Origin of the sequence: Streptomyces sp. NPDC047981 (assembly GCF_040653315.1) — a bacterium.
Taxonomy (GTDB): Bacteria; Actinomycetota; Actinomycetes; order Streptomycetales; family Streptomycetaceae; genus Streptomyces.
Map to the genome: position 1 here is coordinate 1 of NZ_JBEZNQ010000053.1, position 56,921 is coordinate 56,921.

At 72.1% G+C, this 56,921-nt stretch carries 43 protein-coding genes, 1 rRNA gene and 1 other RNA gene; 15 read left to right on the forward strand and 30 right to left on the reverse strand.

Features of this window, described 5'->3' with window-relative positions; genetic code table 11:
• Nucleotides 1-159: 159 nt before the first annotated feature.
• The 6 genes from AB0E14_RS27070 to AB0E14_RS27095 all read right to left on the reverse strand — a co-directional run bounded on the left by AB0E14_RS27070 (nt 160) and on the right by AB0E14_RS27095 (nt 7,370).
• Nucleotides 160-441, reverse strand: a complete 282-nt coding sequence (locus AB0E14_RS27070) for an HU family DNA-binding protein (RefSeq protein WP_017237029.1) — start codon at nt 439-441, stop codon at nt 160-162.
• 475 nt (nt 442-916) lie between these two features.
• Complete coding sequence (locus AB0E14_RS27075) at nt 917-2,356, reverse strand: NAD-dependent malic enzyme (protein ID WP_362423376.1); 1,440 nt, start codon at nt 2,354-2,356, stop codon at nt 917-919.
• Nucleotides 2,357-2,802: 446 nt separating this feature from the next.
• The gene (locus AB0E14_RS27080) at nt 2,803-5,145 is read right to left on the reverse strand and encodes a UvrD-helicase domain-containing protein (protein WP_362423486.1); all 2,343 of its coding nucleotides are present in this window, start codon (nt 5,143-5,145) and stop codon (nt 2,803-2,805) included.
• A gap of 101 nt (nt 5,146-5,246) precedes the next feature.
• On the reverse strand, nt 5,247-6,140 hold the full coding sequence (locus AB0E14_RS27085) for a zf-HC2 domain-containing protein (RefSeq protein WP_362423379.1): 894 nt from the start codon (nt 6,138-6,140) through the stop codon (nt 5,247-5,249).
• On the reverse strand, nt 6,137-6,724 hold the full coding sequence (locus AB0E14_RS27090; RefSeq protein ID WP_362423382.1) for a sigma-70 family RNA polymerase sigma factor: 588 nt from the start codon (nt 6,722-6,724) through the stop codon (nt 6,137-6,139). The genes AB0E14_RS27085 and AB0E14_RS27090 overlap by 4 nt, the downstream gene beginning before the upstream one ends.
• A 94-nt stretch (nt 6,725-6,818) precedes the next feature.
• On the reverse strand, nt 6,819-7,370 hold the full coding sequence (locus tag AB0E14_RS27095; protein WP_362423385.1) for a CGNR zinc finger domain-containing protein: 552 nt from the start codon (nt 7,368-7,370) through the stop codon (nt 6,819-6,821).
• 161 nt (nt 7,371-7,531) lie between these two features.
• Between AB0E14_RS27095 and AB0E14_RS27100 the strand changes: the two genes are divergently transcribed.
• A complete protein-coding gene (locus AB0E14_RS27100) occupies nt 7,532-8,011 on the forward strand; it encodes an anthrone oxygenase family protein (protein ID WP_362423388.1) in 480 nt (159 codons plus the stop codon).
• 14 nt (nt 8,012-8,025) lie between these two features.
• Here AB0E14_RS27100 and AB0E14_RS27105 read toward each other — a convergent pair whose 3' ends face one another.
• The 7 genes from AB0E14_RS27105 to ftsE all read right to left on the reverse strand — a co-directional run bounded on the left by AB0E14_RS27105 (nt 8,026) and on the right by ftsE (nt 14,754).
• Nucleotides 8,026-9,162 (reverse strand): uroporphyrinogen-III synthase, encoded by a 1,137-nt coding sequence (locus AB0E14_RS27105; protein WP_362423391.1) that lies wholly within the window; start codon nt 9,160-9,162, stop codon nt 8,026-8,028.
• A 76-nt stretch (nt 9,163-9,238) separates the two neighbouring features.
• Nucleotides 9,239-10,612, reverse strand: a complete 1,374-nt coding sequence (locus AB0E14_RS27110) for a nitrate/nitrite transporter (RefSeq protein ID WP_362423394.1) — start codon at nt 10,610-10,612, stop codon at nt 9,239-9,241.
• Nucleotides 10,613-10,824: 212 nt separating this feature from the next.
• Nucleotides 10,825-11,194, reverse strand: a transfer-messenger RNA (tmRNA) gene (gene ssrA, locus AB0E14_RS27115).
• Between the two features lie 104 nt (nt 11,195-11,298).
• Nucleotides 11,299-11,838, reverse strand: coding sequence for an SsrA-binding protein SmpB (gene smpB, locus AB0E14_RS27120; protein ID WP_362423397.1), 540 nt, complete (start codon nt 11,836-11,838; stop codon nt 11,299-11,301).
• 18 nt (nt 11,839-11,856) lie between these two features.
• Nucleotides 11,857-13,047, reverse strand: a complete 1,191-nt coding sequence (locus tag AB0E14_RS27125; RefSeq protein ID WP_362423400.1) for a S41 family peptidase — start codon at nt 13,045-13,047, stop codon at nt 11,857-11,859.
• Nucleotides 13,048-13,125: 78 nt separating this feature from the next.
• Entirely contained in the window at nt 13,126-14,043 is a 918-nt protein-coding gene (ftsX, locus tag AB0E14_RS27130; protein ID WP_362423403.1) for a permease-like cell division protein FtsX, read from the reverse strand.
• A gap of 21 nt (nt 14,044-14,064) precedes the next feature.
• Entirely contained in the window at nt 14,065-14,754 is a 690-nt protein-coding gene (gene ftsE / locus AB0E14_RS27135; RefSeq protein ID WP_260229593.1) for a cell division ATP-binding protein FtsE, read from the reverse strand.
• A 264-nt stretch (nt 14,755-15,018) separates the two neighbouring features.
• On the opposite strand from ftsE, the gene AB0E14_RS27140 reads away from it, so the two are divergent.
• Entirely contained in the window at nt 15,019-15,204 is a 186-nt protein-coding gene (locus tag AB0E14_RS27140) for a hypothetical protein (protein ID WP_362011899.1), read from the forward strand.
• A gap of 123 nt (nt 15,205-15,327) precedes the next feature.
• Here the strand turns inward: AB0E14_RS27140 and AB0E14_RS27145 are convergent, their stop codons facing one another.
• The 4 genes from AB0E14_RS27145 to AB0E14_RS27160 form a co-directional block, all read right to left on the reverse strand.
• On the reverse strand, nt 15,328-16,368 hold the full coding sequence (locus AB0E14_RS27145; RefSeq protein ID WP_362423407.1) for an LPXTG cell wall anchor domain-containing protein: 1,041 nt from the start codon (nt 16,366-16,368) through the stop codon (nt 15,328-15,330).
• A gap of 390 nt (nt 16,369-16,758) precedes the next feature.
• Nucleotides 16,759-17,865, reverse strand: a complete 1,107-nt coding sequence (gene prfB / locus AB0E14_RS27150; RefSeq protein ID WP_362423410.1) for a peptide chain release factor 2 — start codon at nt 17,863-17,865, stop codon at nt 16,759-16,761.
• Between the two features lie 43 nt (nt 17,866-17,908).
• Nucleotides 17,909-19,174: a serine/threonine-protein kinase gene (locus AB0E14_RS27155; protein ID WP_362423414.1), complete on the reverse strand. Its 1,266-nt coding sequence runs from the start codon at nt 19,172-19,174 to the stop codon at nt 17,909-17,911.
• Nucleotides 19,175-19,301: 127 nt separating this feature from the next.
• The gene (locus AB0E14_RS27160) at nt 19,302-20,996 is read right to left on the reverse strand and encodes a protein kinase (protein ID WP_362423417.1); all 1,695 of its coding nucleotides are present in this window, start codon (nt 20,994-20,996) and stop codon (nt 19,302-19,304) included.
• Between the two features lie 431 nt (nt 20,997-21,427).
• Here AB0E14_RS27160 and AB0E14_RS27165 point away from each other — a divergent pair, with 431 nt between their 5' ends.
• Nucleotides 21,428-24,940 carry an FHA domain-containing protein gene (locus AB0E14_RS27165; RefSeq protein WP_362423420.1) on the forward strand — a complete coding sequence of 1,171 codons (3,513 nt, stop codon included), beginning with the start codon at nt 21,428-21,430 and terminating at the stop codon, nt 24,938-24,940.
• A 223-nt stretch (nt 24,941-25,163) separates the two neighbouring features.
• Here AB0E14_RS27165 and AB0E14_RS27170 read toward each other — a convergent pair whose 3' ends face one another.
• Nucleotides 25,164-25,769, reverse strand: a complete 606-nt coding sequence (locus AB0E14_RS27170) for a TetR/AcrR family transcriptional regulator (protein WP_362423423.1) — start codon at nt 25,767-25,769, stop codon at nt 25,164-25,166.
• Between the two features lie 153 nt (nt 25,770-25,922).
• Here AB0E14_RS27170 and AB0E14_RS27175 point away from each other — a divergent pair, with 153 nt between their 5' ends.
• From AB0E14_RS27175 to AB0E14_RS27185, 3 genes are all read left to right on the forward strand, one after another.
• Nucleotides 25,923-26,855 (forward strand): ABC transporter permease, encoded by a 933-nt coding sequence (locus AB0E14_RS27175; protein WP_362423426.1) that lies wholly within the window; start codon nt 25,923-25,925, stop codon nt 26,853-26,855.
• Nucleotides 26,848-27,654, forward strand: coding sequence for an ABC transporter ATP-binding protein (locus AB0E14_RS27180; protein ID WP_362423429.1), 807 nt, complete (start codon nt 26,848-26,850; stop codon nt 27,652-27,654). Before AB0E14_RS27175 ends, AB0E14_RS27180 begins: the two co-directional genes overlap by 8 nt.
• 399 nt (nt 27,655-28,053) lie before the next feature.
• Nucleotides 28,054-29,178, forward strand: a complete 1,125-nt coding sequence (locus AB0E14_RS27185; RefSeq protein ID WP_362423489.1) for a glycosyltransferase 87 family protein — start codon at nt 28,054-28,056, stop codon at nt 29,176-29,178.
• A gap of 116 nt (nt 29,179-29,294) precedes the next feature.
• Here AB0E14_RS27185 and AB0E14_RS27190 read toward each other — a convergent pair whose 3' ends face one another.
• Nucleotides 29,295-34,256 (reverse strand): NAD-glutamate dehydrogenase, encoded by a 4,962-nt coding sequence (locus AB0E14_RS27190; protein WP_362423432.1) that lies wholly within the window; start codon nt 34,254-34,256, stop codon nt 29,295-29,297.
• A gap of 384 nt (nt 34,257-34,640) precedes the next feature.
• On the opposite strand from AB0E14_RS27190, the gene AB0E14_RS27195 reads away from it, so the two are divergent.
• Nucleotides 34,641-35,195 carry a DJ-1/PfpI family protein gene (locus AB0E14_RS27195; protein WP_362423435.1) on the forward strand — a complete coding sequence of 185 codons (555 nt, stop codon included), beginning with the start codon at nt 34,641-34,643 and terminating at the stop codon, nt 35,193-35,195.
• Between the two features lie 317 nt (nt 35,196-35,512).
• Here the strand turns inward: AB0E14_RS27195 and AB0E14_RS27200 are convergent, their stop codons facing one another.
• Both AB0E14_RS27200 and AB0E14_RS27205 read right to left on the reverse strand, forming a co-directional pair.
• Entirely contained in the window at nt 35,513-36,190 is a 678-nt protein-coding gene (locus AB0E14_RS27200) for an HAD family hydrolase (protein ID WP_362423438.1), read from the reverse strand.
• Between the two features lie 37 nt (nt 36,191-36,227).
• Nucleotides 36,228-36,734 (reverse strand): hypothetical protein, encoded by a 507-nt coding sequence (locus AB0E14_RS27205; protein WP_362423441.1) that lies wholly within the window; start codon nt 36,732-36,734, stop codon nt 36,228-36,230.
• Between the two features lie 294 nt (nt 36,735-37,028).
• Here AB0E14_RS27205 and AB0E14_RS27210 point away from each other — a divergent pair, with 294 nt between their 5' ends.
• Nucleotides 37,029-37,514, forward strand: coding sequence for an Rv3235 family protein (locus AB0E14_RS27210; protein WP_362423444.1), 486 nt, complete (start codon nt 37,029-37,031; stop codon nt 37,512-37,514).
• Between the two features lie 174 nt (nt 37,515-37,688).
• Here AB0E14_RS27210 and secA read toward each other — a convergent pair whose 3' ends face one another.
• The gene (gene secA / locus AB0E14_RS27215) at nt 37,689-40,499 is read right to left on the reverse strand and encodes a preprotein translocase subunit SecA (protein ID WP_362423447.1); all 2,811 of its coding nucleotides are present in this window, start codon (nt 40,497-40,499) and stop codon (nt 37,689-37,691) included.
• A gap of 264 nt (nt 40,500-40,763) precedes the next feature.
• On the opposite strand from secA, the gene AB0E14_RS27220 reads away from it, so the two are divergent.
• Nucleotides 40,764-41,369 carry a GNAT family N-acetyltransferase gene (locus AB0E14_RS27220; protein ID WP_362423450.1) on the forward strand — a complete coding sequence of 202 codons (606 nt, stop codon included), beginning with the start codon at nt 40,764-40,766 and terminating at the stop codon, nt 41,367-41,369.
• A gap of 75 nt (nt 41,370-41,444) precedes the next feature.
• Nucleotides 41,445-42,608, forward strand: a complete 1,164-nt coding sequence (locus AB0E14_RS27225; protein WP_362423453.1) for a crosslink repair DNA glycosylase YcaQ family protein — start codon at nt 41,445-41,447, stop codon at nt 42,606-42,608.
• 102 nt (nt 42,609-42,710) lie between these two features.
• Here AB0E14_RS27225 and AB0E14_RS27230 read toward each other — a convergent pair whose 3' ends face one another.
• From AB0E14_RS27230 to mtrA, 6 genes are all read right to left on the reverse strand, one after another.
• Nucleotides 42,711-43,466, reverse strand: coding sequence for a response regulator transcription factor (locus tag AB0E14_RS27230; RefSeq protein ID WP_362423492.1), 756 nt, complete (start codon nt 43,464-43,466; stop codon nt 42,711-42,713).
• Between the two features lie 218 nt (nt 43,467-43,684).
• The gene (gene raiA, locus AB0E14_RS27235) at nt 43,685-44,365 is read right to left on the reverse strand and encodes a ribosome-associated translation inhibitor RaiA (RefSeq protein ID WP_362423456.1); all 681 of its coding nucleotides are present in this window, start codon (nt 44,363-44,365) and stop codon (nt 43,685-43,687) included.
• A gap of 341 nt (nt 44,366-44,706) precedes the next feature.
• Entirely contained in the window at nt 44,707-45,462 is a 756-nt protein-coding gene (locus AB0E14_RS27240) for a ComF family protein (RefSeq protein ID WP_362423459.1), read from the reverse strand.
• Nucleotides 45,463-45,595: 133 nt separating this feature from the next.
• Nucleotides 45,596-47,368, reverse strand: coding sequence for an LpqB family beta-propeller domain-containing protein (locus AB0E14_RS27245; protein ID WP_362423495.1), 1,773 nt, complete (start codon nt 47,366-47,368; stop codon nt 45,596-45,598).
• A 79-nt stretch (nt 47,369-47,447) separates the two neighbouring features.
• A complete protein-coding gene (mtrB, locus tag AB0E14_RS27250) occupies nt 47,448-49,478 on the reverse strand; it encodes an MtrAB system histidine kinase MtrB (RefSeq protein WP_362423463.1) in 2,031 nt (676 codons plus the stop codon).
• A 1-nt stretch (nt 49,479) separates the two neighbouring features.
• Entirely contained in the window at nt 49,480-50,157 is a 678-nt protein-coding gene (mtrA, locus tag AB0E14_RS27255; RefSeq protein WP_055539974.1) for a two-component system response regulator MtrA, read from the reverse strand.
• A gap of 470 nt (nt 50,158-50,627) precedes the next feature.
• On the opposite strand from mtrA, the gene AB0E14_RS27260 reads away from it, so the two are divergent.
• From AB0E14_RS27260 to AB0E14_RS27280, 5 genes are read left to right on the forward strand one after another with little or no spacing between them, the layout of a single operon-like run.
• Nucleotides 50,628-51,854 (forward strand): hypothetical protein, encoded by a 1,227-nt coding sequence (locus AB0E14_RS27260; RefSeq protein WP_362423468.1) that lies wholly within the window; start codon nt 50,628-50,630, stop codon nt 51,852-51,854.
• Nucleotides 51,855-51,858: 4 nt separating this feature from the next.
• Nucleotides 51,859-52,548, forward strand: coding sequence for a DUF4129 domain-containing protein (locus AB0E14_RS27265; RefSeq protein ID WP_362423471.1), 690 nt, complete (start codon nt 51,859-51,861; stop codon nt 52,546-52,548).
• A complete protein-coding gene (locus AB0E14_RS27270) occupies nt 52,545-53,756 on the forward strand; it encodes a DUF4350 domain-containing protein (protein ID WP_362423474.1) in 1,212 nt (403 codons plus the stop codon). Before AB0E14_RS27265 ends, AB0E14_RS27270 begins: the two co-directional genes overlap by 4 nt.
• The gene (locus AB0E14_RS27275; protein WP_362423477.1) at nt 53,753-54,736 is read left to right on the forward strand and encodes a MoxR family ATPase; all 984 of its coding nucleotides are present in this window, start codon (nt 53,753-53,755) and stop codon (nt 54,734-54,736) included. The genes AB0E14_RS27270 and AB0E14_RS27275 overlap by 4 nt, the downstream gene beginning before the upstream one ends.
• 12 nt (nt 54,737-54,748) lie before the next feature.
• On the forward strand, nt 54,749-56,059 hold the full coding sequence (locus AB0E14_RS27280) for a DUF58 domain-containing protein (protein ID WP_362423481.1): 1,311 nt from the start codon (nt 54,749-54,751) through the stop codon (nt 56,057-56,059).
• Nucleotides 56,060-56,125: 66 nt separating this feature from the next.
• Here AB0E14_RS27280 and AB0E14_RS27285 read toward each other — a convergent pair whose 3' ends face one another.
• Nucleotides 56,126-56,629, reverse strand: coding sequence for a hypothetical protein (locus AB0E14_RS27285; RefSeq protein ID WP_362423483.1), 504 nt, complete (start codon nt 56,627-56,629; stop codon nt 56,126-56,128).
• Between the two features lie 200 nt (nt 56,630-56,829).
• A 5S ribosomal RNA gene (rrf, locus tag AB0E14_RS27290) occupies nt 56,830-56,921 on the reverse strand; the annotation flags it as partial.

Genomic DNA, 56,921 nt, shown 5'->3' on the forward strand with positions numbered 1-56,921 from the left:
GCCCGTGCGGGGGGCCGGCGGTCTTTTTCCCGCGGGCCCCCCCCCCCCGTCTTGGGGCCCCGCCTGCCCCCATACCGGGCCCACCCCCGGGCCCCCCCCCCGGGGGGGGGGGGGCCCCCCCTTCTGTCGCTTCAGGCCCGCTTCCAGGCCCTTGGCGCCTTACTTGCCCTTGGCGGCTTCCTTGAGCTTCGAGCCCGCGGAGACCTTCACGCTGTAACCGGCCGGGATGTTGATCGGGTCGCCGGTCTGCGGGTTACGAGCGGTGCGAGCGGCACGGTGGGTGCGCTCGAAGGTCAGGAAGCCGGGGATGGTGACCTTCTCGTCGCCCTTGGCGACGACCTCGCCGACGGTCTCGGCGAGAGCGGCCAGCACGGCGTCGGCGTCCTTGCGGGTCACCTCGGCGCGGTCGGCCAGGGCGGCCACCAGCTCACTGCGGTTCATGTTGTTACTCCCGTGTTCTTCTTGCCTGTGAGGCGTGCCACGCGGCGGAGCCGCATAGTGGGCACAGCGATGCCGATGCTGCCAGGGCCCTCGGACAGTCCCCGGACCCGGGTCTGCTGACAGACCCTCGCGCCCGAATAGGCATCCTGCCCCCACCAGCGGCGGGAACGCCAATCCAGCACTCTCTGGGGTCACACGAAAAGCGCCACGGCCTCCGGCGTGGTGACGTTCCGTCGACTCCGCCGAAACTCTTTGGAGCCGAACATCCACCCTAGAGGCGGGTTTACGGCCCCGCGACGCGCGACGCGCCGGGCGGGGGGGCCGACGTCCGCCCGACGTCGGGCGGACGTCGGACGGACCTCGCGCCGACGCCGGAGCCGCCGTCGGGCCGACGCGGGGCCTCGTACAGCCCCACGCGACCCTCCGACGGCCCGTCAGAGCCCGTCAGGGTCCTTCAGAGCCCGTCAGGGCGCGTTCAGAGCCCGTTCGTCCCGTTGTCGCCCGCGCTCGCGCCCGCCGCCTTCGCGGCGTTGCGGACGGCGCCCGCGACGGCGCCCGCGACCTTGTCGTTGAAGACCGACGGGATGATGTAGTTCGGGTTCAGCTCGCCCTCGGTGACGACGTCGGCGAGGGCCGCGGCGGCCGCCAGCATCATCTCCGTGTTGACCGTGCGGGACTGGGCGTCGAGCAGACCGCGGAAGACACCCGGGAAGACCAGCACGTTGTTGATCTGGTTGGGGAAGTCCGAGCGGCCGGTGGCCACGACGGCGGCCGTCTGGCGGGCGACCGCCGGGTCCACCTCGGGGTCAGGATTCGCGAGCGCGAACACGATCGCGTCGTCGGCCATGGCGGCGACGTCGTCCGCGCCGAGCAGGTTCGGGGCCGAGACGCCGATGAAGACGTCCGCGCCGACGACGGCCTGCTTGAGGGTGCCGGTGACGCCCTCGGGGTTGGTGTTGTCGGCGATCCAGCGCAGCGGGGTACCCGGCGCGGCCTCGACGAGGTCCTCGCGCCCGGCGTGCACGACGCCGTGGATGTCGGCGACGACGGCGTGCTTGACGCCCGCCGCGATGAGCAGCTTCAGGATGGCCGTACCGGCCGCGCCCGCACCGGACATGACGACCCGTACGTCACCGATCCCCTTGCCCACCACGCGCAGGGCGTTGGTGAGGGCGGCGAGGACGACGATCGCGGTGCCGTGCTGGTCGTCGTGGAAGACCGGGATGTCGAGGGCCTCGCGCAGCCGCGCCTCGATCTCGAAGCAGCGGGGCGCGGAGATGTCCTCCAGGTTGATGCCCGCGAAGCCGGGGGCGATCGCCTTGACGATCTCGACGATGGCGTCGGTGTCCTGGGTGTCCAGGCAGATCGGCCAGGCGTCGATGCCGGCGAAGCGCTTGAAGAGGGCCGCCTTGCCCTCCATGACGGGCAGGGCGGCCTTGGGGCCGATGTTGCCGAGGCCGAGGACCGCGGAGCCGTCCGTCACGACTGCGACGGAGTTGCGCTTGATGGTGAGGCGGCGGGCGTCCTCGGGGTTCTCGGCGATCGCCATGCACACGCGGGCCACGCCCGGGGTGTAGATCATGGAGAGGTCGTCACGGTTGCGGATGGGGTGCTTGGACGCCATCTCGATCTTGCCGCCGAGGTGCATCAGGAACGTACGGTCCGAGACCTTGCCGAGGACGACGCCCTCGATGGTGCGCAGCTGCGCGACGATCTCGTCGGCGTGCGCGGTGGAGGTCGCGGCGATGGTGACGTCGATCCGGAGCTTCTCGTGGCCGGAGGCGGTCACGTCGAGGCCGGTGACGGAACCGCCGTGGGACTCCACCGCCGTGGTGAGCTGGGAGACCGCGGTCCCGCTGGCGGGAACCTCCAGCCGGACCGTCATCGAGTACGAGACGCTGGGCGCCGTTGCCATGGCCGAGTTCCTCTGCTTTCCCTGAGCTTCGTTGCTACGCCGCCCCGGCTGGTTGCCCGGCGGCGCCCTCCGATCGTCGCACCTACCAGCCGGTAGCAGGTAATGCGGTCATTTTGTTTTCGGAAAGTAGTTTCCACCATACGAGAAGCTTCGGGGAAACAGAAGAGGTCCGCGATCACCCGTGGGTGACGCGGACCTCTTCTGTATGTACGTACAAGACGGCACCGACCCGCCATGCTCGCCTCGCGGCAAGTGGTCCCTCTAAGGGACGAAGGTTGGGCCCGGGGGCTTGGATCGAGCCGGTGCCATAGACAGGCTAACAAACCACTCTGGTAAGTGATTCCTGCGACGCAGGTTGACCTGAAATGAGCCCTGAACAGCCCCGATCAGCCCACATCGGGGCTGGTCGGGGCCGGTCGGGGCTGTTCAGGGCCGGTCGGCCCCGGTCAGTCCCTCAGCAGGTCGGGGACCCCCGCCTCGTCCGGTACGTCACGGGCGCCGGAGACCACCGTCAGCTGCTGGGTGGCGCGGGTCAGCGCCACGTACAGGACCCGCAGCCCGGCCGGGGACTCGTCCGCGATCTCCGCGGGCGAGACCACCACCGTGGCGTCGTACTCCAGGCCCTTGGCCTCCAGCGAGCCCAGCGCCACCACCCGGTCGCCGAGCTCGGCCAGCCAGCCGGCGGCCTGCTCGCGGCGGTTCATGGCGACCACGACGCCGACCGTGCCGTCCACCCGTTCGAGCAGCCGGCGCGCCTCCGCCCGTACGGTTTCGGCCAGATCGCCCTTGCCGGGCAGCGCCACGAAGCGGGGCTCCACCCCCGTCGAGCGGACCGCGCGCGGCGACTCCTTGCCGGGCATGGCGAGGGCGAGCACCTTGGCGGCCAGCTCGGCGATCTCGGCCGGGTTGCGGTAGTTCACGGTCAGCTCGAAGCGGCGGCGCGGGCGGCTGCCGAGGGCCTCGTCACGGGCCTCGGCAGCCTCGTCCGGGTTGGACCAGGAGGACTGCGCCGGGTCGCCGACGACCGTCCAGGTCGCGGTGCGGCCGCGCCGGCCGACCATCCGCCACTGCATGGGCGTCAGGTCCTGGGCCTCGTCGACGATGACGTGCGCGTACTCGGTGCGCTCCGCCGCGAGCCGTTCGGCCCGCTCGCGCTGCGTCTCCTCCCGTACGGGCATCAGCTCCTCCAGGCCCGTCAGCTGGTCCAGCGGGTCGTACTCCCGCTTCTTGCGCGGCCTGGCGGGCGTGCCGAGGAGGGTGTGCAGCTCGTCCAGGAGCGCCACGTCGTGGACGGAGTAGCCCTCGCGGCGCAGCGAGCGGGCGACCCGGCGGACCTCGCCCGGGTTGAGGACGCGCCGGGCCCAGCGGCCGAGGCGCTTCTCGTCGGCCATCGCGTCGAGGACCTGGCGCGGGGTCAGCTCGGGCCACCAGGCGTCGAGGAAGGACAGGAAGGCGTCCTCGGTGGAGACGTCCTCGTCGAAGGAGGAGCGCAGCTCGGCGGCGAGCTCGGGGTCGCTGTGCCGTCCGGCCGCGCCGGACTTGGCGTACAGGGCGTCGAGCAGCAGCTTGCGGGCGCGCGGGCGCAGCAGGTTGACGGGCGCGGAGCCGCCGAGGACGTTGTGCCGGATGCGCTGGAGCTCGTCGCCCTCCAGCTCCAGGCGGCGCCCGAAGGCGACGACCCGGAGGCGGGTGGGAGTGCCGGCGGGGGCGGCGGCGGCCGCGTCGTCCTCGTCCAGGGCGAGCTGGGCCTGTCGCGCGGGCGCCGGGCTCTCCAGGGCGCCGCGCGCGGCCTTGCGGAGCACCGCGAGCATCCGGGAGGAGCCCTTGACCCGGGCGACGGCCGGTTCGTCGTAGGTGGTGGCCTCCGCGCCGACGGCGTCCTGGGCGAGCGAGCCGAGCGCGCGGATGGCGACCTGGCCCTCCTCGCCGAGCGAGGGCAGCACGCCCTCGGTGTACGAGACGAGCAGCGGCGTCGGGGAGACGATCAGGATGCCGCCCGCGTAGCGGCGCCGGTCCTGGTAGAGCAGGTAGGCCGCGCGGTGCAGGGCGACCGCCGTCTTGCCGGTGCCCGGGCCGCCCTCGACGTACGTGACGGAGGCGGCGGGCGCCCGGATGACCAGGTCCTGCTCGGCCTGGATGGAGGAGACGATGTCGCGCATGGTGTGGCTGCGGGCCTGGCCGAGCGCGGCCATCAGGGCGCCGTCGCCGATCACCGGCAGCGTGCGCCCGTCGAGGGTCGCGGTCAGCTCCGGGCGCATCAGGTCGTCCTCGACACCGAGGACCTTGCGGCCCTTGGAGCGGATGACGCGGCGCCGCACCACACGGCCGGGGTCGACCGGCGTGGAGCGGTAGAAGGGCGCGGCGGCGGGCGCCCGCCAGTCGATGACGAGCGGGGAGTAGTCGGAGTCGAGGACGCCGATCCGGCCGATGTGGAGGGTCTCGCCGATGTCGGCCGTGTTGTCGGGCCGTACGGCGTCCTCGGCGGGCTCGACGGAGGTGTACGCGCCGTCGGGGCCCTTCTTGCCGTCCTTGCCGTACAGCAGGTCGATCCGGCCGAAGAGGAAGTCCTCGAACTCGTTGTTGAGCCGGTTCAGGTGCACCCCGGCCCGGAACACCTGGGCGTCCCGCTCGGCGAGCGCGCCGGGCGTGCCGACCTGGCCGCGTTTGGCGGCGTCGTTCATCAGGAACTCCGCCTCGTGGATCTTCTCCTCGAGGCGGCGGTAGACCTTGTCCAGATGTTCCTGCTCGACACCGATCTCACGGTCCCGGACCGAGTCGGTGGCGTCCATGGCGGCGTCCACGGCCTCCACGGCTTCCTGCGCGGCCACTGAGGCCCCCTTCTGACGTGCACTGGGCAGCCGTCGAGCGTACGCCACAGGGGGCCGAAATGTCAGGCCTCGACCTCCACGAGGCGTTCGCCGTCGAAGGTCCGGACTTCGAAGTGGTCGATGTCGGCGCGGTCCATGGCCGCGCCGCCGTGGACGTAGAGCGGGTTCTTGGCGGACTCCTGGGTGGCGCCGGGGATGCCGTACCCCCACTTGGGCACGGCCCAGGAGGTCACGACCTCCTCCTCGCCGGTCTTGGAGACGGCGACGAGCCGGCACTTCAGCGGGCCCTTGACGTTCTTGAGCTCCAGGACGGTGTGGGTGCCCCAGCCCTTCTTCTCCAGGCCGACGGTGGCGCTGACCTTGGTCGTCGGGTCGGTGGCCTCGATCTTCTCGTCCATGTGGTGGAAGAAGGCGTCCTCGGCGGGGCTGGTCGGGTGCGGGTGCGGTGCGACGGCCTGGTTGCTCCTGTCTCCTCCGGAGGTGGCGACGACGGCGACGGCGGGACCGCCGACGACCAGGATCGCGGCGGCGGCGACGAGGTACAGGGAGCGGCGGCGCCGGGCGGCGCGCTTGGCACCGACCTCGTCGATGAGCCGGTCGAGGAGCTCGGGCGCGGGGGCGACGGCGATCGGCTCGGCGGGTGTGCGCCGCGGCCGGGGCAGCGGCGGGGACATCGGCGGGCCGGGAACGGCGGCGGGCGCCGGCGGCCGGGGCGCGAAGGCGTCGAAGACCTCGTCGCCGTAGGGATCGGGGAGCGGCGGGCGGGGCGGGCCCTGGGCCTCGGCGTCCGCCAGCATGGCGAGCATCGGCTCCATCCCGGCGAACTCCTCGACGTGCGCGGCGCACACGTCGCAGTCCACCAGGTGCGCCTCGAAGGCGGCGGCGTCGACGTCGTCCAGGATGCCGAGGACGTACGCGCCGGCCGCGTCGTGCGGCGGTGTCATGTCGTTGCTCATGCCGATACCCCCCTCTCCTCCAGCGCGAGCTTCATCGAGCGCAGTGCGTAGAACACCCGGGAACGCACGGTCCCTGCGGGTATGCCGAGGGTCTCGGCCGCCTCATTGACCGTACGCCCCTTGAAGTAGGTCTCGACCAGGACCTCCCGGTGGGCGGGGGTCAGGTCGTCGAGCGCGTCAGAGAGCGTCATCAGCCACAGAGCCTTGTCGATCTCGTCCTCCGCGGGCAGGACCTCGAGCGGTGACGGATCGACCTCCTGCGGCCGGGCCTGCCGGCTTCGGTGGCCGTCGATGACGATGCGCCGGGCAACCGTCACCAGCCAAGGTCGGACGGAGCCGGTCGCCCGGTTGAGCGCGCCGGCGTTCTTCCAGGCACGGATGAGCGTCTCCTGCACGACGTCCTCGGCACGCTGGCGGTCGCCGGCGACGAGACGGAGTACGTAGGCGAGCAGGGGACCGGCATGTTCGCGATAGAGCGCACGCATCAACTCCTCGTCGGGGACATCGGGGCGGACCCGCGACGTCTCGCTGCGATGCCGGGCCCGATGCGGACGTTCATCGGCCACGGCCGCATCCTTGCGCACCTGAACCTCCCCGGTCGAGTCCTTGTTGTCGTGCAGGGGTACGGAGCGGAGTGCGGGTTCGACTCAACGGCGCGCGAAGTTTTTTCGCGATCCCTCAGACGACCGTGTCGGCTCTTCGCGCTGCCCGGTGCCGGGCAACGCGCTCGCGGTTGCCGCAGGTTTCGCTGGAGCACCAGCGGCGGCGGCGCCCGCGCGAGGTGTCGAGGTAGCAGCGGCGGCAGTCGTCGCGCTCGCAACGGCGCAACTGGGCGCGGGCGGTGGGGTCGGTGAGCAGGTCCACGGCGTCCCGCGCGACGGCGGCGAGCAGGGCGCGGCAGTCGGGTTCGGCGTCCAAGGCCCGTACGAGCCCGCCGGTTTCGGTGCGCACGGCGCGGGGCGCGGGCGGTGCGGAGGCGGCGGCGAGGGCGTTGAGGCGCGCCAGGGCGCGGTCGGCGCGGCGGCCGTCGAGCTGGGCGTGGGCCAGTTCGGCTACGCAGTCGCGCAGTTCGCGGAAGCGGACGACCCAGAGGGCGTCGAGCGCGCGGAGCGGGGTGGCGGCGGGGACGAGTCCGGCGGCGCGCAGGAAGTTGTCGAGCGCCCGGGGTTCGCCGAGCGGTTGGGCGGCCAGGTCCAGGCTGATCCGGCCGGAGTCGAACCGTACGGTCATGCCCCTGTCACCACCTCGCGCTCGGAAGCAGTCGTCCGGAACAGAGTGCTCCCGTCGGCGGGGTTCGGCTAGGGCCGCGGGCGGCCGCGGTGGACGGCCGCGTATGGAAACTGGACGCGCGCCCATGGCTCCCCGCGCCCCGGGCGACTTGACTGACGGTCATGACGAACAACAGGGGTGGAAGGGCCGCGGGGCCGGTTCTGGCGGCGGCGACGGTGGCGACGGGACTGCTCGCGGGGGTGTGGTTCGCGTACGTGTGCTCGGTGATGCCGGCCCTGGGCCGCGCGGACGACGCGGTCTTCGTCGACGTGATGCGGGACATCAACGACGTGATCCAGAACCCGGTCTTCTTCACGGTCTTCTTCGCGGCGCCCGCCCTGACGGCGGTGGCGGCCCGGCAGTTGCGCGGCACGGCCGCGAAGGGCTGGGCGCTGGCGGCGCTGTTGCTCTCCGTGGCCGTGTTCGTCGTGACGTCCACGGTGAACGTTCCGCTCAACGACGCCCTCGCGGCGGCCACCGACCCGGTCCGGGCACGCGCGGATTTCGAGTCCCCGTGGGTGGCGTGGAACCTCGTCCGCGCGGTCCTGTCGACCGCGGGCCTCGTCTGCCTGGTGCGGGCGCTGTCGGTCCGGGGACGGTGAGACCGGGCGCCGCGCTACCCGTCGTACTTCGTGTCCGCGACCGGGTCAAGGGCGAGCCGGTAGCCGCGCTTGACGACCGTCTGGATGAGCTTGGGGGTGCCGAGGGCCGTCCGGAGCCGGGCCATCGCCGTCTCCACCGCGTGCTCGTCCCGGCCCGCGCCGGGCAGCGCGCGGAGCAGGTCGGCGCGGGAGACCACCCAGCCGGGCCGCCGGGCGAGGGCCGCGAGCAGGGCCATCCCGGCGGGCGGGACCGGGCGCAGCAGGCCGTCGACGAGGACCGCGTGGCCCCGGATCTCGATCCGGTGGCCGGCCACCGGCAGGCTGCGCGCCCGGGCGGGCAGCTCCTGGCAGAGCAGCTGCACCAGCGGACCGAGCCGGAAGCGCTCGGGCTGGAGGGTGTCGATGCCGTGCGCCTGGAGCGGCAGCGCGGTCACCGGACCCACGCACACCGCGAGCACCTCGTGCCGCAGGGCCGCCAGGAGTTCGGGCAGCGCGCCCCGGTGTTCCGCGCGGGACAGCAGCGAGGCGGCAGCCGGGGCGCTGGTGAAGGTCACCGCGTCCAGCGCGCCCGCCAGGACCCCGTCCAGGAGCCGGTCGAGCGGGCCGATGTCCTCGGGCGGCATCCACCGGTAGACCGGTACGCCGACGACCTCGGCGCCGCCCGCCGTGAGCGCCTCCACGAACCCCGGCAGCGGTTCCCCGTGCAGCTGGAGCGCGATCCGCCGCCCCGCCACGCCCTCGGCCAGCAGCCGGTCGAGGACCTCGGCCATGGACTCCGAGGACGGCGACCACGACTCGGTGAGACCGGCGGCCCGGACCGCGCCCTTGACCTTGGGGCCGCGGGCGAGCAGCTCCACGCCCCGCAGGCGGTCGAGGAGTTCCTCGCCGTGGCCCCAGCCGTCGGCCGCCTCGACCCAGCCCCGGAAGCCGATCGCCGTCGTGGCGACGACGACGTCCGGGGCGTGGTCGATGATGTCCTTCGTGGCGGCGAGCAGATCCGTGTCGTCCGCGAGCGGCACGATCCGCAGCGCCGGGCCGTGCGTCACCACGGCGCCCCGGCGGCGCAGCAGCGCTCCCAGCTCGTCCGCGCGCCGTGCCGCGGTGACGCCCACGGTGAACCCCGCGAGGGGCCCCTGCTCTTGCTCGTCCATGGGAGCCGAGCCTGACGGGAAAGCGTGACGGATGCGGTTCACCTGGATTTCCTGCCCGTTACGGACCACTGGGGGATCACACCTCGGCGTAACCGAGCTGCCGTGCCTTCTCGCTGGCACCGTCCGCGCTCTCGGCGCCCTCCGCCGTGTCCGGCACGGACGCCGGCCGGCGAAGGTATACCGCCCAGGTCACGACCATGCAGGCCGCGTAGAAGAGCAGGAAGGCGACGAAGGCGGCGGTGCCGGTGCCCGCGGCCAGGAAGGACTGCCGGAAGGCGAGGTTGATGCCGAGCCCGCCGAGCGCGCCCACGGCCCCGATCAGGCCCATGGAGGCCCCGGAGAGCCTGCGGCCGTAGGCCTCCGCCGCCTCGCCCGAGAGGCCCTTGCGGTGCCCCTGCGCGAGGAAGATCGCGGGGATCATCTTGTACGTGGAGCCGTTGCCGAGCCCGCTGAGGACGAAGAGCCCGATGAAGCCGACGAGGAAGACGGCGAGCGACTCGGCGACCGACGCGTAGACCACGACCCCGGTCGACGCGGCCATCGCGGCGAAGGTCCACAGCGTGATGCGGGCGCCGCCGTACCGGTCGGCGAGGGAGCCGCCGACGGGCCGGATCAGCGAGCCGAGGAGCGGCCCGATGAAGGTGAGCGAGGCGGCCTGGAGCGGGGTGCGCCCGAACTGGGTCTGCAGGACGAGCCCGAAGGCGAAGCTGTAGCCGATGAAGGAGCCGAAAGTGCCGATGTAGAGGAAGGCCATGATCCACGTGTGGCCGGCCCGCACGGCCTCCTTCGCTGCGCCGGTGTCGTTCTTCACGGGGGCGAGGTTGTCCATGAAGAGCGCCGCGCACAGGGCGGCGACGACGATGAGCGGGATGTAGACACCGAGGACGATCCGCGGGTGCATCGCCCCGGCGGTGCCGATGACGAGGAGCCCGACGAGCTGGACGACGGGGACGCCGATGTTCCCGCCGCCCGCGTTGAGCCCGAGCGCCCAGCCCTTCTTCCGGAGCGGGAAGAAGGCGTTGATGTTGGTCATGGAGGAGGCGAAGTTGCCGCCGCCGACCCCGGTGAGCGCGGCGACCAGCAGGAAGGTGCCGTACGAGGTGCCCGGTTCCATCACCGCGTAGGCGACGCCGGTCGGCAGCAGGAGCAGCAGCGCGCTGACGATCGTCCAGTTGCGGCCGCCGAACCGGGCGACGGCGAAGGTGTACGGGACGCGGATCAGCGCCCCGACGAAGGTCGCGGTCGCGATCAGGAAGAACTTGCCCGCCGGGTCGATCCCGTACTGCGGTCCCATGAAGAGGACCATCACGGACCACAGGCTCCAGATCGAGAATCCGATGTGCTCGGAGAGCACGGAGAAGAGGAGATTGCGTCGGGCGATCTTCTCGCCCTGCTCGCGCCAGAAGGTCTCGTCCTCCGGCTCCCAGCGTTCGATCCACCGGCCGCCCATCACGTACCTCCACGGTGTCGGGTCCCGAGCGTCCAGATGCTCTGGACCTCTGTGCGCTGACGCTAGGGAACCCGCGTTTCGGCGCCGGTGGCGTGAAGTGACGGGTACGGAACCTAGCTCTCACCGAACCCGCACACCTGCTGTGAGCAGCCGGGCATGACAAAGGCCCGGCGGTCGTCGTGACGACTGCCGGGCCCGTGCCCACATGGGATGAGTGGAGATGGCGGGAATCGAACCCGCGTCCAACGGTGCGGAACCAGGGCTTCTCCGTGTGCAGTCCGCTGCGATTTTCTCGGCCCCGGAGATCACGCGGACAAGTCTCCGACGGGCTCAGTCACTGTTTGATTTCCTCCCAGGCCCCGTGACCGGGTCTAGGAGTTTAGATCCCTTGATGATGCCAGGATCCGGGTCGGGATCACCCCCGGGCTGACACTTCGCAAGTCGCTACTTAGGCAGCGAGGGCGAAGGAATCGCGCTTGGTGTTGGCGATTATTGGTTGCGACATATGGTTAACGAGATCATTGCCGCTTCCTCGACACGCTTCCCCTGCTTCGACATCCGCTGTCGAAACCGATCATCCCCATGTTGATTTTTCAAGGCGCGCACCCGCTGTGAGGTGCGTGACCCATCGTACGTGACGAGCGCGTACGGTTGCCAGCGACTTAACGGCGCCCGGCGGGGCGGTCTCAGACCGCGGCCGCCCGCTGGCGCCGCTTGGCCGCCGCGATCGCCCGGCTCGTCTCGCGGGTGTCCTGCTTCTCCCGCAGCGTCTGCCGCTTGTCGTACTCCTTCTTGCCCTTGGCGAGCGCGATCTCGACCTTGACGCGGCCACCCAGGAAGTACAGGGCGAGGGGCACGATCGTGTGACCCGTCTCCTGCGACTTCGACTCCAGCTTGTCGATCTCGGCGCGGTGCAGCAGCAGCTTGCGCTTCCGCTTCGCCGAGTGGTTGGTCCAGCTGCCCTGGGAGTACTCAGGGACGTGGATGTTGTGCAGCCACGCCTCGCCCCGGTCGATCTGGACGAAGCCGTCGACCAGCGACGCGCGGCCCATCCGGAGCGACTTCACCTCGGTGCCCATGAGCACCACACCGCACTCGTAGGTGTCGATGATGTGGTAGTCGTGGCGCGCCTTCTTGTTCTGCGCGATGAGCTTGCGCTCAGGACCCTTGTCCTGGTCCTTCTTCTTGGCAGGCTTGCCCTGCACGTTCACGAGTCCCTTTGCCATAGTGCGGCCATTTTCGCACTACGAGCCCCCTCCGAGGCCACTCAATACTGTTCTCGCCCGCTCCTCGGCCCGCTCGCCGGCGCTGTCGCCGACCACCAGGTCGGGGGTGATGCCGAGGCCGTCGACGCCGTGGCCCGCGGGGGTGCGGTAGTGGCCGACGGTCAGCTCGGCGACGGAGCCGTCGGGCAGCGTGCTCGGCATCTGCACCGCGCCCTTGCCGAAGGTGCGCGAGCCGACGGTGACGGCCCGGCCGCGGTCCTGCAGGGCGCCCGTGAGCAGCTCGGCCGCGCTCATGGTGCCGCCGTCGACCAGCGTCACCACGGGCCGGGCTGTGTCGCCGCCGCTCTGCGCGTACAGCGCGCGCTGCTCGCCGTCGACGTCGTACGTGGCGACCAGACCGCCGTCGAGGAAGGCGGAGGCTGCCGTGGTGGCCTCGGCGACCAGACCGCCGGCGTTGCCCCGCAGGTCCAGGAGGACACCGGCGCCGGCCGGGGCGCTGCGTACGGCCTCCCGCACCCGCTCGCCGACGCCCTTGGTGAAGGCGGTCACCTTGATCAGTACCACCCCGTCGTCGAGGCGTCGGACGGTGACGTCGTCGCTGGCGAGCCGGGCCCTGGTCAGGGTCTCGGTCCAGGCGGACCGGCCGCGCTCGACGCCGAGGGCGACGGTGGAGCCGGCCCGGTCGGCGCCGCCGCCGCGCAGCAGGGCGACGGCCTCGGAGACGGAGAGCCCGGCCAGCGAGCGCCCGTCGACGGTGACGAGCCGGTCGCCGGCGCGCAGCCCGGCCTTGGCGGCGGGTCCGCCGGCCTGGACGCGGGAGATCTCGATGTGGTCCGCCCCGGCCTTGCGCGCGGAGAGCCCGACGCCGGTGTACGAGCCGTCGAGGGCCTGCGCGAACTCCTCGAACTCGGCCTTGCCGTACACCGCGCCCCAGCGGTCCCCGCTGCGGCTGACGAAGTCCTCGGCGGCCTGCTTGCCGGACTTCCCGTCGGCCATGGCCTCGGCGGCGGCGCGGGAGAGGTCGGCGGGGTCGACGGTGTCCCGGTCCCGGGCGGGCGCGGCCTGCGGGGCGCGCTTCAGGGCGGTGGGCTCCTGCCGCGGCAGGACCCCGGTTGCCGCGGCCGTCGCGAGCACTCCGGCGAAGACCAGCGTCAGGGCGGCCCCGCGCAGTACGCGGGGCCGCGGACTGGGTTCGGGGCCGGTAGGCATGGCGCTCACTCTAGGACAAAGCAATGGCGCCGTACGGTGGTTGACCGTACGGCGCCACGAGTGACAGCGGGGTGCTTGTCACACCTTCAGGTACTTGCGCAGCGCCACGAAGGCCGCAAGGGCCGGCATCAGCAGGCCGATGGCGAGGACGAGCGGCAGCTTCGCGAGCACGGCGTCCCAGCCGATGAAGTTGACCAGCTGCATCTTGTCGGCGAGCGCGATGCCGTGGTCGATGAGGAAGTACCGGCCGACCAGGAGCATGACGCAGGCGACGGCGCCGCCGAGGAGACCGGCGAAGGCGGCCTCCATGATGAACGGCATCTGGATGTAGAAGCTGGAGGCGCCGACCAGCCGCATGATGCCGGTCTCGCGCCGCCGGCTGAAGGCGGAGACACGCACCGTGTTGACGATCAGCATCAGCGCGATGACCAGCATCAGCCCCATGACGCCGAGGGCGGCCACGTTCATGCCGTTCATCAGGTCGAAGAGGTTCTGCAGGATGCCGCGCTGGTCCTGGACGGACTCCACACCGTCCCGGCCGGCGAAGGCGGTGGCGACGACCTTGTACTTCTCCGGGTTGTCGAGCTTGACCCGGAACGACTCCTGCATCTGGTCGGGCGTGATGACCGAGGCGATGGCGGTGTCGCTGTACTGCTCCTTGTAGTGCTTGTAGGCCTCGTCGGTCGTCTCGTGGTGGACGGTCTCGACGATGTCCATCTTCTTCAGATCGGCCTGGATCTGCTCCTTCTGCTGCGCGGTCACCGCGCCCTTGGCGCACTTGGGGGAGGTGGCCGCGTCGTTCTTGTTGCAGAGGAAGATGGAGACGTTGACCTTGTCGTACCAGTAGTCCTTCATCGTGCTGACCTGCTCGCGCATGAGCAGCGCACCGCCGAACAGGGCGAGCGAGAGGGCCACGGAGACGATGACGGCGAAGGTCATCGTGAGATTGCGGCGAAGGCCGACGCCGATCTCGGAGAGCACGAACTGAGCGCGCATGGTGATCTGTCCCCTACCTGCTCAGTGCTGGTATCCGTAGACGCCGCGCGCCTGGTCGCGGACGAGGCGGCCCTTCTCGAGCTCGATGACGCGCTTGCGCATCTGGTCGACGATGTTCTGGTCGTGGGTCGCCATGACGACGGTGGTCCCTGTCCTGTTGATCCGGTCGAGCAGCTTCATGATGCCGACGGAGGTCTGCGGGTCGAGGTTGCCGGTGGGCTCGTCCGCGATGAGCAGCATGGGCCGGTTGACGAAGGCCCGGGCGATGGCGACGCGCTGCTGCTCACCACCGGAGAGCTCGCCGGGCATCCGGTCCTCCTTGCCGCCGAGGCCGACGAGGTCGAGGACCTGGGGCACAGCCTTGCGGATCTCGCCACGCGGCTTGCCGATCACCTCCTGCGCGAAGGCGACGTTCTCGGCGACGGTCTTGTTGGGCAGCAGCCGGAAGTCCTGGAAGACGGTCCCGAGCTGGCGCCGCATCTGCGGCACCTTCCAGTTGGAGAGCCGGGCGAGGTCCTTGCCGAGGACGTGCACCTGGCCGTGGCTGCAGCGCTCCTCGCGCAGGATCAGCCGGAGGAAAGTCGACTTTCCGGAGCCGGAGGAACCGACGAGGAAGACGAACTCCCCCTTCTCGATCTCCAGGGATACATCCCGGAGCGCGGGGCGGTTCTGCTTCGGATAGGACTTGGAGACATTGTCGAATCGGATCACGGATGCACCACGGTCGGCCGGGAGTAGGTGTGCGCGACCTTACGCGACCCGGGATGACCCGCGCAGTCGCGGTCCCGGCTTGCGCGGTTTATCCTTTTCGCCCTGCGGGGCGGAAGCGTTGCGTTCCGGGTGTAATCCGACGGGGCGCGCCGAAACGCGTCGGAGCTGGCACAGTGGTAGGGGGAACGCTCGGGTGCCACCGGGCGTTGTCACTGGTGTGAACCCCGTGTGGACCGCTGTGCGGAAGCGGGAGGAGGAGAGCGCATGACGTATGACCGACTGGTGTGCGCCAACTGCGCGGCCCCCGTCGCGGAGGGTCGCTGCCCCGTCTGCCGCGCGAACCGGGAGCGCCTTGACCCGTCGACGGGCCTGACCCCGGCGATGGTGCTGGCCCTGGTGATCGCCCTGCTGGCGACGATGGCCCTGCTGGCGGCGCTGCAGGCCGCGTAGGGCCCGCGCGGAGCCCACAGACGGCTCGCACGCGAGCCGGAGACCGAGAACGCGAAGAGAGGGCCGGGGGTACGCCCCCGGCCCTCTCGTACGCGTGTACGCGCGTCGGCGCTACCGCTCGCCTCAGACGGCGGCGCGGCCACCGCCGACCAGACGCGGCAGCATCCGGAAGCCGATGCCACCGGCGATCATGGTCGCCGCACCGATGATCAGGAACGAGGTCTCGGCGGCGCCGGTCTCGGCCAGCTCCTCCTTGGCCTTGCCCTGCTCGACGGGCTGCGAGCCGGCGTTGTCGGTGTCGGGGTTGTTGCTCACGCACTCGGCGCCGTCGAGGTCGACGGTGCAGGTGCCGGTGCCACCGTCGGTGGAGGAGCCACCGTCGCTGCCACCGTTGGTGGCGGAGCCACCGTTGTTGCCGCCGTTGTCACCCTGGCCGCCGTTGTTGCCCTGACCGCCGTTGTTGCCCTGGCCGCCGTTGTTGCCGCCCTGGCTGGTGTTCCCGGAGGACGTACCGGTCGAGGTACCGGTCGAGGTACCGGTCGACGTGCCCGTCGAGGTGCCCGTGGACGTACCGGTCGAGGTACCCGTGGACGTGCCCGTCGAGGTGCCGGTCGAGGTGCCCGTGGACGTACCGGTCGAGGTACCCGTCGAGGTGCCCGTGGACGTGCCGGTCGAGGTACCGGTGGACGTGCCGGTCGAAGTACCCGTCGAGGTACCGGTCGACGTACCCGTCGAAGTACCCGTGGAGGTACCGGTCGAAGTACCCGTGGACGTACCGGTCGAAGTACCCGTGGACGTGCCGGTCGACGTGCCCGTGGACGTACCGGTCGAGGTGCCCGTGGACGTGCCCGTCGAGGTACCGGTCGACGTACCCGTCGACGTACCCGTGGACGTGCCGGTCGACGTACCCGTCGAAGTACCGGTCGAGGTACCGGTGGACGTACCGCTCGACGTGCCGGCGTCCACGCCACCGTCGGCGCCGCCGTCCTCGCCTTCCTCGCCGCCCTGAACGCCGGCCTGGACCTCGATCGTGCCGTCGTTGACCTCGGCCCCGAAGGACACACCCACGGCGGAAGCGGCGCCCGCAGCGGTGAGCGACGCGCCGGCCGCGATCACCGCGCCGGCCGCTATACGCGCTACACGGATCCGCGTCTTCTTGGTCATCTGGCTGCTACCCCCAGTAGCTCATCTCGTCATTGGAGCAGCGCTCGGGGCTTCGGGCAGCGGGAGCGGCGTGTCACTCAACCGGCCCCCGTGCGCACACGCCCCAGAGATACGCATGCAGCCTGTCACCCTTCCGACTTTCCGCATACGCGTCAAGGACGTTGCGCGTGCGATGCCCGAAAGATCACCAGTTGCCCGCCATGCGGGGATGCAACTGTGACGTAAACGTAGAACTACCGGCCCTCCGGGGCGAGTTCCCAAGTCGACAAAGCGTCAGGAAGTGCGAGTTCCCCCTTGCGCCCGCGAATCGGGACCGGACCCGCGCGCGAAACGGCACCGGGCCCCGCGCGCGTACGCGGGGCCCGGTGCCGTGGTGAGCGGAGCGGGAGGTTACTTCTCCTGCTGCTTGCGCCAGCGGATGCCCGCCTCCAGGAAGCCGTCGATCTCGCCGTCGAGGACCGACTGCGGGTTGCCGACCTCGAACTCCGTGCGGAGGTCCTTGACCATCTGGTACGGGTGCAGGACGTACGAGCGCATCTGGTTGCCCCACGAGCTGCCGCCGTCGCCCTTCAGGGCGTCCATCTTGGCGCGCTCCTCCTGGCGCTGGCGCTCGAGGAGCTTGGCCTGGAGGACGTTCATGGCGCTCGCCTTGTTCTGGATCTGGGAGCGCTCGTTCTGGCAGGAGACCACGATGCCGGTCGGGATGTGCGTGATGCGCACCGCCGAGTCGGTCGTGTTGACGCCCTGGCCGCCGGGGCCCGACGCGCGGTAGACGTCCACGCGCAGGTCGGACTCGTCGATCTCGACGTGGTCCGAGGACTCGACGACCGGCAGGATCTCGACGCCCGCGAACGAGGTCTGGCGGCGGCCCTGGTTGTCGAACGGGGAGATGCGGACGAGACGGTGCGTGCCCTGCTCGACGGAGAGCGTGCCGTACGCGTACGGGGCCTTGACCACGAAGGTGGTCGACTTGATGCCGGCCTCTTCCGCGTACGAGGTCTCGTAGACCTCCGTGCCGTAGCCGTGCCGCTCGGCCCAGCGCAGGTACATGCGCTGGAGCTGCTCCGCGAAGTCGGCGGCGTCCACACCGCCCGCCTCGGCGCGGATGTTGACCAGCGCCTCGCGCTCGTCGTACTCGCCGGAGAGGAGCGTGCGGACTTCCATCTCGTCCAGCGACTTGCGCACCGCGGCGAGCTCCGTCTCCGCCTCGACGCGGGTGTCCGGGTCGTCCATCTCCTCGGCGAGCTCGAAGAGCACCCCGAGGTCGTCGATCCGGCCACGCAGGGCCTCGGTCTTGCGGACCTGGGCCTGGAGGTGCGAAAGCTTGCTGGTGATCTTCTGCGCCGCCTCCGGGTCGTCCCAGAGGGACGGGGCCGCGGCCTGCTCTTCGAGCACGGCGATGTCTGCCCTCATCTTTTCGAGGTCCAGTACGGCCTCGATCGACCCCATGGTCGAGGAGAGGGACTTCAGCTCTTCGGATACATCGACGACTGCCACGCGTCCAGCGTAACGGCTCCCCGCACATCCCCGGCCCCCGCGATCAGGGCCGGGTGGACGTCCTGGAGTCCTGCGGAGGCGTGTCGGACTCGTCCGCGGTCGCCAGGTAGCCGCCCACCCCGACCGCGCCGGCGACCAGGAGCGCCGCGACGGAGAGGGTGATCCGGCGCTTGCGGACCGTCTCCGCCTTGTGCCGGGCCGAGCCCGGGCGGCGGGCGCCCGCCGAGCGCGGGGCGCGGGCCGTGCCCAGGGGGCCGCCCGCGAGTTCGTCGGGGGCGGGGACGCGCATGGAGGTGTGGGTGTCCCGGTTGGAGTCCGGGGACGCGCCCGGGACCAGGGGCACCGCGGCCCGGCGCGGGGTGGCCGTTCCGGCGGCCGTGCCCGTGCCGCCCGGGCCCGCGCCCGTGGCGTACGGGTCGTCCTCGCGCGGCTCCTGGGCCTGCTGCTCCGCGTCGTCGGGCTCGTCCACGTCCAGCGGCGGCAGCCCCTTGAGCAGCGGCAGGCACTCGCGCAGCCGGCTGCCCAGCTCCGAGGCGCGCAGCCGGGACGCGGGGGCCTTCGCGAGGCACTGGACGATCAGCTGCCACAGCTCCTCGGGGATGCCGGGCAGCGGGACGACGGTCTCCGTGACGTGGCGGCGCAGCACGGCGCCCGGGTGGCCGCCGCCGAAGGGCGTGAAGCCGGCCAGCAGCTCGTACAGCACGGTCGCGAGGGCGTAGATGTCGACGGCGGCGCGCGGCGGCAGGCCCTCGACGATCTCCGGGGCGAGGTAGTCCGGCGTGCCGATGATCCGCGTGGCCTTGGTGCGGCCGGGCGTGTCGATGAGTTTGGCGACGCCGAAGTCGGTGAGGAGCGCCGGGTGGGCGCCGCCGGGGCCGAGCGGGCCCTCCATGTCGAGCAGGATGTTCTCGGGCTTGACGTCCCGGTGGACGACCCCGGCTCTGTGCGCGGCGGCGAGGCCGTCCGCGACGTCCGCGATGATCGCGACGGCCGCCTCGGGGGCGAGCCTGCGCTCGCGGTCGAGGCGGGTGCGCAGGTCGGTGCCGCGGACGAGGTCCATCACGAGCGCGAGGTCGTTTCCGTCGACGACGAGGTCGCGGACGGCGACGACCCGGGGGTGGTCGAGACCGAGCAGGGCGGTGCGTTCCTGGACGAAGCGGCCGACGAGCTCCTGGTCCGAGGCCAGGTCCTCGCGCAGCAGCTTGATGGCGACGGGGCCCTCCGGGCCCTCGCCGAGCCACACCGTGCCGGCGCTGCCACGGCCGAGGATCTGGTGGGCCGTGTAGCGGCTGCCGATATTGCGTGCCAAGACTGCTCCCTCAGCGGCTGGCGGACGCGTCAAAGTTACGCGTCCGCAGCCGCCGGTCGTCACTTCCGAAGCGAAATCACCCCTCGGAAGTCGATAAATCGGCAGACTTACTGCCCGTACCGCCGGTCTACTGCCCGGTACCGCCGGTGGTGGTACCGCTCGTGCTGCCGCTTCCGGAGTCCGCGAGGCCGGAGACCCAGTCGGTGAAGGAGGAGATTCCGTCGCCGATGGCCTGCCAGTAGCTCTTGCCCTCGGCGATCCAGCTCTGGAGCGGGGTCAGCTCCCAGATGAGCCAGCCGGCGACCACGAACATCAGGATCGAGAAGAGACAGCCCTTGAGGCAGCCGAGCCCGGGGATCCGCATGGGGTTGGCGCTGCGCCGGCGCGGCTGTCGCGGCTCGCGCGGAGCGGGCGGCTGCGGAGCCTGCGGGGCGGGCTGCGGCGGGGTGTAGGCCTGCTGCGGCGGGTGGTACTGCTGCTGCGGCGCGGGCGCGTACTGCTGCTGTGGAGGCTGCTGCTGGTACTGCGGCCGCTGGGGCTGCTGGTACGGCTGCGGAGCCTGCCGCTGCTGGTGCTGCTGGGGCTGGTGCTGCGGCGGCTGCGGCTGGCGCTGCGGGCGGCGGCGCAGGGGGTCCTGGCTCGGGTCCAGGTACTGGATCTGCGTCTGCTCGTTGCGGTCGCGGGCGGCGGCCAGCTGGCTCTGCCAGGGGTGCGGCTGCTCCTCGCCCGGCCCGGTCTGCGGCGGCTGCGACGGTACGGGCGGCAGGACCGCCGTCGGGTCGGCGCCTCCGCCCATCGGGCCGCTGGTCTGCATGACGCTGGTCGGGGCGGCCGGGTCGTACTGCCCGGCGTTGCTCGGCAGCACCTGGGTCGGGTCGGCGGCACCGGGCATCCCCGGGACCGGCGCGGGCGCCGGGTCGGGGGCGAGCAGCGCGCCGACGCCGTCGGCGGCCTCGATCTGCGCGGGCGTGGAGTGCACGCCGATGCCCGCCGCGACCGTACGCAGCCCGCGGGCCAGGTTCTCGGCGCTCGGCCTGCGGTCGGGGTCCTTGCTCAGGCAGCGCTCTATGACCGTCCACAGCGGGGCGGGCACGGTCGAGGGGCGCCTCGGCTCCTCGCTGAGGTGCCGGTGCAGGACTTCGAGCGCGGTGCCACCGGCGAACGGGGGACGGCCGGTGACCAGCTCGTAGAGCAGGATGCCGGCGCCGTAGATGTCGACGGCGGAGGTCTGCGGGCGGCCCTCGGCGGACTCCGGCGCGACGTACGCGGGCGTGCCGACGAACTCGTGCGTACGGGTCAGGCCCGGGGAGTCGGCGAGGCGGGCGATGCCGAAGTCGGTCAGCATCGGGTGCATCTCGCCGTTCTGCTCGGCGAGCAGCACGTTGGCGGGCTTGAGGTCGCGGTGGACGACGCCGTCGGCGTGGCTGGCGGCGAGCGCGTCGGCGATCTGCGCGGTCAGCAGCGCGGCGGCGACCGGGGTGAGCGGGCCGTTCTCGCGGATGTAGCGGTGCAGGTCCGGGCCCTCGACGAGGTCCATGACCAGGGCGAGGACATCGCCCTCGACGACCAGGTCGCGGGTGCGCACGATGTTCGGGTGGGTGAGCCGGAGCAGCACGGACCGCTCGCGCAGGAAGCGCATCACGATGTCCGCGTCGTTGGCCAGCTCCTCCTTGAGGACCTTGATCGCCACGGTCTCGCCGGGCTGACCCTGCACGGCCGCCTCGGCGCCCGCGGCCTCCCTCTGGCGGGCTCGCCAGACGGTGCCCGTGGCGCCGCGTCCGAGCGGCTCCTCGAGCAGGTACTTGCTGCCGATTGGCCGCACGTCACGCGCTCCCTGCTGATCGTGGTCCTGGGATTCCCGGGTTCCTGTCCTGAGTTGTGACCCGTCCGGGTGTCCGACCCACTTTAGTGCCGCCGAACGGGTCAACGGTCGACCTGTGGACGGCTGATTCCGGCATACGACTTGTCCGAAAACAAGACGCTCGGGCGCCGCCGGTGGTTGCCGCGCACGTCCGAAGGCGTTCCCAACCAGGCACTTTTAGGTCCACAGCCGACCATTCAAGATCACTTGGAGGCGACCCGCGGGCGGGTTGTCGGTGGCAGGTGCGAGGATGCACACAGCACGTCGCGTAGCGGGTCGGGAGCCCCTCGTGCCGTGCCGACCTGTACCGGACGACGCGTCCGTGCCGGGTGGGGGGAGGCACCGGGCGGTTCCCCTGCCGGGCACCCGCGCAGAAGGGACCGCTGACGGCGATGCAGATCCGGCTGACCGTCCTCGCGCCGCACGCCGGGCACGGCGCCGGGCGCGCCTGCGACGTGCTCGTCACCGCCCCGGCGGGGACGGCCCTGGCCGCCGTGGCCTCCCAGCTCGCCGCGGCCGTCTCGGGACCGGACAGCTCCCTGTCCGGTTCCACCGTGCTGTACGCGGGCCGGGAGCGGCTCGACGCGCGCCGTTGCTCGCTCGGCGAGCCCCCGCTGGTCGACGGCGCGATCCTCACGCTGCAGGTCCCCGGCGAGGACGACCTCCCGGCCGAGGACGCCTCGGCCCGGCTGCACGTCGTCGCGGGCCCCGACGCGGGAGGCGTGCACCTGCTGCACCGCGGACCGATCAGAATCGGCCGTTCCCTCGACGCGGACGTCCCGCTCGACGACCCGGACGTCTCCCGGGTGCACTGCACGGTGACGGTCGGCGCCGACGGCCGGGTCACGGTCGCGGACGCCGGTTCCACGAACGGCACGACGCTGGACGGCGTCCCGGTCGGCGACCGACCGGTCCCGCTGGCCCCCGGCGCCCTCCTGCGCCTCGGCGAGTCCGCCCTCCGCCTCACGGGCCCCGAGGACGGCGGTCCGGCCGCCCTGACGACGGCGCCCGACGGCGAGGGCCACCTGCGTGTGGAGCTCGCGACACCGGGGCCCGGGGCGGGTACGGCCGATTCCGGGGCCTCCGTGCCCGAGCCGCACGAGCGGCCGGCCCCCGGCACGGCCTCCGACGACGGCTCCGCGGCCGGCCCGCCCCCGCACGCGCGCGTGGCCGACGCGCTGGACACGGGGACGGACGGCGAGGGCGCGGGCGAGGGGCACAGCAGGATCCGGCGGACCGAGCGCGAGGCCCCGGCGCCGCGCGGCAGGCGGGGGATAGGAGCCTGGGCCCGCCGCTTCACCGGTGCCAGGGAGGACGTCCAGGACCCGCACCCCGGCGACTCCGGCACGGACACCCACACCCGGCAGCACGGCGTCGATCGGCTCACCGGCCCCGCCGCGCCGACCGCCGAGACGTGGCCGGACCCGGCGTCCGTACTGCTCACCGCCCTCGGGCCCGGGCCCCGGCTCTGGGAGCGCGGGGCGGACCACCCCGAGGCGCTCGTCGTCCGGCTCGGCACGACCGACCGGGCCGAGCTGTCCGGGGTGCCCGTCACCGTCGGGCTGCGTGAGGCGGGCTCGCTCGGGCTCGCGGGCCCCGGCGCCCGGCTCGCAGGCCTCGCGCGCTCCGTGGTGGCTCAGCTCGCGGCCCTGCACTCCCCCGCCGACCTGGAGATCGTGCTGATCAGCGCGGACCGCGCGCGCCCCGTCGAGGAGCGGCGCCGGGCCTGGGGCTGGCTCGGCTGGCTCCCGCAGCTGCGCCCGGCCCACGGCCAGGACTGCCGTCTCCTCCTCGCGTACGACCGCGACCAGGCCCAGGCGCGTACGGCGGAGCTGACCCGACGGCTCGACGACGGACCGCTCGGGCCCGGCTGGCCGAGCGCCGACCGCGCGACGGTCGCGGAGGCGGCGGCGCGGTACGCGGGGCCGGTGACGGTCGTGATCGTGGACGGCGACCCCGGTTCGGCGGCGCTGCGCGAGACCACCGCCCGGCTCGCGGGGGTCGGGGCGGCCGCCGGCATCCATCTGATCTGTCTGGCCGAGGCCCCGGCCGCGTCGCCGGTCTCCCCCGTCGCGGCGACGTACGAGAGCGCCTGCGCGGCCTCGCTCGCGTTCCGCGAGTGCGGGGCGGTCGCGCTGCTGAGCGGTGACGTGGCGACGGCGCTGCGGCTGCTGCGCACGGCGGGCGGACGGGCCGCGGGCCACGGGACGGTGGGCGTGGCGGACGCGGTCTCGGTGGCCTGGGCGGAGCGCTTCGGCCGGGCGCTCGCCCCGCTGCGCACGGACGCCCCGGCGGCGCGGGGGCGGACGGCCGCGACGGCGCTGCCCCGGTCCGCGCGGCTCCTCGACGAGCTGGGGCTCGCACGGGCGACGCCCGCCTCGCTGCTCGCGCGCTGGGCGGCGGCCGGGGACGGTACGGCCGTCCTGGGCGCCGGGCCGCGCGGGCCGGTCTCGGTCGACCTGACCGCGGAAGGACCCCATCTGCTGATCGAGGGGCCCGCGGGCAGCGGGCGGACGGAGCTGCTCCGCTCGATCGCGGCGTCCCTGGCGGCCGGTGGCCGCCCGGACCGGCTGGGGCTGCTCCTCGTGGACGGCGCGGGCGGTGAGCGCGGCGAGGGGCTCGCGGCGTGCACGGAGCTGCCGCATGTCACCGAGCACCTCGTGGCGTCCGACCCGGTGCGCATGCGGGAGTTCGCGCAGGCGCTGGGCGCGGAGCTGAAGCGGCGCGCGGAGATCCTGGGCGACGGGCACTTCGCGGACCGCCAGGCCGCGCGCATGATCGGCCAGCGCGCGCCGAGCGCGGCGGAGTCCCTGCCGCCGGGCACCGCCGCCCGCATCCCGGACGCCCGCAAGGGCGACCTGGGCGACCGCCCGAGCGGCCGCACCCTCCGGACGGGCGAGGGCCCGGTCGGCGACCGCCCGGGCACGACCGCCACCCCCCGCCCGACCGGCACGGACACCCCGCGCCCGGGCGCCGAAGACATCCCGTACCGCCCGAGCGGCCGGACCCCCCACCCGGGCGCCGACGACCTCACGTACCTGCCCAGCGGCCGAACCCCCCGCCCGGGCGCGGACGTTCTGGGCGACCGCCCCAGCGGCCGGACGCTCCACCCCGGCGCGGACGACCTGACCTACAGGCCGAGCGGGCGCACGCCCCACCCCGGCTCCGACGTTCTCGGCGACCGCCCCAGCGGCCGGACGCCCCGCCCGGCCGGCACGGACACCCCGCGCCCGGGTGCCGACGACGTCCCGTACGTGCCCAGCGGGCGTACCCCCCGCCCGGGCGCGGACGTTCTGGGCGACCGGTCCAGCGGGCGCACCCCGCACCCCGGCTCCGGCGACCTCGGCGACCGCCCCGGTGACGAGGCCGCAGCGCTTCCTCGGCTCGTCGTGCTCGTCGACGACTTCGACGCGCTCGTGGCCCCCGCGCTCGGCTCCCCCGGCCGGCCGGCCGCCGGGTCCGTCGTACGGGCCCTGGAAGCCGTCGCGCGCGGCGGGGCACGCCTCGGGGTGCACCTCGTCGCGACCTCGTCGCGCCCCGACCGTACGGCGGACACGGAGCTGGCCCACGGCGCCCGGCTGCGGATCGTGCTCGACGCGGCCCCGGCCGCACCCGGCCCCGACGACCCCGCGCCCGGCCGGGGGCGGCTCGGCCACCCGGACGGCCGGGTGACCCCGTTCCAGGCCGGCCGGGTCACCGGCCGCATCCCGCGCACGGCGACGCTCCGGCCGACGGTGGTCCCGCTGGAGTGGGAGCGGATGGGCGACCCGCCCACCCGCCGGCCGGTCCGCGAACTCGGCAACGGCCCGACCGACCTCGCGCTCCTCGCCAGCGCGCTCGACCGCGCCGCCCGCTCGCTCGACGCGTCCCCGATCTCCCCGCTGACCCCCGCGACCCGCGCCTGACGGCGCGCGGGGAGCCGCCTTCCTCGCCTTCCGGCACCCGTTCGTGCCGGGAGGGACAGCGGGCGCGGTGAGGTGAGGGGCGCAGGGGCACAGGCTCCGAGCGGGCGCGGTGAGGCGAGGGGCCCGGGGCACCCGCCCCGAGCGGGCACGGTGAGGCGAGGGACCCGGAGGCATCGGCTCCGAGCGCGCGTGGCCGGTGCACGGACGGCACCCGCCCGCGCCGCTACGCCTTGAGCGCCGCCACCGCCGCGCGCGCGAGGTCGTCCACGTACCCCTCGGGCAGCTCGCCGCGCACCACCACGAGCCGCCAGTAGAGCGGGCCCACGATCAGGTCCAGGGCCCGGTCAGGGTCCGCGTCCGCCGCCAACTCGCCACGCGCCACGGCCTCGCGGACGATCTGCGCCACCACGCCCTGCTGGCTGTCGAGCAGCGCGGCCTTGATCGCCTCGGCGATCTCCGGCTGCCGCGCGGCCTCCACCAGCAGGTCCGGGATGACCTGGGAGGCCACCGGGTGGCGCAGGGCGTGCGAGCCGACGACGAGGAGCGCGCGGACGTCCCCGTACAGCGAACCGGTCGCCGGGGCCGGCAGCCCCTGCGCGGCGAAGGCGCCGAGCAGGTCGAGGACGAGCGAGAGCTTCGACTTCCAGCGGCGGTAGACGGCGGTCTTGCCGACCCCCGCGCGGCGCGCGATGCCCTCGATGGACATCCGGGCGAAGCCGACGGCGGCCAGCTCCTCGAAGACGGCGGCGCGGATGGCCTCGGTCACGTCCTCCCGGAGCACGGCGGCTCCCGCGGGAGCGCGTCGGGGGGTTCCGGGAGGTGGGGTCATGAGCGGGATCCTAGCCAACGCCACGCTCACGTCACGACGGAACGGTTGCGTTGCGACGTACCTCCGTCCTACTCTCCCCGTAGCGACGATACGGACCCGTTCCACCGTCACTGTCGTTCCACACCCCACGCTCCCCTCGTCGAAAGCGACCTCGTGACCACCGAGACGCTCACGAAACCCACTCCCACCCCCGGGGCCGCCCAGACCCCGGCCCCGGACGAAGATCTCCGCGCGCTCGCCCTGCGCCACGGCCTCTCGGTCAGCGGGGCCCGCCCGACCCTCCCCGCGTACGTCCGGCAGCTCTGGTCACGGCGCGGGTTCATCACCGCCTTCGCGACCGCCCGGCTCACGGCCCAGTACAGCAACGCGAAGCTCGGACAGCTCTGGCAGCTGATGACCCCGCTGCTCAACGCGGCGGTCTACTACCTGATCTTCGGCATCCTGATGAACGTCCAGGAGGGGATCCCGGACTACGTCCCGTTCCTGATCACGGGCGTCTTCGTGTGGACCTTCACCTCCCAGTCGATCATGACGGGCACCCGCGCCATCAGCGGGAACCTCGGCCTCGTCCGCGCCCTGCACTTCCCCCGCGCGAGCCTCCCGATCGCCCTCGCGCTGCAGCAGCTCCAGCAGCTGGTGCTCTCGCTCGCCGCGCTGGTCGGGATCCTGTTCTGCTTCGGCGAGTTCCCGCGCTGGAGCTGGCTGCTCGCCGTTCCCGCGCTCTTCCTCCAGGCTCTGTTCAACACGGGCGTGGCGCTCGCGATGGCCCGGCTCGCCGCGCGCACGCCCGACATCGCCCAGCTGATGCCCTTCCTGCTGCGCACCTGGATGTACGTCTCCGGTGTCATGTGGTCCCTCGACCACCTGGCCCGCAGCGGCCGGCTCCCGGAGCTGGTGATCACGGCCCTGCAGTGCAATCCGGCGAGCGTCTACATCGACCTGATGCGCTTCGCCCTGATCGAGAGCTTCTCCGCGGGCCAACTGCCCTCCCACGTCTGGGCGCTCGCCGCCGGCTGGGCGCTGGTGGCCTTCGCGGGCGGGTTCATCTACTTCTGGAAGGCAGAGGAGACGTACGGCCGTGGCTGAACAGACCCTGACGACGGCGCCCGCACCGGGGACCGCGGACCGCGAACCCACCGTCGTCGCCGACGATGTCCACATCACCTACACCGTCAACGGCGCCCGTACCGGCAAGGGCAGCGCCACGGCGGCGCTCGGCCGGATCTTCGCGCGCCGCGCCACGCCCGGCGCGCGCAAGGTCCACGCGGTCAAGGGCGTCAGCTTCGCCGCGTACCGGGGCGAGGCGATCGGCCTGATCGGTTCGAACGGTTCGGGGAAGTCCACCCTCCTCAAGGCCGTCGCGGGCCTGCTGCCGGTCAACCGCGGCAGCATCTACACCCGGGGTCAGCCCTCCCTGCTCGGCGTGAACGCGGCGCTGATGAACGATCTGACCGGCGAGCGGAACGTGATCCTCGGCGGGCTCGCGATGGGCATGACGCGCGGGGAGGTCGCCGACCGCTACGACGACATCGTGGACTTCTCCGGGATCAACGAGAAGGGCGACTTCATCTCGCTGCCCATGCGCACCTACTCCTCCGGCATGGGCGCCCGGCTCCGCTTCTCCATCGCGGCCGCCAAGAGCCACGACGTGCTGCTGATCGACGAGGCGCTGTCCACGGGCGACGCCCGGTTCCGCCGCCGCAGCCAGGAACGGATCGACGAGCTGCGGGCCGAGGCCGGCACCGTCTTCCTCGTCTCCCACTCGAACTCGACCATCACCGAGACCTGCGACCGGGCGCTGTGGCTGGAGGCGGGGACGCTGCGGATGGACGGCCCGGCGAAGGAGGTGGTGGCGGCGTACGAGGCGTTCACCAAGAAGGGCTGACAAAACCCCGGAAATACCCCCAAACCACAATAGAGTGCGGTTTCGATGACGACGCATCGCGACCGCACCCCACAGCCCCCGCCCCAGCACCCGACCCGACCCGACCACGACGAGCCCGGGCGGGCGGACGACGGCCCCGGGCCGGCGGACGACGTACTCGCGCGGGCCGACGACACGCTCGGGCGGGCCGACGACGCGCTCGGGCGGGCCGACGAGAATCTCGCGCAGGCCGACGACACACCCGCGCGGGCCGACGACCGATCGACCTGCGCCCCCGCGCCACCCGCCCTCACCGGTTCCCCCTTCGAGTCGGACACGTTCACCGCCGCGACCTTCGTCAACGTCGGCCGCGGCTCCGCCCTCGCCCTGACCGTCGTCTGGGTCCTCACCCGCGCGGGCATGCTGCTGCTCCTGCTCCGCGACGACCTGGGCATCGGCGGGGTCAGCCGCGAGGTGTACGTCCTCTACCAGATCTGGTACCGCCAGTTCGCCCAGGGCACCTACCCCGTGGACGACGTCACCTGGCAGTACCCGCCCGGCGCGGGCCTGGTCATCATGTCCCCCGGCGCGCTGCCCTGGCTCACGTACTTCCAGGCCTTCGTCGCCCTCACCCTCCTCGCCGACGCCGTCGTCGCCCTGGCGCTCGCCCGCGCCGACAGCAGCCGTGTGACGCACGGCGCCTGGGTCTGGGTCGCCGGGCTCCCGCTGCTCCTGCACATCCCCCTCGCCCGGTACGACGTCCAGGTCACCGCCCTCGCCGTGCTCGCCCTGCTCGCGGTGGCGTCCCGCTCGGCCGCCGGACACCGGATCGGCGGCGCCCTCGCCGGGCTCGGCGCGCTGGTCAAGGTGTGGCCGGTGCTGACCCTGATCGGCACGCCCCGGGGGCGGACGACCCGGGACGCCTGGATCGCCGCGGCCACCACCGTCCTCGCGCTCCTCGCGATCCTGGCGCTCTGCTTCTCCGACTCGCTCGCCTTCCTGCGCCAGCAGGGCAGCCGCGGCATCCAGATCGAGTCCCTGGGCGGCACCGCGCTCTCGCTCGCGCGGGCGGCGGACCTCTGGCCGGGCGGCGTCGAGTACCGCTACGGCGCCTTCGAGTACGTCGGCCCGTACGTCTCCAGCGTGGGCCGGTTCGCCCTGCTCCTGACCGCGCTCGCCTTCGTCTGGCTGCTGATCTGGCGGCTGCGGGCGCGCACCTGGACCGAGGCGACCCCGCTGGACGCGGCGCTCGCCGCCGTCCTGCTGTTCACGGTCACCAGCCGGGTGATCAGCCCGCAGTACATGATCTGGCTGCTCGGCCTCGCCGCCGTCTGTCTGACCTCCCGCCGGACCGTGATGCGGCCGGTGGCGCTGCTGCTCCTGCCGACGGCCGGGCTGAGCTCACTGGCGTACCCGCTCCTCTACGAGGAGGTGGTGGCCGGTTCCTGGGAGGGCGTGACGATCATGGTGCTCCGCAACGGGCTGCTGCTCGCGGCGGCCCTGCTCGCGGCGCGCCGACTGTGGACGTCGACGACACGGAAGTGACCCCACGGACGGACGTGACCCATGTACGAAAGGGCCCCTGCGCGGAATGGGCCCCACGTACGAAAGGGGCCCCGCCGGAAATCCGGCGGGGCCCCTCCCGTACATCACCTCATCGACTAGCCGTGCGACCGCAGCAGCTGCCGCATCGTCCGCATCGCCACCGACAGGTTCGCCAGGTCGAAGGTCTCCGAGCCCTGGATCTCCTCCAGCGTGGTCCGCGCGCGGCCGAGGATCGCCGCGTTCTTCTCCTCCCAGTCGCCGAACCGCTGCTCCGGCGTCGAGGTCCCGTTGCCCGCCGACAGCACGTCCGCCGTGAGGGCGGCGTGCGCGGCGAAGAGGTCCTCGCGGATGGAGGCGCGGGCCATCGACTGCCACCGGTCGTTGCGCGGCAGCTCGATGATCCGGTCCATGAGCTGGGTGATCCGGAGCCGGTCGGCCAGGTCGTAGTAGACCTCGGCGACCGCCATCGGGTCCTTGGCGGTGCGGTCCGCGATCGCGACGATGTCGAGCGTCGGGAAGGCGGAGGAGAAGCCGGCGACCCGCAGGGCGAGTTCCTCCGGCACACCGACCTCGGTCAGCTCGTCCAGGATCGACTTGTACCAGTCCAGGTCCGCGCCGCGCAGCAGCTCCGGCAGCTTGGCCCAGACGCTCTCCACGCGCTCGGCGAAGAACTCGATGGTCTCGGCGAGCTGGAGCGGCTGCGGACGGTTGCCGAGCAGCCAGCGCGTGCCGCGCTCGACCAGTCGGCGGGAGTGCAGCCGCATCCGGGTCTGGACATCGGCCGGGACGCGGTTGTCGAGCGCCTCGACGGCGTCCCAGACCTCGCCCAGCCGGAAGATGGCGCGGGCGGCGGTCTGCGCGCGGACGATCTCCTCGATCGACGCGCCGGTCTCCTCGCGGAGGCGGTGCAGGAAGGTCGAGCCGCCGGTGTTGACGGTGTCGTTGACCAGGACCGTGGTGACGATCTCGCGGGACAGCGGGTGGCTGTCGACCGCGTCGGCGAACTTCTCGCGCAGCTGCGTCGGGAAGTACGCGTGGAGCAGACCGCGCAGGTACGGGTCGTCCGGCAGCTCGGTGTGGATCAGCTCGTCCGCCACCGTGATCTTGGTGTACGCGAGGAGGACGGCGAGTTCCGGCTGGCTCAGGCCCTTGACGTTGTTGAGCAGCTCGCGGATCTGCCGGTCGTTGGGCAGGAACTCCAGCGAGCGGTCGAGCGCCCCGTCGCGGCCGAGCCGGCGCATGAAGCGCTGGTGGGCGTGGAGCAGGGACGGCGACTGGGTGACGGCGTTGGCCAGGGCGACGTTCTGCGCGTAGTTGTTGCGCAGGACGAGCGCGCCGACCTCGTCGGTCATCTCGGCGAGGATCTTGTTCCGCTGCTTGACGGTCATGTCGCCCTCGGCGACGAGCCCGTTGAGCAGGATCTTGATGTTGACCTCGTGGTCGGAGGTGTCCACACCGGCGCTGTTGTCGATGGCGTCGGTGTTGACCTTGCCGCCCTCGCCCTCGGGGCCGCCCTTGCGGGCGAACTCGATGCGGCCGAGCTGGGTCAGACCGAGGTTGCCGCCCTCGCCGACGACCTTGACGCGCAGGTCCTCGCCGTTGACGCGGATGGCGTCGTTCGCCTTGTCGCCGACGTCGGTGTGCGACTCGGTGGACGCCTTGACGTACGTACCGATGCCGCCGTTCCAGAGCAGGTCGACGGGCGAGTGGAGTATCGCCTGCATCAGCTCGGCCGGGGTCATCTTGGTGACGCCGGCGTCGATGCCGAGGGCCGCGCGCATCTGCGCGTTGACCGGGATCGACTTGGCGGTACGGGGGTGGATGCCGCCGCCCGCCGAGAGCAGCTCGGTGTTGTAGTCGGCCCAGGAGCTGCGGGGCAGCTCGAAGAGGCGGCGCCGCTCGGCGTACGAGACGGCCGCGTCCGGGGTCGGGTCGATGAAGATGTGGCGGTGGTCGAAGGCCGCGACGAGCCGGATGTGCTCGGAGAGCAGCATGCCGTTGCCGAAGACGTCACCGGACATGTCGCCGACACCGACGACGGTGAAGTCCTCGGTCTGGGTGTCGTGGCCGAGCTCGCGGAAGTGCCGCTTGACGGACTCCCAGGCGCCGCGGGCGGTGATGCCCATGCCCTTGTGGTCGTAGCCGGCGGAGCCGCCGGAGGCGAAGGCGTCGCCGAGCCAGAAGCCGTAGGAGACGGCGACCTCGTTGGCGATGTCGGAGAAGGTCGCGGTGCCCTTGTCGGCGGCGACGACGAGGTAGGTGTCGTCCTCGTCGTGGCGGACCACGTCGGCCGGCGGGACGACCTCGCCCGCGACGAGGTTGTCGGTGATGTCGAGGAGCGCCGAGATGAAGGTCTTGTAGCTGGCGACACCCTCGGCCAGCCAGGCGTCCCGGTCCACGGACGGGTCCGGGAGCTGCTTGGCGACGAAGCCGCCCTTGGCGCCGACGGGCACGATGACGGTGTTCTTCACCATCTGCGCCTTGACCAGGCCGAGGATCTCCGTACGGAAGTCCTCACGCCGGTCGGACCAGCGCAGACCGCCTCGGGCGACCTTGCCGAAGCGCAGGTGGACGCCCTCGACGCGCGGCGAGTACACCCAGATCTCGAACGCCGGGCGGGGCGCGGGGAGGTCGGGGATGGCCTGCGGGTCGAACTTCATCGAGACGTAGGCGTGCGGGTGACCGTCCGCCGCGTTCTGGAAGAAGTTGGTCCGCAGGGTCGCCTTGATGACGGTGAGGAAGGAACGCAGGATGCGGTCCTCGTCCAGGCTCGCGACCTGGTCGAGGGCGGCGTCCAGCTCCTCCAGCAGCGCGTCGATCAGCTCGACGCCGGCGCGCTGGCGCTCCGGGGCCATCCGGGCCTCGAAGAGGGAGACGAGCAGCCGGGTGGTGTGGACGTTGTTGCGGAGGGTGTCCTCCATGTAGTCCTGGCTGAACGTCGAACCGGCCTGGCGCAGGTACTTCGCGTAGGCGCGCAGCACCATGGCCTGCCGCCAGGTCAGCCCGGCGGAGAGCACCAGCGAGTTGAAGCCGTCGTTCTCGGCCTCGCCGGTCCAGGTCGCGGCGAACGCCTCCTGGAACCGCTCACGGGCGTCGTCGGAGAACGACTGGCCGTTGGCGGTCGGGGCGGGCATCCGCATGCCGAAGTCGTAGACCCAGGCGTGCGTACGGTCCGCGCAGCGCAGCTCGTACGGACGCTCGTCGATGACCTCGACGCCGAGCCGGTTCAGCACCGGGAGCACGGCGGAGAGGGAGATCTGGTCGCCCGACTTGTAGATCTTGAAGCGGCGCTCGCCGGGGCCGGCGCCGACCGGCTCGTACAGCGAGAGCGCGAACGCCTTGCCGCTGTGGCTGAGCTTCTCCAGGTGGACCAGGTCGGCGACGGCGGCGCGCGGCGAGTGGTCGGCCTTGTAGCCCTCGGGGAAGGCGTTGCCGTACTTGCGCAGCAACTCGGCGGCGCGCTCCTCGCCGAACTCGGCGTTGAGCGCCTCGCCGAAGCCGTCGGCCCAGGAGCGGGCGGCCTCGACGAGCCGCGCCTCGATGCGGTCCTTGTCGGCGTCGGTGAGCTGGCTCAGCTCGGTGCCGGGGGCGACGCGGACGACGAAGTGCAGCCGGGTGAGCACCGACTCGGTGCTCATCAGGGTGAAGTCGACGCTCGTCCCGTCGAGCTCCTCCTTGAGGATGTCGGTGAGCCGCTCGCGGACGGTGGTGTTGAACCGGTCGCGCGGCAGGTAGACGAGGGCCGAGTAGAAGCGGCCGTACTCCTCCTGGCGCAGGTAGAGCCGGAGCCGGCGCCGCTCCTGCAGGTACAGGACGCTGGTGACGACCTCGCGCAGCTCGTCGGGCGGGGTCTGGAAGAGCTCGTCGCGGGGGTACGTCTCCAGGATCTGGAGCAGGTCGCGGCCGTCGTGGCTGTTGGGCGAGAAGCCGGCCCCGTCCAGGACCTCCTGGACCTTGCGGCTGATGACGGGCACGCGCCGGACGGACTCGGTGTACGCGGCGGACGAGAACAGCCCGAGGAACCGCCGCTCCCCGACCACGTTCCCGGCCGCGTCGAACTTCTTCACACCGACGTAGTCGAGGTAGGAGGGCCGGTGCACGGTGGCGCGGCTGTTGGCCTTGGTGAGGACCAGCAGCTTGTGCTCGCGCGCCTTGGCGCGGGCGTCGGCGGGCAGCCGGCTGAAGGAGGGTGAGACGGGGTGGGCGTGGTTCTCGTCATCGCCGCTGTGGTGCGGGTCGGAGCGCAGGACGCCGAGTCCCGTGCCGGGGACGGCGGCCAGCGCGTCCCCGTTGACCAGCTCGTACTCGCGGTAGCCGAGGAAGGTGAAGTGGTCGGCGGCGAGCCAGCGCAGCAGCTCGCGGGCCTCGTCGACCTCGGTGGGCCGCAGGTCGTCGGCCATGGGCTCGTCGGGCAGGCCGTCGGCGATGCGCAGCGCGGCGTCGCGCATCTTCTCCCAGTCTTCGACGGTCTCGCGGACGTCGGACAGGACGCGGAGCAGGTCGCTGGTGATCTGCTTGAGGTCGGCGCGGTCGGTCTCGCGGTCGATCTCGACGTGGATCCAGGACTCGACGAGCGCGTCGTGCGGCAGCTCGCCCTGGGCGGCCTCACCGGTCATGACCTCGATGAGCTTGCCGGTGAGGTCGCGCCGGACGGTGACCTGGGGGTGGATGACGACGTGGATGCCGCGCCCCTGGCGCGACAGCTCGTTGGTCACGGAGTCGACGAGGAAGGGCATGTCGTCGGTGACGACCTCGACGACGGAGTGGCTGCAGGTCCAGCCGTTCTCCTCGACCGTCGGGGTGTGGACGCGGACGTTCGCGGTGCCCTGGGGGCGGTTCTCCGCGAGCCGGTAGTGCGAGAGAGCGGCGCCGAAGACGTCCACCGGGTCGCGGTCGGTGAGGTCCTCGGGCGCGGTGTGCAGGTAGTAGCGCTGGAGGTAGTCGAGCACGGTGTCCCGGTCCGGGCGCTTCCCGTTCTCGGGCCCCGTCGGAAGTTGCCCCCCGACCGGGCCGGTCTCAGCTACCCGGGCGGCCCGTGCGAGCAGCTCGGCCTTGGCTTCGTCCAGCTTGGTCTGCATGTCCTCTGGCTCCTGTCGCGCGCCATTGCGTGACGTCGGTGGAAGAAAGGACACAACGCCACGACGCGGTGATACCGGTCGATGTCGACGTTATGCCGCGATGGGAGATGCCCGAGCCGTTATCAGCCATTTCTGGCACGGCGCCCGGGGCGTGAGAATCGGCGAACGCCATGTCGGCCCGGCCGCGTAGGCGCTCCGGGCGATGGCCGGGGGCTTCGCTGCCCCCTCGGCGTATCGCGCTGATCACGGGAAAAGCCTATCGCTCCAGCCCCCCCGATCGTCATGGTCCGTATGTGTACAAAAGAGGGGGTGGAAGTTTGACGATATGGACAGCGACACAGTGTCCTGGGGCAGGAAACCGAGATCCGAGATCCGGGAGTCACCATGGCAAAGATCTTGATCGTCACCGGGGACGCGGCGGAGTCGCTGGAGGTGATGTACCCCTACCAGCGCCTCCTGGAAGAGGGCTACGAGGTCCACATCGCGGCGCCCGCGCGCAAGCAGCTCCGCTTCGTCGTGCACGACTTCGAGCCGGGCTACGACACGTACACGGAGAAGCCGGGCTACACCTGGCCCGCCGACCTGGCGTTCTCCGAGGTGGATCCGGGCGACTACCTGGCGGTCGTGATCCCGGGCGGCCGGGCGCCGGAGTACCTCCGCAACGACCCGGAACTCCGCAAGATCCTCAAGTCCTTCTTCGACGCGGACAAGCCGGTCGCCCAGATCTGCCACGGCCCGCTCCTGACGGCCGCGATCGGCGGCCTGGAGGGCCGCAGAGTGACGGCGTACCCGGCTCTGGAACTCGACATGCAGGCGGCGGGCGCCACCTTCCAGGACACGGAGGCGGTGGTGGACGGCACCCTGGTCTCCTCCAGGGCCTGGCCGGACCACCCGACCTGGATGCGCGAGTTCCTGAAGATCCTCCGCGCCACGGACTGACCCCTCAGCCGCCGAGGGGCCACGGGGGCCACCGCCGGGAGGCCCCGCACCTCTGTGCTCTCAGTGGCACGGGTGGTGCGGGTGGGAACCCCAAGCCCGGCCGGAGGCCGGCGCACCCCACCGGGCGGCGCGGCCCGCAGCCGCCGACGGTGCCCGGCCACCGACGGGAAGACCCGCTCCTCTGTGCTCTCAGTGGCACAGGTGGTGCGGGTGGGAACCCCAAGCCCGGCCGGAGGCCGGGCGCACCCCCACCCGGCCGCACCGGCCCGGCAGCCCGCACCGCCGGGCCCCGCACCGCCGCGCAGCGCCACCGCTCCCTAGACCAGCTCCTCCGCCACCGCGACCGCCTCCGCCAGCGAGTCCACCACCGGCACCCCCACCGCCTCCAGCGACGCCCGGCTGTGCGACCCCCCGGTGTACAGCACCGCCCGCGCCCCCACATGCCGCGCCGCCAGCGCGTCATCGGCCGCGTCGCCGATCACCACGACCCGCTCGGGGGAGGGCGCAACGCCCGCAAGCGCCTCCAGATGCCGCACCATGTGCGCCGACTTCCCCTCCGTCGACGACCCGATCCGCCCGTCCACGCGCACGAACCGCTCCTCGATCCCGTGCCGCCGCACGAGCGGCACCAGCTCGGTGTGCGGCGCGAGCGACAGCAGCGACTGCGTGAACCCGGACTCCTGCCGCGCGGCCAGCAGCTCCGCCGCCCCGGCCGTCAGCCCGCACGCGTCCGCCCGCTGCCAGTAGTGCCGGTGGAAGGCGTCGTCCATCACGACCCACTCGGCATCCGTCGGCAGCCGCCCCATCAGCCGCTCGTAGAACTTCGGCACCGGCACCGTGTACAGCTCCCGGTACCGCGCGAGCGTGATCGGCTCAAGACCCAGCTCGGCGAAGGCCGCGTTCGTCGCGCCGATGACCGCCTCGATGTCGTCGAGCAGCGTGCCGTTCCAGTCCCAGACCAGGTGCTTCCCGTGGTGCTTCCCGTGCTTCCCCATGCAAAGACGGTACCGGCCCCCACCGACACGCAAGGAGTCAGCCGAGCAGCCCCGGAATCTCCTGCACCCCGAACCACAGCAGCTCGTGGTCCTCCGCCCCGTCCACCGTGAACTGCGCGTCGTCGTCGCCCAGGTCCGCCGCGCCCAGCGCGTCCGCCGCCGCCGAGACGTCCGCCTCGGCGTCGTCCGCGTCGGCGTGCACGGCCGCCGCCTTGGCCAGCGCCACGGCCCCGGCGATACGGACCTCGCCCAGCGAACCGGCGTCGAGCCCCCGGTCGGGGTCGACCACGGCCTCCTTGTCGGGCACGTCGACCGCGACGACGATCCGGCGCCGCGCGGCCGCGGGGTCCCCGGCGAGCAGCCGCAGCGACGCGGCGGCGGCCCGGTTGAGCGCCGCGTACTCGAGCTCCTCGATGTCGTCGGAGACGTACCACTCGCGCAGCGCGGGCGTGACGGCGTAGGCGGTCAGCGGACCGGGCCCCAGCTCGCCCGCCTTGTGCGCCTGTGCGAGACCGGGAAGGGTCAGGGGGACGTACACGCGCATGGCTGGCCGCTTTCGTAGTCGGAAACGCCCTCAGGATACGTGCGGAGTACCCCATCGGGGTCTTCGGGCGACGGTCTCGCCGGTCCACCCGAGGGATCCCCCACCCCACGCCGACAGACCCGGAGCACAGGCCCCGTCACCCTGATAGGTGAACCTGCCGCCCCCTCGCCGGCCCCTCCCCGCCGCCTTGCGACGCCGCGAGCCGCCCCCGTACAAGATCCCCAACAGAAGTTACCGCCGGGTAGACCACCGGGCGCAGAGGCTCAACAGAAGCACGAGGGACGGGGACCCACGATGGCCGGCACCACCACGCACACGCCCACCACCAGCCGCACCGCGCCCCGCGGCCCCGCGGGCACGGGCCCCCGGGGCTCCGCAGGGGCGCGCCCGGGAGCGGCGGTGCCACGCGCCCGTACGGCGCCCCGCGCCCTCCCCACCCACACCTACTTCGCCGAGCGTCTGCTGCTCGTCCTCAGCGGTCAGCGGCCCGTCCACTGGATGCTGGGCCACACCGTGGGTGAGGCGTACGAGCAGCTGGTCCAGCTGGCCCCCACGGCCCCCTTCGGGGGTCATGGCACCATCCGTCCCGTCCTCCGCCGCTGCCACGCCCAGCCCACCACCACGGGCGGTCTGGAGGCCTTCGCCAGCGTCGCGACGGGCCAGGGGGTACGGGCCATGGCCTTCCGCCTCGAACTCGGCGCCGACCGCCGCTGGCGCTGCGCCGCCGTGGAGCTGGACGGCCTCCACGCGCGCGTGCCACCCCAGACCGCCCACCCCTGAAGCAACGGCCGAAGCGCGACGGAGATCCCCGGCCGAAGCACGACGGGAACCCCGCCGAAGCCCCGCCGAAGCCCCGCCGAAGCACGACGGAGGGGCCGGACACCCACCAGGTGCCCGGCCCCTCCACACCAGAAGATCCTCGGGGCTACTGCTCCACCCCAGGAAGTCCTCGGACTACTTCTTGCGGCGACGCCCGCCCGTGCTCTTCTGCGCCTTGCGCCGCTCCGCGCGCGTCAGGCCGTCGCCGCCGGCCGACGCGTCCTCGCTGACGAAGTCGCCCTCGACGACGCTGCCGTCGCCGTCCACCTTCGGCGCGGTGAAGTGCAGCCGGTCCGGACGCTGCGGGGCCTCCAGGCCCTTCGCGCGGATCTCCGGGCGCCCGTTGCCCGCCGGCACCGCGTCCTGCTTGCTGAGGGACGGCGCCGCGTCCTGCACCGGGACCTCCTCGACCTGCTGCTCGACCTGGACCTCCAGGTTGAACAGGTAGCCGACGGACTCCTCCTTGATGCCCTCCATCATGGCGGTGAACATGTCGAAGCCCTCGCGCTGGTACTCGACCAGCGGGTCCTTCTGGGCCATCGCGCGCAGGCCGATGCCCTCCTGGAGGTAGTCCATCTCGTAGAGGTGCTCGCGCCACTTGCGGTCGAGCACGGAGAGGACCACGCGGCGCTCCAGCTCGCGCATGATGTCCGAGCCGAGCGACTTCTCACGGGCGTCGTACTGCTCGTGGATGTCGTCCTTGACGGACTCGGCGATGAACTCGGCCGTGATGCCCGCGCGGTCACCGGCCGCGTCCTCCAGCTCGTCCACGGTCGCCTTCACCGGGTAGAGCTGCTTGAACGCGTTCCACAGCCGGTCGAGGTCCCACTCCTCCGCGAAGCCCTCGGCGGTCTCCTGGCGGATGTAGTCGTCGATCGTGTCGTCCATGAAGTGCTGGATCTGCTCGTGCAGGTCCTCGCCCTCCAGGACGCGGCGGCGCTCGCCGTAGATGACCTCGCGCTGCCGGTTGAGGACCTCGTCGTACTTCAGGACGTTCTTACGCGTCTCGAAGTTCTGGGTCTCGACCTGGGACTGCGCGGAGGCGATGGCGCGGGTGACCATCTTGTTCTCGATCGGCACGTCGTCCGGCACGTTGGCCATGGCCATCACGCGCTCGACCATCTGGGCCTTGAACAGGCGCATCAGGTCGTCGCCGAGGGAGAGGTAGAAGCGGGACTCGCCCGGGTCGCCCTGACGGCCGGAACGGCCGCGCAGCTGGTTGTCGATCCGGCGCGACTCGTGGCGCTCGGTGCCGAGCACGTACAGCCCGCCCAGCTCCTTGACCTCCTCGAACTCCGCCTTCACGGCCTTCTCGGCGCGCTCCAGGGCGGCGGGGAGGGCCGCGGCCCACTCCTCGACGTGCTCGACCGGGTCGAGGCCCGCCTGGCGCAGCTCCGCCTCGGCGAGGTCGTCCGGGTTGCCGCCGAGCTTGATGTCGGTGCCTCGGCCGGCCATGTTCGTGGCGACCGTGACGGCGCCCTTGCGGCCGGCCTGCGCGACGATCGTGGCCTCACGGTCGTGCTGCTTGGCGTTGAGCACCTCGTGCTGGATGCCGCGCTTGGAGAGCTGCTGCGAGAGGTACTCGGACTTCTCGACCGACGTCGTACCGACGAGGATCGGCTGTCCCTTCTCGTGCTTCTCCGCGATGTCGTCGACGACGGCGGCGAACTTGGCGACCTCGGTCCGGTAGATCAGGTCCGACTGGTCCTTGCGGATCATCGGCCTGTTCGTCGGGATCGGGACGACGCCGAGCTTGTAGATCTGGTGGAACTCGGCGGCCTCGGTCATGGCCGTACCGGTCATGCCGGAGAGCTTGTCGTAGAGGCGGAAGAAGTTCTGCAGGGTGATCGTGGCGAGCGTCTGGTTCTCGTCCTTGATGTCCACCCCTTCCTTCGCCTCGATCGCCTGGTGCATGCCCTCGTTGTAGCGGCGGCCGGCGAGGATACGGCCGGTGTGCTCGTCGACGATCATGACTTCGCCGTCCATGACGACGTAGTCCTTGTCCTTCTTGAACAGTTCCTTGGCCTTGATGGCGTTGTTCAGGTACCCGACGAGCGGGGTGTTCACCGACTCGTAGAGGTTGTCGATGCCCAGCCAGTCCTCGACCTTGGCGACGCCGGACTCGTGGATGCCGACGGTGCGCTTCTTCTCGTCGACCTCGTAGTCGCCGGTCTCCTCGATGCCCTTGAGCGGGACACCGGCCTCGCCCTTGGTGAGGCGGGTGACGAGCTTGGCGAAGTCGCCGTACCACTTCGTGGCCTGGTCGGCCGGGCCGGAGATGATCAGCGGCGTACGGGCCTCGTCGACCAGGATCGAGTCGACCTCGTCGACACAGGCGAAGTTGTGGCCGCGCTGGACGAGCTCGTCCTTCGACCACGCCATGTTGTCGCGGAGGTAGTCGAAGCCGAACTCGTTGTTCGTGCCGTACGTGATGTCGCAGCCGTACTGCTCACGGCGCTGGGCCGGGGTCATGTTGGCCAGGATGCAGCCGACGGTCAGGCCCAGGAACTTGTGGACCCGGCCCATCAGCTCGGAGTCACGCTCGGCCAGGTAGTCGTTCACCGTGATCAGGTGGACGCCCTTGCCGGACAGCGCGTTCAGGTAGGCCGGGAGCGTACCGACGAGGGTCTTGCCCTCACCGGTCTTCATCTCGGCGACATAGCCGAGGTGGAGGGCGGCGCCGCCCATGAGCTGCACGTCGTAGTGACGCTGGCCGAGGACGCGCTTGGCGGCCTCGCGGACGGTCGCGAAGGCCTCGGGGAGCAGGTCGTCGAGGCTCTCGCCGTCGGCGTACCGCTGCTTGTACTCCTCCGTGAGCCCACGCAACTCGGCGTCGGAGAGGTTGACGAAGTCCTCTTCGATGGAGTTGACCTGGTCCGCGATGCGGTGCAGTTTGCGCAGGATCTTGCCTTCGCCTGCACGCATGAGCTTGTTGAAGACGGACACTGAGGCTGGTCTCCTTGCCGGTCGGGCCTGGCACTGGGTCGTGTGATGGACTCGGGCGCGGGCACGGCAGGTGGTCCCCACCGCAACGGCCATCGTAAGCGAGACCGCCGCCGCGCCGGGAGGCCCGAGGGCCGGAGCGTCACCGCTGCCCGGAATGAGAACGCACGAGAAGCGCCGAAGGTGCCGCGCCACCCGAAAAGTGTTCGGCCCGCCCGGTCACGAAAACCGCTCGCCGTACCGGTCCGCGCTGACCAGAATTCCGTCATGGAGCCGACGACACTGACCACGGACCGCCTGACCCTCGAGACCTTCAGGCCGGAGGACCTGGACGAGGTCCTCGCCCACTGCCAGGACCCCGACATCCAGCGCTGGACGACGGTGCCCTCGCCCTACGTCCGTCAGGACGCCGAGTTCTTCCTCAACCGGATCGTCCCGGACGGCTGGCGGAACGACACCGAGTACTCCTTCGCCGTACGGCTCCGGGAGGGCGGCCCGCTCCTCGCCGCCGCCGCGCTCCACCACCCGCGCTCGGGCAGCTGGGAGATCGGCTTCTGGACGGCCAAGGAGCACCGGGGCCGCGGCTACATGACGGAGACCGTCCTCGCCCTCGCCCGCTGGGCCTTCACGGACCTGGCCTGCACGCGCCTGGAGTGGCGGGCCGAGGTCGGCAACGTGGGCTCGCTGGCCACGGCCGAGAAGGCCGGTTTCCGGATCGAGGGCGTGCTGCGGGCCGGACTGCCGAACAAGGGGGTCCTGCGGGACAGCTGGGTGGGCTCGCTGCTCCCCTCCGACCTGGGGCTGCCGGGCTCCCTTCCGTACCTGCCGGCTCCACAGCCCGCCCAGCCACCGGTTCCGCCGTCGGTCGCGTGACCGCCCCGGCCCGCCCAGCCACCGGTTCCGCCGTCCGCGGCCTGAGTGTCAGTGCCGCCGTCTAGGGTGCGGATCATGACCACCACGCCGCAGCCCGTCGCCGAACTGTCCGCGGACGAAGCCCGCCGCATCGCCCTGCGCGCCCAGGGTTTCCTGGGGGCGCCCGACCGCCGCGCGGGCGTGCGGGGCGTGCTGCGTCACCTGGGGCAGGTCCAGCTCGACACGATCTCCGTCCTGGCCCGCTCCCACGAGCTGATCCCGTACGCGCGCCTGGGCGCCGTGGGCCGTACGACGGTCGAGGACGCGTACTGGACCGAAGGTCACGCCTTCGAGTACTGGTCGCACGCGGCCTGCATCCTGCCGGTCGAGGAGTGGCCGCTCTTCGCCTTCCGGCGCCGCGCCTACCGCGCCCGCCCGCAGTGGCACCACGACCTGCCCGACGGCGCGTACGACGCGGTGATCAAGCAGCTGCGGGCCGAGGGCCCGCAGACGGCGACGGAGCTCGGCGGCGCGAAGAACAAGGGCGAGTGGTGGGACTGGTCCGAGTCGAAGATCGCCGTCGAGCGGGCGCTGATGTACGGCGAGGTGGTCTGCACCGAGCGGCGCGGCTGGAAGCGGGTCTACGACCTGGCCGAGCGGGCGATCCCGGACACCGTCCTCCACGAGGAGCTGGACGACACCGAGTGCCTCCGCCGGCTGGTCCGGCAGGCGGGCGAGGCGCTCGGAGTCGGCACGCGGGCGGACATCGCCGACTACCACCGGCTGAAGAGCGAGCAGTTCGACGCGGTCGTCGAGGCCTCGGGCCTGGTCCCGGTCACGGTCGCGGGCTGGTCCAAGCCGGCCTGGGCGGACCCGGCGGCGCTGGCGAGCGAGCCGCGCGGACGGCACCGTACGACGCTGCTGTCACCGTTCGACTCGCTGATCTGGGAGCGGCCGCGGACGGAGCGGATCTTCGGTTTCACGCACCGCCTGGAGGCGTACGTGCCGAAGCAGAAGCGCGTGCACGGCTACTTCGCGATGCCGCTGCTCGCGGGCGGCAAGCTGCTGGGCCGGGTGGACCCGGCCCGGGACGGCCGCACGCTGGTGGCCCGCCAGGTGTCGCTGGAGTCCGCCAAGGCGGTCGCGCCGATGGCTCAGGCGCTGCGCGAGGCGGCCGAGTGGGTGGGCTGCGACGCCGTACGGATCGAGCGCACGGACACCCCGGCGGTCGCCAAGGCCCTGACCGCCGCCCTCGGCTGAGGACACGCCGGGCGCGGGCCCTCGGGGCGCGGGCCCTCGGGGCGCGGGCCCTCGGGGCGCGGGCCTTCGGGGCGCTCGCCCCTGACGCGTGCCCCGCGGGCCTCACCTGATCTCGAGGATCTTCTCCCGCATCGCATACACCACGGCCTCCATCCTGGAGTGCAACTGAAGCTTCTCCAGGATGTTCCGGACGTGGTTCTTCACCGTGTTCTCGGAGATGAAGAGCTCCTTCGCGATGTCCCGGTTGTTCATCCCGGTGGCGACCAGCTTCAGCACCTCCAGCTCGCGATCGGTCAGCCGGGGCGCGGGCACCAGTCGGCGCTCGTCGGTCCGCTGGATCATCGACTTGAACTCGGTGAGGAGTTTGGACGCCATCGACGGGGAGATCTGCGACTGACCGTCGGCCACCGCGCGAATCGCCGTGGCGACCTCGTCCGTGGAGATCTCCTTCAGGAGATAGCCGGTCGCGCCCGCCTTGATCGCGTCGTAGAGATCGGCCTCCTCGTCGCTGATCGTCAGCATGATGATCTTCGCGCTGGGGGCCACCTCCTTGATGGACGTGCATGCCTCGATGCCGCCTCGTTTGGGCATCCGCACATCCATCAGCACGATGTCGGGCAACAAATCCGCGGCTTTGTCGACCGCCTCCGCCCCGTCACCCGCCTCGCCGACGACCTGGATGTCCTCCTCCTGGGCAAGGACGATCTCCAGACCCCGGCGAAAGAGGGCATGGTCGTCCACCACAAGGACCCGGATCGGCTCTTTGCGGGAGTCCCCGCTGGCCGAATCCGATCCCTCGGGGAAGGCCGCGCCATCGGACTCTCGCCCGCTGTGCACCGGCCCGAAGCTGTCCGCCATCGTTCCTCCCCCTGAAGGCCATGGCCTGAATTCGTGTTCGGTCCTCCAACCGCTGCTCAGGGAGCACCGGTTGGCGTGCACGCCATGATTTCATGCCCGGGCGACGACGCGGCGATCCCGTGGTCGCACGGGGGTGCCCCTGGGGGCGCACGGGGCGCTCCAGGGGCACCGAGATGGACAGTTGTGGGTGTGGTGGGGGGGTGCCTGCGGGCTGCGGGTCAGCCGCCGAGGGCACCGCCGGCGCCGCCACCCTCGGCGAGCGGGTCGCTCTCCAGGTGGATGACGCCGTAGTCGTACGCGTGTCGCCGGTAGACGACACTCGGCTGCTTCGTGTCGGAGTCGACGAACAGATAGAAGTCGTGACCGACGAGTTCCATCTCGTAGAGCGCCTGGTCGAGGGTCATCGGGGCGGCCGCGTGCGTCTTCTCGCGGACCACCAGGGGGCCTTCGCCCTGCACTTCGATGGAGCCCATCATCGTGGTGGGCACGGCACCGGACTCCTCGGCGACCAGCTGGCCGTTCCCGTTGAGCTGGGCGACGCCCGGCACCACGTCGGCGACCTCCGCGGCCGACAGTCGGCCGTTGCCGCGGCGGGTGTACCGCTTGTCGTGCTGCTTGCGCAGCCGCGCCTCGAGCTTGCCGTGGGCGAGGTCGAGCGCTGCGTACGGGTCGCCTGCTGCCGCTTCCGCCCGGATCACCGGGCCTCGGGAATGGACGGTGATCTCCACACGGTCGGACCGGTCGGCCTGCCGCGGGTTGTGCTCCTTGGACACCTCGACGTCGAGGCTGATCACCTTGCCGTCGAGCTTCTGGATCTTCTCCAGCTTCAGCTTCTCGGCCACGTGCTTGCGGAACCGCTCGGGCACCTCGGTCTTGCGGCCCTTGACGACGATGTCCACGCAGAACTCCGTTCCCGGATCGCTCAGATCGGCTCCTACGCCACTGAGCATCTCCCTTTGCACCAGACTCCGGTGAATGCCGGAGCCTCGGACTTGGCGACTTTCACCTCCTCCTCCCCAGTCGGCAAGATCCCCACCCCACCAACCTGAGGTTAATTCGCCCTGAACTCCTGTCCTGTAGGCGCACCCGTGCATTCGGTGAGGCGTAGCATTCGCCACTCCTCACAACCGAACATAGCTCGTTCGGTCGGGTGTCGGCACCCGCTGCGGCGACATACCTCCGTACGGGTGTATTCACCTCTCACCACCTGCAACGATGCAAGTCATCGGGCAGTTCCGGTTTATGTCGAACGTATGTCGAACGACGAGGGGGAACAGGCGACCACCGCCGCCGTCGGACGTAGGGATCCTCTCTCCACATCTCCTCCGTTCAATCCCGGAATGAACGGCGGGTGTACGGCACTCAGTGCCCGCGCCGCCTCGGCCAGCGACGCGCCCGTGGTCATCAGATCGTCGACCAGCACCACCCGCCCGCGCTCCATGAGTCGTCCGCCGCCCGCCACGACCTCCAGCGCCCCGGCCAGATTGGCGAACCGTCCCGCGGCGCCGAGCCCCGACTGGTCCGCCACGCCATGGCGCTGGCGCAGGACCGGAATCACCCGTGCGGCCCGCCCCCGACGGCGCAAACGCCCCGCAGCGGCGAGCGCGACGCGCCGGGTCGGATCGTGGCCACGCGCCCGCACCGAGCGACGGGAGGACGGCACCGGTACGAGGAGAAGGGGGCCGGCCCCCGGGCCGTCACAGCGCCCGGCAGCCGCCTCCACGGCGCCCGCGAGCGCGTCGCCGAGCGGCTCGGCGAGCCAGAGCGCGCCGCGCTCCTTGTGGGCGAGCAGCACGGACCGTACGGCGTCGGCGTAGGGCGCGGCGGCGTGCACGACCGGCAGCCCGGCCGGCTCGGGCGAGGGCCTGACCCGGCGCGGCCCGGATCCGCTCAGCTCCTCACCGCACGGCGGGCACAGCTCCGTACGGGGCCTGCCGCAGCCTCCACAGACGACCGGCAGCACCAGCCCGGCGATCTCGCGCCACCACCCGCGCATGGCTCCACTGTCCTCCTGCGGAACCGACGCGGCCACCCCTGTGGACAACGCCCCACGGGCGCCCTGAGGCCCTCACGGGCGCCGGGAGGCCCCACGGGTGCCGGGCGCCCGGAAGATCCCTGCGGCGCGCCCGCTACCCCGGGTAGACCGGCGCCTTGCCCGCGACCTTGACGAGCCGCTGCCAGTTCGCCCCCGGCACCAGCCGCACGATGCCGTCGTTGCCGGAGTCCGCGACGACCGGTGCCTTGTCGTCGTTGGGAGCGGCCACCGCCGTCACCCCGTTGAGACCCGGCAGGACCGAGGCCGCCGACGTCGCACCGTCGGTCTGGACGTACCGGACCTGCTGGACGCCACCGGCCTCCTTGCCGACCACCACGAGCCGGCTCGGGCCCGCCCAGGACACGGCCGTGACCGTCTCCATGCGCGGCGCCACGGCCTGCAGGTCCACGACCGAGACCGTCGGCCGCGTCGCGTCTCCCTCGCGCTCCACCCGCCCGATCTTCAGGGTCGTCCGGCCGTCCTTCTCCTTCAGGAGAAGGGCGATGCGCACGCCGTCCGCGGAGACCCGCAGCGACTCCACGCGCACCCCGCCCGTCAGCCAGGGGGCCCGTACCTCGACGGGCGTGCCCTCGCCGTCCGGCACCGTCCACAGCTTCGGGTCGGCCGGGTCGCGGTCGGCGACCCACAGGTCACCGCGCCCGTCCCAGCTCGGCGCGGACAGCCGGTCCTCGGGCCGGGCCGCGGTGCTCGACACCAGCGGGGGCCGCAGCTCGTGGTCGGCAAGGATCGACGCCACGCGCAGGTCCTTGCCGTCCTTGCCGACCCCGGCCGCGCGGCTCTCGTCCCGGTCGACGGCGACCGACCGCAGCGGCGTCGCGCCCTTGCCGAACGGTCCCAGGGTCGCGTCGGCCCGCGCGTCCTCCTTGCCGCCCACCGGCAGCGTCCTGAGCATGCCTTCCTCGTCGACGAAGAACGGGTTCTCCGCCCGCCCCGAGTCCCGCACCGGAGCGAACTCCTCGGCCTGCGCCTTGGACAGCACGCACAGCCGGCCGCCGTCGGAACCCCGCTGCAGCTCCACCTGCTCGACCCGCACGGACGTCAGGTCGCCCAGAGTGAACAGCAGCTGGGCCGCCATCTCGCGGCACACCTCCCCGCCCACCCGGTCGGCCTTCGCGTTCAGCGGCACCTTCAGCGTGGACTGGTCGTCCGTCGCGAGCGTGGTGACGCCGTCCTTCAGCCGCGTACCGGACGGGAAACGCGAATCGACGGCGGGTTGCAGCCAGTTCGTCGGCCCTTCGAGCAGCGCCTTGACGGTCTGCGTCACCGGGTCCATCCGGGTCACCGGGTCCTGCCGCTGCCGGATGTACACCGGGTCGGCGACGACCCAGTCCTCACCGGACGCGAAGTAGTACGTATTGACGGAGCGGTAGTTCCGCTGGAAGTCGGCCTCGCTGAGGACCAGGCCGGGGGGCAGGTGGTCGATGCGCCACTCCTTGCCCTTGCCGTCGGCGGCGGGCTGCTGCACGACGTGGATGAAGTCCCGGTACTCGGTGGGCTTCTTCGGCTGGTAGGCGTGCCGCGCGTCGACGGTCGCGATCTGCCGGCCGCGGATCGGATAGGACCGCCCCTGCGTCTCGGGGTCGGGCAGCCGGTCGGCCTGCTCGCGGTCCGGCGCGGTCGTGAGCACGTTGATGCTCTGCTCCGGCTTCCAGTTCTTCGCGGCCTGCTTCGTCAGATACTTCTTGGCCGTCGCGAACCCCGGATCGTCACTGGTCATGGCCTCCAGGAAGCCGTCGACGATCTCGTCGGGCTCGGCGTTCTCACGCGGCTGCACCGCGTAGACACGGACCTGCGAGTCGCCCAGGTTGGACGCCTTCACCTGCCGTACGTCCCCGCCGTCGGGCATCGTCGCGCACCCGGCCGCCAGCAGCCCGCCGCACGCGAGCAGCACGCTCGACCGGGCCGCCTTCCGTCCGCCTCGGAAGTCAGCGCCCACGTGTCCCGTCCTCCCCCTCGGCGCGCGTCGACGCCCTCGCCTCACCGCTGTCGGCCTCCGCCGTGGCCCGCGCGACCACCCGGGCACCACTGCCCGGCAACGCCGTCGGATCCACCGTGGCACGCGCCGCCGACGGCACCCGCGGCGGTACGGGCAGGGCCGGCCGGTCTCCCACCGGCTGCACCGGCAGCGACACCTGGCCCTGGTGCGTCCCGCTTCCCCGCGTCTCCCCCTGGGGACGTCCCGGTCCCGGGACCCCGGGCCGGTTCCTGGCCTCCTCCCGGTTGCGCCGGGAGTCCTCCGGCTCCAGCGGGATCGGGGACCCGCGCAGCGGCTCGTCCGCGGTCCGCGGCAGCGTGAGCCGGAACTGCGAGCCGCCGCCGGGCTCGCCCCAGGCCTGCAGCCAGCCGCCGTGCAGCCGCGCGTCCTCGACGGCGATGGACAGGCCGAGGCCCGTACCGCCGGTGGTACGCGCGCGTGCCGGGTCGGCCCGCCAGAAGCGGTTGAACACCCGGGTCGCCTCGCCCGGCTTGAGGCCCACGCCGTAGTCCCGTACGGCGATCGCGACGGCTCCGCCGGCGGCGGCCAGCTTGACGACGACGTCCCGGCCCTCACCGTGCTCGACCGCGTTGACCACCAGGTTGCGCAGCACCCGCTCGACCCGGCGGGCGTCCGCCTCGGCCACGACGGGCTGCTCGTCGCCGACGACCACGATCCGGCCGCCCTTGCGCTCGGCGAGCGGCTCGGCGCCGCCGATCACCCGCCGTACGACCTGGCGCAGGTCTATCGGCTCGGCCTCCAGGGCCGCCGCTCCGGCGTCGAAGCGGCTGATCTCCAGCAGGTCGGCGAGCAGCGACTCGAAGCGGTCGAGCTGGTCGCCGAGCAGCTCGGCGGAGCGCGCGGTGACCGGGTCGAAGTCGACACGCGCCTCGTGGATGACGTCGGCCGCCATCCGTACGGTCGTCAGCGGGGTCCGCAGCTCGTGCGACACGTCCGAGACGAACCGCCGCTGCATCCGCGAGAGCTCCTCCAGCTGCTGGATCTTCAGCTGGAGGTTCTGCGCCATCTTGTTGAAGGCCTCACCGAGGCGGGCGATGTCGTCCTCGCCGGTGACCTTCATCCGCTCCTGCAGACGTCCGGCCGACAGCCGCTCGGCCACCCCGGCCGCCATCCGTACGGGCGTGACGATCTGGCGCACCACGAGCCAGGCGATGGCGCCGAGCAGGACCACGACGAACAGCCCGGCCGTCGCCAGGGTGCCCTTGACCAGGGTGAGGGAGTCCTCCTCCTGCGTCAGCGGGAAGAGGTAGTACAGCTCGTACTGGGTGCCCTCGGAGTCGTTGAGCCGCTTGCCGACGACGAGCCCCGGCTCGGAGCTCTTGCCGTTGGTGTAGTGGATCCGGGCGTACGTCTGGAAGGTGCCCGCGCCCTGCCCGACGGAGTGCCGCAGTTCGGCGGGGATGCTCGTGGCGGGATCGACCTCGCCGGAGGCGCGTGCGCCCCGGCTCGCGGGCCCGTCGGAGTCCTCCAGGGAGAGCGCGACCACGTTGAACGCGCTCTGGCCACCACTGGCGAGCTGCTCGACCAGCGTGGAACGCCAGGTCAGCGAGGAACCGGCCCGGCCGCCCTCCTGCCCGCCCGGCCCGGCCGGCGTGGTCGCCGCCTTGTCCTGGGCGGCGGAGAAGCCGCCGGCCGCCTGGCTCTGGGCGGCCTTCTCCTTGGCGTCGAGGAGCCCGTTGCGGACCTGGCCGATGACGACCAGGCCGAGCAGCAGCACCACGCCGAGCGACATCAGCAGGGTGCCCGCGACCACCCGCAGCTGAATGTTCCGCCGCCACAGCCGTACGGCGGGCAGCAGCGGACGACGGACCCAGCGCGCGAGGAGCCGGAGCGCCGAACCACCCGGCGCCCCGTCCTGGAGCAGACGGCCGAAACGCGAGCCCCCCCGCCCCGGTCCGGCAGCCCGCCCCGACCGGCCTCCTCGGTCCCCGGCCTTCGGAGCAGCACTGCCCTTGCTCATGTCAGCTCGGCCCCGCCTTGTAACCGACGCCTCGGACCGTCACCACGATCTCCGGCCGCTCCGGGTCCTTCTCGACCTTCGAGCGCAGCCGCTGGACGTGCACGTTCACCAGCCGGGTGTCGGCCGCATGGCGGTAGCCCCAGACCTGCTCCAGCAGGACCTCGCGGGTGAACACCTGCCACGGCTTGCGCGCCAGCGCGACCAGCAGGTCGAACTCGAGCGGCGTCAGGGCGATGGACTGCCCGTCCCGCTTCACCGAGTGCCCGGCCACGTCGATGACCAGGTCACCGATGGCGAGCTGCTCCGGGGCGGGCTCCTCCGACCTCCGCAGCCGCGCCCTGATCCGGGCGACGAGCTCCTTCGGCTTGAACGGCTTGACGATGTAGTCGTCGGCCCCGGACTCCAGGCCCACGACGACGTCGACGGTGTCACTCTTGGCCGTCAGCATGACGATGGGCACACCGGACTCGGCCCTGATGAGCCGGCACACCTCGATGCCGTCCCTTCCGGGCAGCATCAGGTCCAGCAGCACCAGGTCCGGCTTGACCTCGCGGAAGGCGGCGAGCGCCTTGTCGCCGTCCGCGACGAACGACGGCTCGAACCCTTCACCCCGCAGCACGATCCCGAGCATCTCGGCCAGTGCGGTGTCGTCGTCGACGACGAGAACGCGTCCCTTCATATCGACATCATCCCATTTCCGTATCAGTCTCAAGGCGGCTGGTGAGATACCTCACTGACCTGCGGTGACGTCCGCGGTTGCCCACCGTTGACGGTCGGTGTCCGTGAGTGTCGATACCGGACATGGATGTCACCCCCGTAACCCCCGTCAGCCGTGCTGAACCGTACCCTGAGCGGCCCCGCTCAGCCCACGGGAACGCCTCCACCCGAACCACCGGCCGCTCCCCCGCGCCCGCCTCTCGCCCGCCACCGCCGCGTTTTGTACCCACTGATCAGACATCCGCCCGATCTGCGCCCGGCCCCCGCCCGGCCGCGGGATCGACGGTGGTACGAACGTGATAGAAGGCCCCCGCCCGCCGAAGGGCCCCTCGTGGCACGATGGCTCACGGCCCGCCGCCCCCCTGGGACGGCCCCTGTGACCGTGCCGGCTCGCCGAGTCGGCCCCGCGACCATTCCTCGAGGTGGACGACCGTGAACGACACTCCGGGCTGGACCTCGCCCGGGTCCGCTCCCTCCGACGGCCAGGACGGCGCCGGGGTCCCCCGGCCCGCAACGCCCGGTGACGTGAACGACTCCGCCCCCCAGTGGTCCAAGGACCAGCCGCCCGCCGGGCAGTGGTCCCCACCGACCGCCCAGGTCCCCGGGCAGGCGCCTGCCCCCCGCCCCGGCCAGGGCTGGGGCGGACAGCCGCCGTACGGAAACTGGGGGCGGCCCCCGGCCGCCAAGCCCGGTGTGATCCCGCTGCGCCCCCTGGGCATGGGCGAGATCCTCGACGGCGCGGTGTCGACGATGCGCACCTACTGGCGCACGGTCCTCACGATCACGGTTACCGTCGCGGTGATCTCCCAGATCGCCGAGATCCTCGTCCAGCGCTACCTCGTCCCCACCCCGCCCGAGATCAACCGGGACGCGACCCCGGACGAGGCCCTGGCCCAGCTCGGCGACACCCTGCAGACGAGCCTGATCGCCTCCATCCCTGCCTTCGTCATCCTCATCATGGCCACCCTGGTCAGCGCCGCGCTGCTCACCGTGGTCATCAGCCGCGCGGTCCTCGGCCGCCCGGTCACGCTCGGCGCCGCCTGGCAGGAGGCCAAGCCCCGGGTGCTCAAGCTCTGCGGGCTGACCCTGCTCCTGCCGCTGATGAGCGCGGGCATCATGACCGTCGCCCTGCTGCCCGGTCTCCTCATCGGCTCCGCGGCCGGCGCGCTGCTCGTCGCCCTGGGCGCGCTGGGCGGACTCGTGGTCGTCATCTGGCTGATGGTCCGCTTCAGCCTGGCCTCGCCCGCCCTGATGCTGGAACGGCAGGGCATCATCACGTCGCTGAAGCGGTCCGCCAAGCTGGTCCAGGGCTCCTGGTGGCGGATCTTCGGCATCACCCTGCTGACGCAGCTGATCATCCTGCTGGTCGCGATGATCGTCCTCGTCCCGTTCACCATCGCCGGAATGGCCGTGGACGGCGACGGGTTCAGCAGCCTGCTCTCCGACTCCACCCCCGAGTTCGGCTGGCCCTTCCTGATCATCACCGGCATCGGCAGCGTCCTCATCAACGCGATCACGTACCCGATCTCGGCCGGTGTGACCGTCCTCCTCTACGTCGACCAGCGCATCCGCCGCGAAGCCCTGGACCTCGAACTCGCCCGGGCCGCGGGCGTCCCCGGCTACGGCCCTGCCCCCGGCGATCCGGCCACCGGGAGCTGACGGGGTGATCGAAACGGGGGGCACGATCACGGCGCGGCGGCCGTTCCTGGGCGCCGACGACGTACCGGTGGACGTTCCGCGCGACCCCGCCCGGCAGGCGGCGGAGCGGGAACTGTCCAAACCGCTGTACCACGAGAACGACCCCAGCCTCCTCGAACGCGGCCTCAACCGCTTCTGGGAATGGGTCGGCGGCCTCTTCGACGCGGCCGCGAGCGCGACCCCGGGCGGCCTGCTCGGACTGGTCGCACTCGTCGTGGTCGTGCTCGCCCTCGTCGCCGCGCTCTGGTGGCGACTCGGCACCCCCCGACGCACCTCCGCCGGCGGCGACTCCCTCTTCGAGGACGGCCCGCGCACCGCGGACGACCACCGGACCGCCGCCGCCCGGCATGCCGCCGCAGGCCGCTGGAACCAGGCCGTCCAGGAGCGGATGCGGGCCATCGTCCGCTCCCTGGAGGAGCGCACCCTGCTCGACCCCCGCCCCGGCCGCACCGCCGACGAGGCCGCCGCCGAGGCCGCCCGCACCCTGCCCGACCACACCGACGAACTCCGCGCCGCGGCCCGCTCCTTCGACGACGTCACATACGGCGGCCGCACCGCCGACGAAGCCGCGTACCGCCGTATCGAGAACCTGGACACGTCCCTTGAACGGACCAGGCCGACCCTCGACACCGCCGACGCGGGGGCGCCCGCGTGAGCCGGCCCCGCACCAGCACCACCTCGACCTCGCTCGCGCCCCGCCAACTCTGGGCGCGGGCCCGCGGTGTGCTCGTCGTCCTCGCCCTGCTCCTCATCGGCGGCCTGGTCCTGGCGACCGTGCGCTCCGCCGACCACCACGGCCACCTCGACCCGCGCTCCGCCGACCCCAACGGCAGCCGCGCCGTCGCCGAGATACTCAAGGCCCAGGGCGTCACCGTCCAGGTGGTCACCACCCTCGACGAGGCCACCACCGCAGCCGACGCCGACAGCACCCTCCTGGTCACCACACCGGACCTGCTGACCGGCCATCAGCAGTCGGTCCTGCGGCAGACCATGACCGCCTCCGGCGGCCGCACCGTCCTCGCCGGCGCCGGAGCCGCGTCCCTGGGCACCCTCGCCCCCGGCGTCACCACGGAACCCAGCACCTCGGTGAAGGTCCGCGAACCGCACTGCGCCCTTCCCGCCGCCGTCCGCGCCGGCAGCGTCGACATCGGCGGCGAGCGCTACACCACCGACACCGACGGCGCGACCACCTGCTACCCCGCCGACGACCGGCCCACCCTCGTCGCGCTGCCCACCCCCGGAGGCGGTGACACCGTCCTCCTCGGCTCCGCCGACATCCTCACCAACGAACGTCTCGACGAGCAGGGCAACGCCTCGCTCGCCCTGCAACTCCTCGGCTCCCGACCGCATCTCCTCTGGTACCTCCCCTCCCTGACAGACCCGTCCGCCGCCGACGGCACCCCCGGGAACGGCACCCCCGAAAGCACCACCGACTCCTTCTTCTCGCTCGTCCCCCCGGGCTGGCTCTGGGGGACGCTGCAACTCGCCCTGGCCGCCGTCCTCGCCGCCATCTGGCGCGGACGGCGCCTCGGCCCCCTCGTGACCGAACCCCTCCCGGTCGCCATCCGCGCCTCCGAGGCCACCGAGGGCCGCGCCCGCCTCTACCGCAAGGCCGACGCCCGCGACCGCGCCGCCGCCGTCCTGCGCACCGCGACCCGCACCCGGATCGCCCCGCTCCTCGGCGTCGCCGCCCAGGACGCGCACTCCACCGAGACCCTGCTCCCCGCGCTCTCCACGAGGCTCCCCGGAACCGGCGCGGACCCCAGGGACCTGCTCTTCGGCCCGGCTCCCGCCGACGACGCCGCACTCATCCGCCTGGCTGACCAACTCGACGCCCTCGAAAGAGAGGTACGCACCTCATGAGCGCCCCGACCCCCGCGACCCTGACGAACTCGGACAGCGCCCGCGCCTCCCTGGAGGCCCTGCGCACCGAGATCGGGAAGGCCGTGGTCGGCCAGGACCCCGCCGTCACCGGTCTCGTCGTCGCCCTCCTGTGCCGGGGCCACGTCCTCCTCGAAGGAGTCCCCGGCGTCGCCAAGACGCTGCTGGTCCGCGCGCTCGCCGCCGCACTCGAACTCGACACCAAGCGCGTCCAGTTCACCCCCGATCTGATGCCGAGCGATGTCACAGGCTCCCTCGTCTACGACGCCCGCACCGCCGAGTTCTCCTTCCAGCCGGGCCCGGTCTTCACCAACCTGCTGCTCGCCGACGAGATCAACCGCACGCCCCCCAAGACCCAGGCCTCCCTCCTGGAGGCCATGGAGGAGCGCCAGGTCACCGTCGACGGAACCCCCCGTCCGCTCCCGGACCCGTTCCTCGTCGCCGCGACCCAGAACCCGGTCGAGTACGAGGGCACCTATCCCCTCCCCGAGGCCCAACTCGACCGATTCCTGCTGAAGCTGACGGTCCCGCTGCCCTCTCGCGAGGACGAGATCAACGTCCTGACCCGGCACGCGAACGGCTTCGACCCACGCGACCTCCAGGCCGCCGGAGTCCGCCCGGTGGCCGGCCCCGCCGAACTCGAGGCCGCCCGCGATGCCGTCGCCAAAACCTCGGTCAGCCCCGAGATCGCCGGCTATGTCGTCGATATCTGTCGTGCCACGCGTGATTCCCCCTCACTCACCCTCGGCGTCTCCCCCCGAGGTGCCACCGCCCTGCTGTCCACCGCCCGCGCCTGGGCCTGGCTCACCGGCCGGGACTACGTCACCCCGGACGATGTGAAGGCCCTCGCGCTCCCCACACTCCGCCACCGCGTCCAACTCCGCCCGGAGGCGGAGATGGAGGGCGTCACCGCCGACTCCGTCATCAACTCGATCCTCGCCCACGTCCCCGTACCCCGCTGAGAACGGCGCCCCATGGCCCTCACCGGACGAACCGCTCTGCTCGCCGCTCTCGGATCACTCCCCGTGGGCATCCTCGCCCCCAGCTGGACGGGGATGCTCGCGGTGAACGCACCCCTCGCACTCGCAATTCTGTGCGACTACGCGAGGGCCGCGCCAGTGCGAACGCTGCAGTTCACCCGAAGCGGTGACACAACAGTTCGACTGGGTGACGCCGCCGAGGTCCAACTCACCGTCACCAACCCCTCCAGCCGACGCCTCCGCGCCCAACTCCGCGACGCCTGGCCGCCCAGCAGCTGGCTGCCCGGCTCCGAACAGGCCGCCTCACGCCACACGTTGACAGTCCCCGCCGGCGAACGCCGACGCCTCACGACGTCCCTGCGGCCCACCCGCCGAGGCGACCGCCACGCCGCCCGGATCACCGTCCGCTCCTACGGCCCCCTCGGCCTGGCCGCCCGGCAGGGCAACCACACCGTGCCGTGGACGCTGCGCGTCCTGCCGCCGTTCACCAGCCGCAAGCACCTGCCGTCACGGCTGGCCCGACTCCGCGAGCTCGACGGCCGCACCAGCGTCCTCACCCGCGGCGAGGGCACCGAGTTCGACAGCCTGCGCGAGTACGTCCCCGGCGACGACACCCGCTCCATCGACTGGCGGGCCACCGCACGTCAGACCACCGTCGCCGTCCGCACCTGGCGCCCCGAGCGCGACCGCCACATCCTCATCGTCCTCGACACCGGCCGCACCTCCGCCGGACGCGTCGGGGACGTCCCCCGCCTCGACGCCGCGATGGACGCCTCCCTCCTCCTCACCGCCCTCGCCGCACGCGCCGGCGACCGCGTCGACCTCCTGGCCTACGACCGCCGCCTCCGCGCCCAGGTGCAGGGCCGCTCCGCCGGCGACGTCCTGCCGGCCGTGGTGAACGCCCTCGCCCCGCTCGAACCCGAACTCGTGGAGACGGACGCCCGAGGCCTCGCCGCCACCGCCCTGGCCCGAGCCCCCCGCCGCTCCCTCCTCGTACTACTGACCAGCCTCGACGCGGCCCCGATCGAGGAAGGCCTCCTCCCGGTGCTCCCTCAGCTCACCCAGCGCCATACGGTCCTGCTGGCCTCGGTCGCGGACCCGCACATCGCCGACATGACCACCCGCCGCGGCACGATCGACGGCGTCTACGAAGCCGCCGCCGCCGCCCAGGCCCAGGCCCAACGCCACCGCACGGCCGACCAACTCCGCCGCCACGGCGTCACCGTCGTCGACGCCACTCCCGACAACCTGGCCCCGGCCCTGGCCGACGCCTACCTGGCCCTGAAGGCCGCCGGCCGCCTCTGAGCCGAACGAACCGGTGGCCGGCGCGGAAGACACCGCACCGGCCACCGGTAACGCTCCCTGCATCCGTCAACGGAACACGACGGAGGCCTCCCCGGCCGCGGCACTGAAGGACCCCGGGCACAGGAACGAGCCCGAGACCTTAGTGGCCGTGAACGGCGTGTTCACGTACTTCCTGGTGGCCCCGTCCCGGTTCCAGAGAATGTTCGTCGCCTTGTACCGACAGGAGACGAACGACTGCTGCCCGGTGATGTCGATGACGTCGGTCCTCGCGGTACCGGCGGTGTCGTCGAAGGTGAAAGCCGGGTTGTTGTTGAGCGAGGCCGATATGCCCCCGCCGCACGTCAGGTTGCCACCAGGCTTGTTGACGGTGGCCCGGTCGACGGTGAGAGCGCTAGGCGGATTGGCACTGGCGGTGGCGTTGGTCCAGGTGCAGGTGTTCCCCGAGACGACGATCACTCCGTCGACCTTGCGCTCCTCGGTCGTGTCGGCATACGCCGTCGTGGAAGCACCGATGCCGGCCGCGATCACCAGCGCGGCCAATCCGGCCAGTGTGGGGGTGTTGCACTTCATGTCGCTCCTCCTTGCCACAGCGTTGTGGGTGGGGGGAACCCGAGCCGCTGGGTGAGCCACCCGGGTTCGGAGTGCGGTGCGCCACGAGGGTGCCACAGCGACCTTCAAATGTCATGGCCACATCAAAGCTTGGCTGAAAGAAGCTCAACGCAAAAATGCCTCACCCCCCGGACCAGGTCCGGGGGGTGAGGCTAAAAATTGTTCGGCGGCGTCCTACTCTCCCACAGGGTCCCCCCTGCAGTACCATCGGCGCTGAAAGGCTTAGCTTCCGGGTTCGGAATGTAACCGGGCG

Bases quoted from the DNA above. Each gene is read 5' to 3' on its own strand.
- AB0E14_RS27070 (WP_017237029.1), bottom strand. From the start codon at position 441: ATGAACCGCAGTGAGCTGGTGGCCGCCCTGGCCGACCGCGCCGAGGTG.
- AB0E14_RS27075 (WP_362423376.1), bottom strand. From the start codon at position 2,356: ATGGCAACGGCGCCCAGCGTCTCGTACTCGATGACGGTCCGGCTGGAG.
- AB0E14_RS27080 (WP_362423486.1), bottom strand. From the start codon at position 5,145: ATGGACGCCACCGACTCGGTCCGGGACCGTGAGATCGGTGTCGAGCAG.
- AB0E14_RS27085 (WP_362423379.1), bottom strand. From the start codon at position 6,140: ATGAGCAACGACATGACACCGCCGCACGACGCGGCCGGCGCGTACGTC.
- AB0E14_RS27095 (WP_362423385.1), bottom strand. From the start codon at position 7,370: ATGACCGTACGGTTCGACTCCGGCCGGATCAGCCTGGACCTGGCCGCC.
- AB0E14_RS27100 (WP_362423388.1), top strand. From the start codon at position 7,532: ATGACGAACAACAGGGGTGGAAGGGCCGCGGGGCCGGTTCTGGCGGCG.
- AB0E14_RS27105 (WP_362423391.1), bottom strand. From the start codon at position 9,162: ATGGACGAGCAAGAGCAGGGGCCCCTCGCGGGGTTCACCGTGGGCGTC.
- AB0E14_RS27110 (WP_362423394.1), bottom strand. From the start codon at position 10,612: ATGGGCGGCCGGTGGATCGAACGCTGGGAGCCGGAGGACGAGACCTTC.
- smpB (WP_362423397.1), bottom strand. From the start codon at position 11,838: ATGGCAAAGGGACTCGTGAACGTGCAGGGCAAGCCTGCCAAGAAGAAG.
- AB0E14_RS27125 (WP_362423400.1), bottom strand. From the start codon at position 13,047: ATGCCTACCGGCCCCGAACCCAGTCCGCGGCCCCGCGTACTGCGCGGG.
- ftsX (WP_362423403.1), bottom strand. From the start codon at position 14,043: ATGCGCGCTCAGTTCGTGCTCTCCGAGATCGGCGTCGGCCTTCGCCGC.
- AB0E14_RS27140 (WP_362011899.1), top strand. From the start codon at position 15,019: ATGACGTATGACCGACTGGTGTGCGCCAACTGCGCGGCCCCCGTCGCG.
- AB0E14_RS27145 (WP_362423407.1), bottom strand. From the start codon at position 16,368: ATGACCAAGAAGACGCGGATCCGTGTAGCGCGTATAGCGGCCGGCGCG.
- AB0E14_RS27165 (WP_362423420.1), top strand. From the start codon at position 21,428: ATGCAGATCCGGCTGACCGTCCTCGCGCCGCACGCCGGGCACGGCGCC.
- AB0E14_RS27170 (WP_362423423.1), bottom strand. From the start codon at position 25,769: ATGACCCCACCTCCCGGAACCCCCCGACGCGCTCCCGCGGGAGCCGCC.
- AB0E14_RS27185 (WP_362423489.1), top strand. From the start codon at position 28,054: ATGCTGCTGCTCCTGCTCCGCGACGACCTGGGCATCGGCGGGGTCAGC.
- AB0E14_RS27190 (WP_362423432.1), bottom strand. From the start codon at position 34,256: ATGCAGACCAAGCTGGACGAAGCCAAGGCCGAGCTGCTCGCACGGGCC.
- AB0E14_RS27195 (WP_362423435.1), top strand. From the start codon at position 34,641: ATGGCAAAGATCTTGATCGTCACCGGGGACGCGGCGGAGTCGCTGGAG.
- AB0E14_RS27200 (WP_362423438.1), bottom strand. From the start codon at position 36,190: ATGGGGAAGCACGGGAAGCACCACGGGAAGCACCTGGTCTGGGACTGG.
- AB0E14_RS27205 (WP_362423441.1), bottom strand. From the start codon at position 36,734: ATGCGCGTGTACGTCCCCCTGACCCTTCCCGGTCTCGCACAGGCGCAC.
- AB0E14_RS27210 (WP_362423444.1), top strand. From the start codon at position 37,029: ATGGCCGGCACCACCACGCACACGCCCACCACCAGCCGCACCGCGCCC.
- AB0E14_RS27220 (WP_362423450.1), top strand. From the start codon at position 40,764: ATGGAGCCGACGACACTGACCACGGACCGCCTGACCCTCGAGACCTTC.
- AB0E14_RS27225 (WP_362423453.1), top strand. From the start codon at position 41,445: ATGACCACCACGCCGCAGCCCGTCGCCGAACTGTCCGCGGACGAAGCC.
- AB0E14_RS27230 (WP_362423492.1), bottom strand. From the start codon at position 43,466: ATGGCGGACAGCTTCGGGCCGGTGCACAGCGGGCGAGAGTCCGATGGC.
- AB0E14_RS27240 (WP_362423459.1), bottom strand. From the start codon at position 45,462: ATGCGCGGGTGGTGGCGCGAGATCGCCGGGCTGGTGCTGCCGGTCGTC.
- AB0E14_RS27245 (WP_362423495.1), bottom strand. From the start codon at position 47,368: ATGCCCGACGGCGGGGACGTACGGCAGGTGAAGGCGTCCAACCTGGGC.
- mtrB (WP_362423463.1), bottom strand. From the start codon at position 49,478: ATGAGCAAGGGCAGTGCTGCTCCGAAGGCCGGGGACCGAGGAGGCCGG.
- mtrA (WP_055539974.1), bottom strand. From the start codon at position 50,157: ATGAAGGGACGCGTTCTCGTCGTCGACGACGACACCGCACTGGCCGAG.
- AB0E14_RS27275 (WP_362423477.1), top strand. From the start codon at position 53,753: ATGAGCGCCCCGACCCCCGCGACCCTGACGAACTCGGACAGCGCCCGC.
- AB0E14_RS27280 (WP_362423481.1), top strand. From the start codon at position 54,749: ATGGCCCTCACCGGACGAACCGCTCTGCTCGCCGCTCTCGGATCACTC.
- AB0E14_RS27285 (WP_362423483.1), bottom strand. From the start codon at position 56,629: ATGAAGTGCAACACCCCCACACTGGCCGGATTGGCCGCGCTGGTGATC.